This is a genomic window from Polynucleobacter sp. MWH-Jannik1A5 (assembly GCF_018881795.1).
GTDB lineage: Bacteria > Pseudomonadota > Gammaproteobacteria > Burkholderiales > Burkholderiaceae > Polynucleobacter.
Genome location: NZ_JACVPQ010000001.1, coordinates 1 through 57,671 on the forward strand (window position 1 = coordinate 1; position 57,671 = coordinate 57,671).

A 57,671-nucleotide genomic window follows, 5' to 3' on the forward strand; every position below is an offset into this window, starting at 1 on the left:
TCTAAAGTACCGTCAATCACCAAGGCAGAACTATTGGAAATCGATGTTGCTGAACCTAGCTTGAGGGTGGCGCCATTATTAATGGTGGTGGTACCGGTGTAGGTGTTGGTTGCAGTAAATGTCACTGCAGCCGATCCCGCCATCGTGACTGTACCGCCACCGCTAATCGTCGCAGGCATTGTCAAAGCACTGGTATTGGCAAAGCTAATGCCGCCGTTATTGGTTATTCCAACTGCGCCAGTTGGTGCAAGGCCTGCCATGGAATCACCATAAGATACTGATGCGCTTACCGGGATCACTACGGTAGCTACGTTAGCTAGTGTTGGTGTTGCTCCGGTTGCTCCTGTTCCAGCAGCAGTCCAGTTGGTGCCATCAGACCATGATCCACCAGCGCTACCGGTATAGGTTACCGATGACAATTGTGAGATTGAGGCACTGACAGTGCCGCCGGTTAAGGTGTAGTTACCACTGCTGAGTGCAAAGCTATTGCTTGCAAATGAAGTGGCTGCACTTGAAGTGACATTCGCGCTTGAAAGTGTTGCTGATCCAGAGCTGATGGTTGGCGCGCTCTCGCTGTTGGCCATACCGGTTAAGGCATAGGTATTAGTATTTGTAAATGTAGCATTGCCATCATAGGTTTTGGAGATGGCAATATTTAATGATTTTGGATTGAGTACAAAGTTCTTGGCAGCACCTGCAACAAAGACCACACTAGATCCTGAGAGAGCCAGGGTTGGTGATAAGGTCATGCTATAGGTATTGGCGTTAGTTGTAGTTGTTAACGCGGTGCTGATATCGATTGTTCCAGTTAAGCCACCAGAATTAATCGTGATAGTGCTCTGCCCAGCTGTAAAGGTCTGAGCAGAGTTAAATGAAGAAAGTGATGACGGTAAATAGGCGGAGCCATAGAGTGTTGGGCTGGTGGAATACCAATAGCTCAAACCAGAAGCTGTGCCATAAGTCCCCGTTTGTGAGTCCACAATCGTTAAGTAAATGTATGGTGGCGCGCCACGATAAATCACGTTATAGCCAGCAGCAGTTGGCTGAGTGCTTAAAGTAGCGCTATAGGTATATGACTTAGGTGATTGAGCATCTACATAGGCAGTTAAACCAGTGCTTCCTGAACTATCGCCTGAGTAGAAATCAACGATTCCGCCGGAGCCGACGGTAAATGTTGGAGAGCCACTGAGTTTGATATTTTTAGTGACAGTTCCTGCAGCCTGATCGTATCCAGCAGCCAATAGCAATGCTGGTGCAGAGGCAACTGCTGAGGTGCTTGTTGTAGAGACGTTTTGAGAAATTGTCAAATCGCCGGTAGTCTTCACTGAAATAGTGCCAGTGGAGTTCAGTCCGGTATAAGTGGTACCCCCTACAGTTACTGAGCTGATTGCTAAATCACCTGTATTGACAATGGTGAGCGCACCAACCGCTGAACCAGTAGCAATAGTCTTTAATGTGTTGCTTGTGCTACTCAATGTCACTGCTTTGTTGCCAATGATTGCCAATCCATAATCACTGGCATCTGAGATCACACCTGAAACAGTGATTGCTTCACTTGTACTGCCAAAAGCTGCAGCGCTACCTAAAGTGATTGCGCCAGCATAAGTCCCCGCAGTTCCACTCGAATTAGTTAATGAGCCAGCAGAACTAACACCTGCACCATTTAAAGTGAGTGCATTGGTATTGGCTAATGTCTTACCGTTGAGATCAAGGGTAGCGCCGTCTGCAACAGTAATTGCTCCAGCAGAGCCTCCAAATGCTGTGGCGCTGCCAGCTTTGAGCGTACCAGCACTAACAGTCGTGCCACCGGCATAGGTATTGGTACCACCGAGTGTTAATGCGCCAGAACCTAATTTTGTTAGGGTGCCTGATGAACTTGTTAGATTTGATGTAAAAGTAACGTTCTGTCCATTGGTATCAATTGAAATGGCTTGGCCACTAGTGGTCTTGAAGTTTCCGGAGTAATCAGTTGTATTACTGGATGAGTACTTTAATGTGCCGCCACCAAATCCAATCTTGGCATTGCTATTGGATGTCAAGTTTCCAAAAGCGCCAGAAGATCCTAATAAAACAGCGCCACCATTAATATCGAACGCAACTGAAGAGCCATAGTTAGGGAAAGTGCTTGTTCCATCCAGAGTCAGGGTGCCAGTACCTATCTTCACATATCCCAGTGCTGTTTGACCCATCGACAGATTACCGCTAAATGTTGTTGAGCTGTCATTACCACCCATGGTTAAAACAATATTGCTGCTTGGGCTTTGGGTATAGATTGTTCCAGATCCGCTAATCGAACCTACTGTCTCACTGTAGTAAACATCAAGAGTTCCACTTGCGCCAACCACAACTGCAGAAGCATTTGCTATCACACCTCCAGCCGCACCTATTTTCAATGTGCCTGCATTAATGGTTGTAGCACCTGTATAGGTATTGGAGCCAGTCAGCGTTAACTGGGAGTTACCCAACTTGGTCAACTGGCCATCGGCACCAGAAATAACGCCACCGTAATTTGTGCCCGATGTTTGAGTAATGGTCAATAAGTTCGATCCCAGAATAATGTTTCCACCTGTCGAACCGCCGCCACTAAGGTTTTTGATCCCCTGATCAAATCCACCCAAATTAAAAACAGCTCCCGAAACATCTGACAAAGTTACGCTAGCACTTTGAGCAATAGCATTTGCAATACCAGCAGTTAATGAGCCAGCGCTAATGGTTGTGGCGCCGGTATAAGTATTGGCGTAAGAAAGTGTTAGCGCTCCTGCTCCATTCTTAGTTAAGGCGCCAGTGCCCGAGATTGCATTAGAAATTGTGAAATCATTGCTACGATTAAAGACCAGAGCGGCATTATTGGTCACGCTTCCAGACCCCAGGTTTCCGGAAGTGCCACCATTACCAACCTGCAATGTTCCCGAAGAAATTGTGGTGCCACCACTATAGGTATTTGCGCTAGTAAGACTTAAGGTTCCAGGCGTAGCAGCAACAGTTAAACGATTGGCACCACTAATAACACCTGATAATTTTGCAGAAATTGAATTAAAAGTAAGTGAGCCCGTGCTGGTAAAGGTATGTAAGCTATAACCAGTAGCAGTACCTGTGCCAGAGCTTTCAGTTCCGCCTGAAGCAGCGTCTGGGCCTAAATAACGAACAATGATGACGCCTGAACCACCAGCACCAGATGTTCCAGCATAGCCTTCCACTCCGCCGCCGCCGCCACCAGTATTGGCAGTGCCTGAATTACCAGTAGTAATTTGATTCTTACCATTAGCGCCGCCACCAGTACCGCCCGTACCGGGCGTACCGCCTCCGAGTATTGATCCAGCACCACCGCCACCACCAACCCAAAGCGATGATCCAGTGATGTAAGTTTCGACACCAACACCACCATTTGCGCCAGAAGCAACTGCGCCAGCACCACCACCGCCGCCGCCGTTATTTTGATTGACTCCGGCCACGGTTGCGCCCGCATACCCCTGACCTGCTACTCCAGCACCACCAGATCCACCGCAACCAGATGCACCACCACCAGATCCTCCGCCTAGACCGCCACAAGCAGTCCAGCCACCGCCACCGCCACCGCCTGTAGCAGTAGCGACAGATCCAAGTGATGAATCACCGCCATTTAAACCTCTTTGATCATTCACTACTGCAGCACCGCCTGCACCCACGGTAAGGGCATAAGAAGAGTTAGCAAGACTTGTCGTACCCGTGAGAACACCACCCGCACCACCGCCACCGCCACGACCAACACCACCGCTACCACCACCAGCAACGATCAAATAATCAACATTCGTATCAAATGCTACTGTGGCATTGCCAGTTAAGGAAATATCATTAGTGATATCAGTTACCGCGCGACCCAATAGCAATGTCGTGCTGCCGGCCAATGACAGGGCACCATTACCCAATGAGCCATTGCTATAGACACCTAAAGTTCCAGAAGAAAGTGTTGTGCCGCCCGTGTAGGTATTTGCGCCTACTAAAGAAACTGTTCCAGTCTGACTTGCGCCATTGATGGTTAGGGCATAACCGCCAGTGATAGCACCAGCATAAATCAATGTAGTAGATGATGTAGCCGCCAAACCACTATCAGCAGTTAATGTAATTCCGCGGTAGCTATTTAACGCCACATTGGAAGTAGCTTGTAATGCACCTCCAGCCAAGGCAATCGAATTTGCAGTTACCGATCCTGGAACTGCGCCTAGATTTCCATCTGATCTGATGGACAAAATACCAGCACTGATAGTGGTAGCGCCAGTATAGGTGTTAGCACCCGAGAGCGTCCAAGTACCAGTTCCAGCTTTTACGATACTCAGAATAGTAGGTCCAGCATCAACACCTGAGTTTGAGATAAGACCACTGAAGGATCCAGTTCTATTGTCATTGCCAACGGAAAGGGTGAGCGCTTTCCCTCCTCCACCAGATGAGAAATCAACAGTGCCGTTACCAGTAATCGTACCTGTCTTGATAGTTACGCCGACTCCGCCATATAAACGGAGATAGGTATCAGCGCCATTCAGATATATAGCTGAAGTAATATTAATTGAGGCGCCCTCAAGCCAGAAATTGCCGTAATTAGTTACCGTAATTTGTCCAGATGCAATAGCGCCTGTACCTCGAAAAATCATTCGGTTATTAAATGCTGTATTGCTACTGGCGCTATTAATTGTCCAGGCCCCAGCACCTGATATAGCCCCATCAAAAAATAATGCGGCTGAATTTGCACCTTCGTAAAAGACATCCGCATTATTTGTTATGCCACCGCTCAAGATCATGCTGAAAGTAGATGATGGAGCAAACTTGAGTGTGCCAGCACTGACAGTGGTTAAACCTGTATAAGTACTATTACCAGAGAGTGTGGTTGTTCCGTTGCCTGCTTGAGTTAGGTTTGCAGCGCCACCCAAGACGGCAGAGACAGTTGCACTGCTGGTATTGTTAAAGGTATAACTTGAACCAGTTAGGACGCCAGTAGTACTAGTGATAGAGCCCCCTGCTTCGCCAATAGTGACTGCACCTACGGTGTCAGAGTAACTACCCAAAGCGAAAGTACCGCCATTAATTGTGACAGCGCTAGTATTGGCTAGAACATTAGAAGCACCCAGCGCTAGAGTGCCACCATTAATGGTAGTAACGCCCGTGTATGTATTGTTACCGCCGAACTGAATCGTTCCCTGGTTTGAGGATGTCATAGTTACTGTTGCGGCGGTTGCACCCCCAGCCCCAGCAATAGCCGCATTTAATGCAAAGTAAGAATTTGCTGGCGTGGTTAATTGCAGGCTTCCATTATTATTTAGATTTACAGAGCCGTTGATCAAGTTGGTATTAATACTTGCTAGTGATGTCACACTGGTTTCAGTAATGTTGACGTTGGTAGCTGTAATAGTTGGAGTAGATGTACTAAAGTTCCCAGCACTAATATTCACTGTACCGCCAGTCGCACTTGCAATGAGATTGGCATTGATATTCATTTGACCAATGGTTGTCAATGAAATCGTATTAGCGTACAGGGCTGAGCTAATTGTTACAGTTCCTGGCTGTGTTATCGAGTATGAGCTATACGGAGCACCAGAGGTCATTGATGGCAATGTAAGCTGGCTAAATCCAAAAAGTCCCGAAGTATTGGCACCCGTCGTTGTGGGGGAGTTGTTATAAACCAAGAACTGAGTAGTACCAGTGATAGTGGCAGTTGCCAAAGATAAATTAAATGAACCACATGATGTAATACACGAGATAGAGGTTGCTGTAGTCCCTAAAGTCAACCTATCTGTTGTGAGTAAAAAATTATTAGTAGTAAAGGTATTGGCTGTGCCAGAAACGTTGTACCAACCTAGCGCTACTCCTGCCTGGTACAAATCTCCATTTAAAGCATACCCAGCAATGCTAACTGTCGGCGCACTCCAAGTGGAGCCGTTAGTAAAAACCGCGTTAGAGTAATAACTACCATTAAGAGATGAGCTTGAAGATGAGCCATAGACACTTATTCGCTCAGAAGCGCTGAGTACTGAAGCTGCTGCTCCACCATAGCCAATTTGAGTACCTACAGAACCAGAAGATTGTGCAAATAGGTAGATATTTTTAGCACTAATGACCGAACCAGAGTAAACAATGACCCCAATATTCTGGCTATTAGTTGAGCAAGATGCTGCTGCAAATCCACATGTACCGGTTGCATAGTTTGCCCCTGCTATTACTACATTTCCATTGCCAACACGAAGTTCAGCCGCGCCACCCGCGCCAACATATACTCCCGCTAAATAGTTACTAGGATTTGTGGCAGCACCACCATTCGCATAATATGCAGAATTTGTTTTCCAAGATGAATCGACGGCACCAGTTGAGAGATTCACTAAAGATCTTACAGAGGGTCCGCCAATAATAAGACTGCCCGAATTGTCAGTAGGAGTGTAAGTCCCTGTTACTGTAGAGCTAGTCGAATTTAGCCAGATCTTTACACCGGAGCTAATCCAAATATAGTCCTGAGCAGTAATTGTGAGGTTTGCATTAGAATTTGCGACAATATTTTGAGTTATATCTATATAACCATCAGCTGTCGAAATCGTGACATTGTTACCTGCATTCAATGCATTGGTAATTTCTAAAACATTAACTATTGAACTGCTTGCACCAGCCGTAAAGCTCGGAAGTGATCCTCCTGATGTTGTACCTGAGCCAATAGTAATATTGTTTGGATCAATCAACCACAAGCCCCCTATACCCGCGTTGATGCAGGCAAGAAGACTTACTGCTTGACCAGAAGTTTCAATGAAACCACCGTTATTTGTTTCTAACGAATTCGTTTGATTAGCTCTGATGCTGCTGTTTGCATCAATTTGAGTGAAGATGGAGAACGGTAGTGTGTGGTTCTGCGCATCATTGCCAATGAGGATATGTCCACCTTGGGTAAAACCAGTTGCTTCTACTACTGTATTTGTGAGGGTCGTGTTATTGAATGCTGAAATTCCGATACTTCCGCCGCGACCATTGCCGCCATTTGTCTGAATTAATGAGTCAAAGAGACTTAAATTCCCCGCACGAGAGAGGATTCGGATGCTACCGCCATCCGATGTGCCGTTTACGTATAAACCACTATTGACAATATTAATATCTTGTGAAACATCAATAGATAAGGTGCCTCCAGGGCCGTTCGATCCATTGGTCTGAATAGTCGCAGTGCCGTCAAATTGAGCAGAATTTGCAGAAAGCGCAAAAGAGCCACCCGTTGTGCCATTTGCACTGATCGCTCCTGAAAGGTGTACATCACTAGTTGTTAGGTGGATATCGCCACCGGGGCCATTGTTGCCGTTGGCTTGAATCAATGAGCCACTTTGAGCATTAAAGGCCTGCGCAGTGAGGTTGATGTAACCCCCTGTAGTGCCATTAGCCTTGATTTCTGCTGTGCTGAAGAGGTTGATCTCTCTTACCGCATTCAAATAGATGACATTCGTCTGTGTATTGACGCGATCTGCTACTGAATCGTTCGCTGCAGTCGTTGAATAGACCACATCAAGTGCAGTCGTTGCATTGTTTTGCGCCGTTAAGAATGTAGGAATATCTTCTCTACGAATCACATTGCCGTTATACGTAATAGTGTTGCTATTTGTATTGGTGTTGTTACTTGTGTTTGTATTGCTTGCAACATTCAAGCGACCGGATACATACACTGCTTGCGCAAGCAATTGAATCGCAGCACCAAGCGGTGTTGTTGCATTACTTACACCGTATGCATTGATTGTTCCATTCGCATAAATTGTTTGTGCTTGCACTGTTACTTGTGATGCGTTGATCGCTGTACCAACGTTCAGATATGCAATTGAACTATTGATGATGACGTTCAGATTTGCACCAGAAATGTTGGCATTGAGATTAAAGATTCCAGATGAAATGAATTTCAATGTTGTGAGTGATCCACCCTGCTTCAAGATGTCTGCACCGCTTGCAAGTGTCAAGCTGCCACTACCGTTTTGAGTACAGCTGCCAAGGCTCGGACAGACATTGCCATTCACAGCAATCGTTACGTTGTTATTTGTTAACGCAGATGAAATGACATTCGCTGCGCTCGCATCAATTATCAAATCAATTGGATCTAAGAACCACAAACCTGACTTACCTTTTGCAGCGCTCGTATCAATGACCAGTTGCTTACCAACATTCACAGTTCCTTTTGAACTGGTCTCAACAAATCCACCATTACCACCGAGTGATCCGCCAACTGCTTTCAGAATTCCATTGACAGTGGTTTTGACTTCAGACCAGATCACAATGTTTCCAGCATCACCCTTTTGAGTGGATGAAACATCTACCAGTGCGCTGTCTTGAACTGTGACTGTTTTAGCAATTTGTTTTGTTTGACTTGCTACAGCAGCAACTTGTTGCGCAGCTGCTTGACGAGTATCGATGCTTGCAGTGGTGGTAAGCACGCTAGCTACTTTTGCCACTTCTTGGACAGGCGCTTGGTTTGTATTGGTAGCCTGAGTTCTGCCAAGGCCAACTTCAACGCTACCGCCACCCGCTTTACCAGTAGCTGTAGTTTTGGAGTTTTGGGCCAAGGTGATGTTCTCACCCACGATATTGACCTGACCACCCTTCGAGTTCTCACCTTTGCCATTGGCGGCCACGGTACCGGCCTGGGTCACATTGGCGGCCACCAATTCGATAACGCCACCGTTATTGACCATGGAAGAAGCAGAAATACGCCCTGTGTTCTTAATGACCGATCCCATGAGCTGATTGGCCGATCCTGCGGCAACCACGACTAAGCCACCCTTAACCTCTACAATCCGCTTGTTTTCGATCAAAGCCCCATAGGCTGCCTTGTCGATATTGACTGAAATCAGCTGGTCACCCCTGAAATCCAGGGTAATTTGCTCCCCAGAGGCTAAAGCGACTGCATTATTGGGTCCTTTTCGGGCCAAAAGGTAGCCTTCATTGCGGATTTCTGGGGCCAAAAGCGCGATGTATCCATTGGGGTCATTTACGCTGATTTTTCCCTCATTTACGACGGCCCCTTTTCCGTTGCCTTTATAGGTCGATTTTCCATCCATGAAATCCTTGTTTGCGATGTTCATGGTGGAGGCAACAACAGCCGCTGCATTGATCTCCGCACCCTTACCAAAGGTCACGCCATTTGGATTTACGAGGATCACTTGTCCATTTGCACGGATCGCACCATCAATCATGGATGCAGTCGCACCAGTTACCCGATTAAGAGTCGCAGCTGAAGCATTTGGCTGATTGAAGTTCACCTGGGCATTTTTACCGACGTTAAAACTGTCCCAATTCACAACAGCACGTTGTGAAGTTTGGTTGATATTCATGGTCGCAGAATTAGCGGTTTGCGTCTGCGAAATTGTTGCGTTTCCAGCGACAACTTGGCCCCCTGTTGGGAGTGCATTTGGAGCAGTCTGAGCGATCGCAAAATTACACTGGCTGACAATCAAAAATCCAATCAGTCCACGTGAATTTTTGACGGCAAAATTCCTCTTCACTTTCGCAAAGAAAATTGCTTGCTGATCGAAAATTTTGACTGCTAGTTTTTTCAAAAAAAATTCATTTACTAGAGTGCAATCACTTGCAACTCGTTAACAAAAAATACTTCGCTCATCTACTACTTTTTTCTTACTTTTTATTTACTTCAGAAATCCCTAGAACGCCCTGTTTATATGGCTGAGGGAACAATTAGGATACACAAAAGTTCACCCTAAAGCTAACCTTGATTTCGGTCAATTTTTTACTTAGGGCACGCCCTGTAATTACAAGGGTCAGAGAGGAGCCCATTTTTCATGCTCAAAAATAGTGCAATTCTGATAGGGTCTTTTTAGGCAATTCGGACGATTTTGAGCTTCCAAAAATGAGGATTAAAAAGCGGTCTTTTTACTCAAAAATGGGGTCATTTTTAATAGCTTTTTTAGCTTATTTTTACATCAAAATATCAGTCATTTTGTTTTAGAAAATTCTTTTGTATGTAGAAAAAATGTGTCATTTATTGAAGGATTTTTTACCTACATTTTTGATTGATTTCTTTGCTTCCCTCTCTATCAATTGAATGAACCTTTTTAGGCAAATTCATAGCCTCATACGAATTAAAATTAGACCGAGAAATATTTGTTTTTGGAGTCTATTTTTGGCTTTTTTTGATACCCCGGATAGAGTAAAAATGGTCTGATTTTTCAGCCTCAATGAGGTCAATTTTTAACTGTTTTTTTGCCTTGGGATTTGGTCAAATTTTAAGAAATTTTTTTAGGCTATCTACTGCTGAGAATAGTTGATTTCTGCTATTTTTTTACTTCAAGTAATACCTTAAGTTTTAATGAGCAGATCATTTCTTTGATGATCTTTTACTTTAAGTTTGACTTGCATCACACTCTTCAAATGATGTTTTAGATGTCGCTATGTGAGTTTTAGCGATTTGTATATTGATGAAGAGTTGTCATGTGATGAGGTTGAGTCCAAATATTTTCGACAAATGATTTGGATTTGCTACGGTTTTTTTCGCGCAAATATTACGTTAAAAAAAGTGGGCTTTTTTAGCTTAAATTGCGATGTCTTTTAGGGTCGATTTTGGGGTGTTTTCAGGGGGTGGTTTTTGGTCCCTAAATTTACTTTTTGCAGCCTCCAAAAGCGCCCTTTCGATAGCCGGTTTTGCCCCTGCCAAACTGAACCGAGTTACGGCAAAAGCGCCGGACTGGAGAGCTACAGCAAAACCGATCATTTCCCCTGTCTGGGTGGCCTTTAAAACGGCTTCAAAGGGATCTAGGATCTGGAACAGATTACCCCCAATCTGGGTGCACTCCATGCTTAAAGCGGTAGAAATAACCTGGCTATTCATCAAAACAGAGTATTTAGCTCCTGGATCGCATTTCAGAGCCTGATGGAGATAAAACAGGCACTTTTCGCCCGAACAAAAGACCCCAAAGGAGGATTTGGAGTCATTGGCGGTATAGGCTTCGTTCTTTTGACCATTCAGGTCTACTACCCAATTCTGGGAGGCTAGCTTTTGTGCCTGAGCGCATAAAGGCAGACTTGTTACCAAGGCCATCAGCAAAACTTGGGTGATTTTGTAGAGATTCATTGCGCGATCCTCGCATTTGCCCTCAAGGTCTTTACAGCTTCAGCAATGTACTGCTGAACCAAAGCCTGACGAAGCTGGGGCTTAGCCTCTTCAAAGGTGGGAACCTTAAACGGGCGCTTATCGTCCACCTTAATGATCACCCACCCAACCGGGGTTTGAATTGGGGCAGCAGAAACAGCGCCTTTACCCATGCTGGGAAGGCTATTTGCGACAGCCGGAATAACTTGGCCTGGCAACACCCAGCCCAATGCCCCACCTTGAGCCTTTGAGCCCGTATCAATGGAATACTCTTGAGCCAGCTTGCCAAATAACTCGCCTTTTTGAATGCGACGAATTAAATCAATTGCGTCAGTCTCGGTAGAAACTACGATTTGACTCAGGCGATATTGAGTGGCGTTACTACCCTCGCCCATTAACTTGCGCTGGCGGTCATACTCTTCACGCATTTTGGCATCCGTAATGGGATTCTTCTTGAAGTGCTCTTCTAGGAACGCCTGAAGTAATAAGTTTTGTTTGAGTTGTGTGATCTGATCTGGAAAATCAATTTCTTTGGCAAGGCCCAAGCGAGTTGCTTCTTGCGCAATCAATTCTTTATTGATGAGATCCTCTTTAATCGCCTGACGCAACTCTGGAGTATCTTTTTGCCCCTGACTAGTAAGGGCTCTCACATTTAAGTTGAGGAGGCCCTGCGTAATGGGGGACCCGTTTACTGTAGCTACAAACTCGTAGTCTGATTTAGCCTCAGGTTTTGTCTGCGCAGAAACATTGGCAACAAATACTGTTGCGGCCAAAGCAAATAAGTTGATTAGCAGATTATTTTTCATTGGCCTACAACTCGCTAATAAATGGTTTTTTAGAATTGATAGCTTCCAGTGACCCAACCGAGTGGATTAGTTGTGGTGCCATCGGTATTAACAGGCTGGCCATTGGAATACAGTGGATTTTTGCCAATTTGCCATGCAACCATAGCACCTAGATTCCAACCTTCCCAGTCCCACTTCACACCAAAGCCAGCCCCTTTTAGGGAGTAGGTATTGTTTGCATTGGATGCGCCCTGCCAGCCTTGCCAGGTATTTTTGTATTGCTGAACGAGGCCGATGTCATAAAACACACTGCCAGTTACGCGCTCAGGAAATTGATGACGAAATTCCACTGTGCCAACACCACCTTGTGAGCCGCCACCCTGCGCAACTGGATATGCGCGAACAGCGTAAGGACCACCCATATACACTTGCTCAGCAGAATTCAAATTCACGGATGCGAATTGGCCATTGACAGCAATATAGGCTGTAGTAGCGCCATCCTCTGTTAGCTGTTGTGTACGATTTCCTGAGAATGTGAACTTTGTAAAACTAGCGGGCGTGTATTGCCCATAACCTTGCGCACTAGTTCCCAAAATATCAAGATAACCATGAACTACTGTCACAGATCCAGCACTCACACCGCCGCCACCAAAGGTATCGAAGTGATTGCCGGAAATACCTAAAGAACCATTATTTATGTTGTAGCTGCTAATCGTTGTCATCGTTAGCAAGTTTTTATTCATGTAACTCTTGACGTCGTAATTAGCATTAATGTTGACGTTAGTACCTTGCTGACGAATGAGTGGGTAAGCCAGTGACGCTCCTGTAGTCCATGCATCACCATAGCCTGCGCTTGAGCTCAGGGCGTAGTTACTTACGTTCTTGTAATTCAAATAGGTACCAGATATGCCCATACGCAAACCATCTTTAGATAGAGGCAAAGAATAAGAACCCTGAACGTACTGAGAGCCTTCAGAATAAACACCATTGACAGAGATTTGATCGCCTATGCCCAGCGGATTAATACCATTTAAAGCAATGACACCTTGGTTGGCGCCAGTGGTTCTACTGCCGTAGTTATTGGCTTCTACCTTGCCTTGGTACCACTGCGGCTGGTTAAGCTGTAACCTCACCGCTGTTTCGCCATCTTTAGCGCCAGGCTCAAGCTGACTAGAGACCATGACACCCGGAGTTTCATTCAGAATAATGAGTGCACGCTCAATTGCTCTCATGTTGAGAGGTTCGCCAATAGGGTTGGCATACGTAATGTACTCAGCAGCGGTTTCTTTGCTGAAACGGGTGGGACCATTGGGCGTATCCACAAAGACGCTACTTAACTTTGCTTCGGTCACTAAAATCTTGACAACGCCATTGGCAATTTTCTGTGGCGGCAAGATTGCTTGCACGGTGTAACCAGACTTGCGATAAAAATCCATTACTGCATCACACGCTTTTTGCAAATCATCAAAATTAACTGGGCGATTTACCCAAGGCTTCAAGATTACTTGCACGCTCGCTTCGGGCAGTAAATTGACTCCCTCAAGCACAAAGGACTTGACCTCAAAAGTAACATCTCCTGGCGCGCTTTGCGGGGTGGTGCGCAGAGGGTCCTTAGCAGTCGCATCTGGCAAAGCAAGCGGTGAAGGCATAGGCAACTGCTTTTCCAAGCCCTGCTGCAGTGCGCCAGCATCAATTTGGGCATTGGCAATAGAACAAAATATAGCCAAAAATACTAAGAATAGAAGTCTTGAGGGTTTAAACGAGGTTTGGCTCATGCGTAAAAAAGTATGCGGCATAGATTTATCAATAAATTCAAGTAATTACGTGATTTTATATGGAAAAACCATTTCTATGAATGGTTTCGGATTGTTCCTAGCTATATAGCTAATAGGCCATTACGAACAAAAGCGCGCAACAGGTTAAGATTTCGTATGAATTCAACTGTTAGCACCCCCATTTCCTTCGATTACCCCCAGCAGGATGCTGCTGGCGCCACCTGCACTGCCCAAGCTTGGGCCAAGACACCACCCCAACTTCATGGCGCTGAGAAAGCGGTAGTGATTGACCGCATCAAGCAGCTCCTGATTGAGAAAGACGCCACCTTAGTTGCCCACTACTACGTGGATGGCGATATTCAAGACTTAGCTTTATCTACTGGCGGTTATGTTGCTGACTCATTAGAGATGGCACGCTTTGGCAAAAATCATGCCGCTAAGAAATTAATCGTTGCTGGCGTGCGCTTCATGGGTGAAACAGCAAAAATTCTCAGTCCAGAAAAACGCGTCTTCATGCCAGACTTAGATGCAACCTGCTCTCTTGATTTAGGTTGTGACGCTAGTGACTTTGCCAAATTTCGCGCATTGCATCCTGATCGTGTTGTCGTGGTTTATGCAAATACCTCGGCAGCAGTTAAAGCACAAGCCGATTGGATGGTCACCAGCTCATGTGCTTTAGCCATTGTTCATCAACTCAAAGTTGAAGGTAAAAAAATTCTGTGGGCCCCAGATCGTCACCTCGGTCGCTACATTCAAGATCAAACTGGTGCGGATATGTTGTTATGGAATGGCGCCTGTATTGTTCACGATGAATTTAAAGCGGTTGAATTGGAGATGCTGAAAGCAGCTCACCCGAATGCTATGGTCTTGGTTCACCCTGAATCCCCACAAGCAGTGGTCGACCTTGCTGACGTTGTAGGATCTACCTCTGCCATGATTAAGGCTGTCGTAGAAGGCGCCGCTACTGAGTACATTGTTGCTACTGATAAGGGTATCTTGCATCGCATGCAGCAACTAGCGCCCAATAAGAAATTGATTGAGGCGCCTACCGCTGGCAACAGTGCAACTTGCAAGAGCTGTGCACACTGCCCTTGGATGGCCATGAATGGCTTACAAGGTATTTTGGATTGCTTAGAAAATGCCTCCGGTGAAATCTTTATTGATGAACCCATTCGGATTGAGGCATTGGGCTGCATCGAGCGCATGCTTGATTTTACTAAGAACCACCCAGACCTCTTAGCTAAAGCGCAACATGGTTTTGTAAAAAATATTGGCGCTGCTTAGTTTTTTAATTCTTTCTTTTTTTGATCGATCTTCATGTTTGAATACAACGAAACCTTAGAGCAAGCTCGCCAACGCAATATTGCAGATGCTTTGATGGAAGATATTGGTACAGGTGATTGGACTGCAAAGCTTGTTCCTAGCAAGCTAGTAAAGGCTCAGCTCATTGTTCGTCAGGAGGCTGTGCTTTGCGGCTTAGATTGGTTTGAAGGCACGCTCAAGAAGCTTGACCCTAATGCCAAAGTTACTTGGTGTTACCTTGAGGGCGATTTAATGAAGCCCGATTCCAAGGTTTGCGATATTGAAGCTGATTCTCAAGCTCTACTTTCTGCTGAGCGGACCTGCATTAACTTCTTACAAACGCTTTCTTGGACAGCAAGCATTACTCGCCAGCACGTTGATGCCATCGCAGGCGCAAGCCCGAATCCTAAAGGTTGCGCTGTTTTAGATACCCGCAAGACCATTCCAGGATTACGCCAAGCTCAAAAATATGCCGTACTCGTTGGCGGTGGCAAGAATCAACGCCTAGCACTCTGGCATGGCATCCTCATTAAAGAGAATCATATTGCCGCTGCTGGTAGCGTGACTGCAGCCCTTAAGAATGCTCAAGCCTTAAATGCGGGTGTGGATATTCAGATCGAAGTAGAAAACTTTGCTGAACTCGAAGAGGCTTTGGCTGCTGGCGCGAAGAGCATCTTGATCGATAACTTCAACACTGATCAAATGAAGCAAGCGGTTGCAATCACTGCTGGACGCGCTTTATTAGAAGCCTCTGGTGGCATTAACTTAGATCAAATGCGCGCTATCGCCAGCACTGGCGTTGATCGCATCTCTCTTGGTAAGCTGACCAAAGATGTGAACGCAGTTGATTTCTCGATGCGTATTTTGCAGTAATTGGCTACACTAATAGCACTTGAATACCCTTGGTTTCAATTAGCTGAAGTAGCTTGGCAGCAGCACCGCTAGGGTGTTTGCCAGAGCCTGTCGACTCCCACTTTTGAACTGTAGAGACGCTCACATTTAGTAGCGAGGCAAAAATGGATTGACTCATTCTTGCTTGATGAATACGTATGTCCGTCACCTTTTTAGGTGTAAATAAAGGTGGCTTTTCTAAGCAAAGAGTCTTCATTTTTGCATAATCATGCTTAGTCAAAAGACCGTGCTCGTCCAAAGCCTGAGCCATTTCCAATAGCTCGTCAAATACCCTTCTGTCTTCAGATTTTAATCTTTTACTCATTGCAAATTAGCTCCTTCAATATTCCAACCCTAACCAGCTCCCGCAATCTATTTCTATCCGCCCTCTCGAATGACTTAGCAATAATCATTGCTGCCTCTTGCTCGACATCACTAAAGTCAGAGCCAGGGGAACTCTTTTCCCTGCCAACGACAAAAATAATTGCCTCCTTGTTTTTCTTGGCAACAATAGTACGAATACCCCCGCTTTTGCCCTGACCCCGAAGTGGGATTCTCTTTTTACATACCCCGCCACCTAAGTCAACCTCATAAACTCCTCGCTCAATCTCTCTAGCAGCATTACAAAGCTCTATAGCCCCAATAATTTTTCTTGCCCAACGATCGAATGTTTTTGTTTTCAAGACTATTTTCATAGTCGAGATTTTAATATATAGCACTGAGTGCTATAACATTGTATCCGACAATGGATTAGGGTTGCAAGCAAACGGCTTTTATAGAAGAATTCTGGGCAAATCTCTAGACTAAATCACACAAACTATGCGCATCACGTGAGAAGCCTGATTTCTATACCAAGAAAAGGGGAAATGAAAAACAAAATAACTAGCCCCTATGATGTGGCAGAGCATTTGCGCACACCCCAGGAGATGGTTCTCTACCTTCAAGCATGCATTGAGGAATCAAATGGAAGTGTTAAATTTATAGCAAGTGCCGTGAGCGATATAGCCAAAGCCCAAGACATAAACCTGAAAACCAATGGGCCACGGTGCACTGGGATTTAATAGATTAATAAGTGTGCTTGCGACCTAGCGCACTAAATTACTCTCACCTACCCTTATAAATTACCTGCTTCTCTAAGGCATTACGAATAAATTCAATATTGTTTCTTAGGCTATAGCAGTCGGCGGTTGCTAGCTTAGCAGCTTTAGAGCTAAGCACTCTGCGCTCCATCTCGTTGAGTATCTCAATATATTCGCCACGACGGTTAGGATCGAATGTCTGAATTGTATTTTGCTCAAATTTATCCAACTCTTTATAGATTGAATTAATTTGCTTCTTAGCCAAGTTCGTTCTGTAGCTTGGAATCGACTTAATAATCGGATAAGCAAAAGCAGCAAAAGGAAGTAAGAGGAAAAACATACGCTCGATAAACTCAGCCATCCAAAATGGCAAATACTTCATCAAGGTAGGCGTGCCTTTTTCATAATAAAACTTGGCCTCATCACTCAGCGGCGCCTCTGTATTCATATAAACCGGGAACTCTCCTGCCTTTGAAAAATAGGACTTCACCCCATTAACCTCTTTAGCAGCCTCTAAGAAGAGCACCTGTATCGCTGGATGCAGACGATCATCAATTAAGAGATTGGTTGTAGTGGAAATGAGCTGAATAGGATGATCTGGACTATTTTTCCCCAGATCAAAGCCACCCATAGGCACAAGCAACTCCTCGAAATACGGCAATAAACGGGTATAGGCATCTGCCCGGCTAAATGTCACTAAACTGATATCAGGATTTTTGATGAGATTTTGAACATTGGGAGAATCATAGCCATCTACTAAAAATACGGCATCGATCGTTCCTTTGGCTATTGCATTAACCGCATCTGCATTATTCATGCTTAACAAATTTGGAGCATCGGGATTGAGATGATTTAACTTGAAGAGGTTGACTGCCTGAGTGTGAGTACCACTACCAACTTGTCCAATATTGATTTTGAGCTTGGCAATATCTCGATCAGAAATATGCTTATTCTCATTAAAGACATTCTTACGATAAAAAATCCATACTGGCTCGTAATCCACACTGCCTAGCGACTGAACGCCAGATAGATTGTCGGTCGCGATCATGCCACCCTGCACAAATGCTGCTTGAATGGGGTCTTTGCGATCAATTAAATGTTGTAGGTTTTCTTTGGATCCATGGGTCTCTACTAATTCGAGATGAATTCCTTTTTTCTCGAAATAGGCTTTGTATTTTTCGCCCAAGACCTTGTAGGAGCCACCCTTACCGGTAGCCATTAAAACTTTATCAGGGGGTGCGGGCTTGGCAACCCAAATCAGAATACCTAGTGCAAGAATTAACAAAAAGATGAGGGGCCATACCTCTCTTAATAAGTTCAGGCCATTCTTAATTTCATCTGCAATAGTTTGATAAACCGCAGATATATGTTCGTAGACTTCCTCTTTAAAGCTGGCCATGAAATTCCTCTTCAGATATGACTAGCTTATCACCAAAAAACGCTGTTTTATAGCGTTTTGCGTGTACTTTTATGAGGGCGATTCACTTTCAGCACCCTCTGCTTGAGGCGTCAGAATAGTTGGATAAGAAACCGCCCAAGTACCTGGATAGTCGCGACTGTAATGCAAGCCACGGCTTTCTCTGCGCATTAGTGCTGAACGTACGATGAGTTCTGCACACTCTAGAAGATTACGCAGTTCAATTAAGTCACGCGTAACCTTAAAGTTCGCGTAATACTCTTGCACTTCATATCTCAGTAACTTGATACGATGAAGGGCTCTCTCTAAGCGTCGATTGGTTCTCACAATGCCAACATAGTTCCACATCAGTGAACGTAACTCGTCCCAGTTATGGGCAATGACCACTTGCTCATCAGCATCCTCAACTTGACTCTCATCCCACAAAGGCAAGTGCGGCATTACTGGAGTCTTTAGACTGGAGATGTCTTCTGCAGCGGCTTTACCGATAACAACACACTCCAATAAGGAGTTGCTGGCCAAACGATTAGCGCCGTGTAAGCCGGTATAGGTCGCCTCACCTACTGCATAAAGGCCCGGTAAATCCGTGCGACCTTTGAGATCGGTGACTACGCCACCGCAGGTGTAATGCGCAGCAGGTACTACCGGAATTGGCTCTTTGGTGATGTCTAAACCCAGAGTTAAGCAACGGGCATAGATCATTGGGAAATGCTCTTTAATAAAAGCCTCACCTAAATGAGTTGCATCTAGATGAACGTAATCTAGACCGTGCTTCTTCATCTCAAAGTCGATAGCTCTAGCAACAATGTCACGCGGTGCTAATTCGTTGCGGTCATCATGTTCAGACATGAAACGAGTGCCATCAGGTAATTTCAATAAACCACCCTCACCCCGCATCGCCTCTGTAATCAAGAAAGTACGATCGCTTGGGTGATAAAGGCAAGTTGGGTGAAATTGGATAAATTCCATATTACCTACACGGCAACCTGCACGCCAGGCCATGGCAATGCCGTCGCCAGTAGCGGTATCAGGATTGCTGGTATAGCGGTAGACCTTACCTACACCGCCCGTAGCGAGTACAACTGACTTTGCTTCAATCGTTTCTACACGATTGTTTTTAATATCGAGTGCATATACGCCATAACAACGATTCGGCTTAGTGCGCTGTGTTTTGGCATCTAACTGACGATTGGTAATGAGATCGAGTGCAATCCAATGTTCCAAGATCTGAATATTTTTGTGCGCTCTGGCTTTATCCAAAAGCACTTCATGAATGGCTTTACCAGTGGCATCAGCAGCATGCGCAATGCGACGGTGACTATGGCCGCCTTCGCGAGTTAAATGTAAACCCATTGGGCCAGATTCATCGGTTGTGAATGGAACGCCCTGCTCTACCAACCAACGAATGGCTTCAGCACTTTCCTCTGCGATATAACGTGCAGTCGACTCAACAACAAGACCCGCGCCAGCATCTAAGGTATCAGCTACGTGCGAATCAATACTGTCGTGTTCTTTATCAACCACCCCAACAATGCCGCCTTGCGCCCAAGCGGTTGCTGCTTCGCCCAAGCCGCGCTTTGCCATCAGAATCACCGGCTGGGATTCAGCCATATGCAATGCAACGGTTAGGCCTGCTAACCCAGCCCCAATAATGAGGACAGGTAGTTCTGCTTTATCGCTGGTGTTTGAGGAGGGTTTTGAACTGGCCATGAAGGTCTTATTCTAAAGGGCAATTAGACAAAAAAGATAATTAGCCACTTTTATTAGATCGGGGCACGAATTTTGACAAATTTCTCTTGGAATCACTCAAAGAGATGATTGATGCCCTTACGAATGATCTAGGAAGCTCAGGATTTTCATTGCAAGCGCTATTAATTTTTTCTTTGAGCTTTCTCAGGTCTACATCAAGATCATCTTGTGGCGCCAATTGTTGCACTTTATTCATCGCAACATTATGAGGTACAAACCAATGAATCTCTAATCATGAAATAAGTAGCAATGAAGAATGTGGGGTTTGAATACAAAAAGGCTCCTTATGGGAGCCCTTTTGTGGTTTGCAAGAACGGTAATTAGACGTTAGACATGACCTTAGATCCGCCTGGGGCATTTGTTCCATATCCCATGATCCCGGCTGCTTCACCGCCTTTGGCCAGTTTGACAGCGCAATACTTAAACTCTGGAATCTTGCCAAATGGATCTAAGGCAGGATTGGTGATTAAGTTTGCAGCAGCTTCGTAGTAAGCAAACGGAATGAAAATCACGCCTCTTGGTGTGCCGTCATCTCTTCGAACGTGAATTCCTACTTCACCACGACGAGACTGAACAGTAATCACATCACCAGCGGATACGCCCAACTGAGTCATGTCTTCACCATTCATAGATACGGTAGCCATAGGCTCAATCGCATCGAGCACGGTAGCGCGACGAGTCATACTGCCGGTATGCCAATGCTCTAACTGACGGCCTGTAATCAATACGAATGGGTACTCAGCATCAGGACGCTCATTTGCAGGAATGATGTCTGCTGGAACCAACTTCACCTTGCCATCCGCTGTAGCGAACTCATCATCAAACACAATGGGTCGACCTGGATCTTCAGCTGATAAGCATGGATAAGTCACGCTAGACTCTTTCTCCAGACGCTCCCAAGTAATGCCTTTAATAGCGCCATGCATGGCTTGACGCATTTCGTCATAGACCGCAGCAACACCGGCGTCAGGACCTTGATAGTTCCAATTGAGACCCATACGCTTAGCAATCTCTTGAATGATCCACAAGTCTGGCTTTGCATCGCCCGGAGGATTGATGGCTTTCTTGCCCATTTGCACCATACGGTCAGTATTGCTTGCTGTGCCTACCTTCTCAGGCCAAGCACTTGCTGGCAATACTACGTCGGCCAATAGCGCTGTTTCTGTCATGAAGATGTCTTGTACAACCAAATGCTCTAAAGATGCCAATGCATGACGTGCATGATTTAAGTCTGGATCACTCATCGCCGGGTTTTCACCTTCGACATACATGCCACGAATCTTGTCTGGATCAGAATCGGGCGCAGTGATCTTATGCATGATCTCGACTACGGTGTATCCAGGCTTTTTATCTAAAGGCGTGTCCCAGAACTTCTCAAACCAAGCATGCGCTTCAGGATTATCAACACGTTGATAGTTCGGGAACATCATCGGAATCAAACCGGCATCGCTGGCGCCTTGCACGTTATTCTGACCACGCAACGGATGCAAGCCTGAACCTGGCTTACCAATTTGGCCAGTGATACTCACTAACGCAATTAAGCAGCGTGCATTATCAGTACCGTGTACGTGTTGGCTGACACCCATGCCCCACAAAATCATTGCTGATTTAGTAGTTGCAAACTCTCTAGCCACTTCACGTAGTGTTTCTGCTGGAATGCCACAGATTGGCGCCATGGCTTCAGGGCTGTAGCCCTTGATATTCTCTTTTAAAGCTGCAAAGTTATTAGCACGATTTTCTACGAAGTCTTTATCAACTAAGCCCTCTTCAATAATCGTGTAGATCATCGCATTCAGCATCGCCACATCAGTGTCTGGCTTAAATTGCATCGTACGCCATGCATGCTTGCTGATATCGGTTGCACGAGGATCGCACAATACAATTTTGGCACCGCGTTTAGCAGCATTCTTAAACCAGGTAGCAGCTACTGGATGGTTTGCAGTTGGATTCGAGCCAATCAAGAAAATCAAACTGGAATGTTCAACGTCATTTACCTGATTACTGACCGCGCCTGAGCCTACGCCCTCTAGAAGCGCAGCAACTGATGATGCGTGACATAGACGTGTGCAATGGTCTACGTTATTGCTACCGAAACCGGTACGCACCAACTTCTGAAATAAGTAGGCCTCTTCATTACTCCCCTTTGCAGAACCAAAACCTGCTAATACTTTATTGCCGTATTGATCTTTCAGTTTCTTGAGGCCGCCGCCAGCCAATTCCAAGGCCTCTTCCCAAGTTGCTTCGCGGAAGATGTCTGACCAATCTTGCTTGCCTTCCAGGATAGATTCATCCTTAGGAACACCTGCTTTACGAATGAGTGGCTTAGTCAGGCGTTGTGGGTTATGGATGTAGTCCATACCAAAGCGACCCTTAACGCAAAGTCGATTGTGGTTGGCTGGGCCATCACGACCTTCAACGCTGACAATTTTTTCATCTTTGACGTTGTAAGTAATTTGGCAACCTACGCCGCAGAATGGGCAAACAGAATCTACCTTACGATCGACGGTTTGCGAACCAATCAAACCTTTTGGCATGAGCGCACCAGTTGGGCAAGCTTGGACACACTCGCCACAAGCTACGCAAGTGCTATCGCCCATCGGATCATTTAAGTCAAAAACGATTTCGCTATGAGCGCCACGCATCGCGTAGCCGATCACATCATTGACCTGCTCTTCGCGGCACGCACGTACGCAGCGATTGCATTGAATACAGGCATCTAGATTGACCGCCATCGCTGGGTGAGAAACATCGCTGCTGACTTTTTCACGACGAATTGCTCTAAGTTCTGGGCGAACGGTAACATCCATGCGTGCGGCCCAAGTGCTGAGCTCGCCATGCTGGTTCTTTTGCTCTTCTTCCTTGGTATCGCCTACCCACTTAAAACCTTCATCAGGCATATCAGAGAGCAACATCTCCAAAACCAATTTTTGACTCTTGATTGCACGTTCGCTATTCGCCTTTACTTCCATGCCAGGTGTCGCGCTTCTGCAGCAGCTTGGTGCTAGGGTGCGCTCACCATTAATCTCCACTACGCAAGCACGGCAGTTGCCATCTGGGCGATAGCCATCTTTAAAACACAGATGCGGAATATCAATGCCGTGTCGTTTGGCGGCCTTGAGAATTGTTTCACCTTCGTAGGAAACGATCGTTTTGCCGTCTAGCTTGAACTCAACGGTTTGCAATTCAAGTTCTTTAGGATTTGTGGGTGCGTTCATGATTGTCTCGTTATTCCCTATTTTTTATAAGTAGCTTATTTCACTTCTTCTGGGAAATATTTATGAATACAACGAATGGGGTTTGGTGCTGCTTGGCCAAGACCACAAATAGAAGCATCCACCATCACTGTGGCTAAGTCTTCTAAAGTTTCTTGATCCCAAGACTTGGCTTGCATCAATTGCGCTGCTTTGCCCGTACCTACGCGGCAAGGAGTACATTGACCGCAACTTTCATGCTCAAAGAAGTGCATGACATTCAGCGCCATATCGCGCGCTTTGTCTTTATCGCTAAACACCATGACTGCAGCAGATCCAATAAAGCATCCGTATGGTTGCAAGGTATCAAAGTCAAGCGGGATGTCATTCATGATCGCTGGCAAGATACCGCCTGATGCACCACCAGGTAAATAGCCGTAGAACTGATGACCATCTTGCATACCACCGCAGTACTCATCAATCAACTCTTGAATGGTGATACCGGCAGGAGCCAACTTCACGCCCGGCTTCTTCACGCGACCACTCACGCTAAAGCTACGAAGGCCCTTGCGATCATGACGACCAAATGAACTAAACCACTCAGGGCCACGCTGAACAATATCGCGCACCCAGTACAAAGTTTCAAAGTTGTGCTCGAGCGTTGGCCTGCCAAACAGACCTACTTGTGCAATATATGGAGGACGCATACGTGGCTCACCACGTTTACCTTCGATACTTTCGATCATCGCGGACTCTTCACCGCAGATGTAGGCACCGGCACCACGACGCAATTCAATCGTAGGTAATTTGAATGGCGGATTAGCTTTGAGTTTTGCCAACTCAGCCTCTAGCAACTCTCTACAGCCATGATATTCATCGCGCAAGTAGATATAGCAAGCATCGATACCGACTACGTTGGCGGCAATTAATAAGCCTTCCAAGAAGCGATGTGGGTCGCGCTCTAAGTAAGTACGGTCTTTAAATGTTCCCGGCTCACCTTCGTCGATGTTCACAGCCATCAATTTAGGAGCGACTTGATCCTTCACAATGCGCCATTTACGACCCGCCGGAAATCCTGCGCCACCCAATCCGCGTAGACCAGAGCTTTCCATCGCCTTGATGATGCTCTCGGCATCTTTCTTACCTTCATGGATCTCTTTAGCAAGCGCATAACCACCTTGCGCACGATATGACTCGTAACCAACATAGTCAGGAGAAACGGCTTGCATCTCACCTTGGGGTGAAACGCCCTGTTCTGCTAAAGCTGCAGGCTCAAACACAGCATCATCTTTAGCCATTGGCTGTGTGGTCAACTTATTTTTTACAGCAGCAGAAACTTTATCGGTTGTAGCAAACAGCACTGGGTATTGATGAACCACCGCTACAGGCGCCTGCTCGCAACGACCTACGCATGGGGCTGCAATGACTTTGATATTCGGATTACCTAAAATACCTGGCAATTTAGCCAATAGATTTTGCGCACCAGCTAGTTCGCAAGCGATGCCATCACAAACACGAATGGTGATGTCTGCAACTGGATCATTGCCGCGTACTACTTCAAAGTGGTGATAGAAAGTGGCAACCTCATATACCTCTGCCATTGGCAGATTCATTTCTTTAGCTAAGGCTACTAAATGACGATCATGCAAAGCGCGATATTCATCATTGAGCTTGTGTAGATTTTCAATGAGTAAGTCTCTGCGATGTGGCGCATCTCCAATGAGTTTGCGCACTTCCGCTATCGAAGCATCATCAGCTTGACGACCCTTCAACTTACTCTTACGACGAATGGTTTCCCTCAAATCATCTGCAGTTGCAACAGCAATCGCTTTGACTTCTCCAGAAGGCTTTGGATGATTCATATTTTGTAGTCTCTAATTTTTATATTTATTGCTTTGCATTGATGCAGCATTTTTAACACCTTGCCCACCAAAAGTCCTGCTAAGCCAAATACTTAGACGACTTGAGATGCGCAAAATAACGCTTTATTTTGGGTTAATTAATACCCCAAGTCCTTGACGGCGCTCAAGGACTTGAATCAAGGGTTTACCCTAATTAAATGAAGGATGGGGAGGGCTTGTCGCCTGGCGGAAGAGAGTAATCCAACTTGCGCTCGTACAGTCTTGCTTTGTAGCAGTCCTGATAGCCCTTACTACCAATCTGCCATCCAATCGAGGTGCAGTCGTCTTGGGCGGCTGATTCAATGGAACCGCAGCCAGTGAGGCCCAAAACAGTAAGTAGCGTGAAGATGGAGAAAATGCGCATTTTTGTTGAATTCATGACCTCAAGTCTACTTGATTCTGACCTCAACATCGAGTGGAATACCCTCTTTTCCCGCCTCTACCGTTTTGACCTCGCCCAACTGAATCCTGTCTTTGAGACTGGAATCGGATTTAATCATCAATTCGTAAGCAGCTTTCGCCCTGCTTTGGGCTAATTCCTTCAATTCGGCGTCGGTAATTTCCATTCCGGCCATGAGCTCGGCATGCAATTGCTCATTACGCTGCTCACCATCAGGCAACATTAATAGGCGCTGCCCTAACTTGATACGTCCAATATATTGCGCATACGCTGACTTCAAGCCTGACTGCACTCTAGGGTCCGATAAGCTTGGAATAGGTATCGGCTCTCCTGGTATTAATTTAAATCCAGCATCTTTCAAAATAGTGGAGTCTGCTTTTGCCCTAGCAAGTTCCTTGCGGTCTTGCACAGGATCATAGGTACCGATAATTTCTAAACTGGAATTGGGTCTCTTGATGAGATACTCGCCAAACTTCTCTAAGCGATCTTGATCAACTGCTAGAAACACAGCCTCGCCTGGGACGGCATTTACACCCTCCTCACCGCCAATACCAATCAATGCCGCCAAGGCCCTGAATGGTGCAGTAGCAATATTACTTAGAACATTACTGATGGCCTGCCAAACCAAGCCGCTAGCACTGAATTCTGGCGAATCCACATTACCTGCAATTTTAATAGTGACATCGATGGTGTCATCAGAGTCTTCCAATAAAGCAATCGCTAAACCTAAAGGCAATTTTTTGCCAGTAAAGTCTGGTGCCTCATCGCCTAAAACAATCTTCTTAATAACAATCTGATTACTACCATTTAATTCACCATCCTTTGCGCGGTAATTTAAATTGAGATTCAGACGACCGCTTGCAATTTGATATCCAGCAAATGTCATGACTGCAGGATTGAATGCGGTAAGCGGTAAATTGCGGAAAGTCATCAAGATGTCGTGATTACGGCGTGGATCATCAAAAGATGTCTGCCCTTTAGCTCGCATACTTCCGGAGCCTGCGACTACGCCATCCATTGCAACCGTGGCAAAACGCCCAGGTGTATTGCTAATACCCAAGAGCGTAGCATTAAATTTCTTAACGTCTACTTTGAAATGGGGGCGCATTGCCAAGTCTGCGAAGAATACTTCGCCGTTCTTGAGATTGGTGGAGCGAATATCAAGATTGAAGGTGGAGGCAGCGTTTGATTTAGCGGCGTCAGCAAGCTCAGCCCTCTGCTCGCTTGCAGGCTTGGAAAATAATCTTCTGAAATTTGAAAATCCCTCTTCATTGATTTCAAATTGAAGCGTCGGTGAATTTACGATCAATTCATCAATTGAAAGATTATGACTGGGTACTTGTTTCGATTTAAGGCTCTTATATTCAAACTGACGGATATCTGCCATCTTCCACATCATGAGAGGATATTTTTGATCTTTTTCCAGAATCGTCAAATCTGAAATATGAATATCGCCTGCAACGATATCGGCATCAGGCCCAAATTTCATAATGAGCGCCGAGTTGATGGCGCCGCTTTTACCGATTAACTCTTTATTGGCCGGCAAAAACGCAATGAGTGGAGCGATTGCTAGATTCTCAAGCTCCAACTGAGCATCTACGGATTTGGATTCCGTATTGAAGTCCCAGTGAGAGCGAACAGCACCATCATCTAACTTCACATTGAGTTGGACCCCCAAATTGCCGGGCTGAGGATTATCCAAGCCACCAGTAATAGCCACTTGCTGGTAAGTGATGGTTTTATTGACACCCGGAATGAGTACTTGGAGCGCGCCAAGATTAAAGTCGTATTGCCCACGCACACCTGTTACTACGCCTTGCTTATCGTAGTTAGCCACATCCAGCAACTTCATCGTAAATGGCTTGAGCTCTTGCTTCAATTTAGTGGAGTCATCTAATAGACTCACTGAAGCAGCGTTAACCAATAGATGCTTGATCGATATCTTGAGAGGATTTTTGGGCTCGCCAGGATCTGTAGGCGGCATAGACTTCTCAATAGCGGCAATCAACTCCTGCCAGTTCCAAGAGCCGGGGTTCGCCCCCTTGGATGCACTCTTCTCTACCAGTATCTTGGGTCCTTCTAGCAAAACCTCATCAAAACCCAGCTCACCTAATGCAAGCTTTGTCCATTGAAGGGAAACTGACAGCTTTTTAAATTGCAGCAGTTTAGATGCACCCTCTTTTGCCAAATGCAGGCCATCGATCTCCACTTGAAGTCTGAGCGGAGAGATGCTCAGGTCTTGATAAGCAATCTCATACCCAATCTTGGCAGCAAATTCTGAAGCGGACTTTTTGATTAAGCCAGGCACCAAGAGATGAGCGCCTGCCCAGAAGATGATGATGCAGGAGAGCATCAAGATGCTAAGCCTGATCAACCAAATCCTGAGACGAGGTAATAGAGTAAAAACCATTTAATGCGCTGCTAGATTTTTAAAAAATTGACTGCTAGTTATGGTGCTGGTGGAAAGCCGACCTTTTGAGTCCACATATTGTTAAAGACATTGATGATCGGCTTCTCATAGACGCCTGCTTTTGTATAAGGCTCATCCTTTAACCATGCATCTACATCCGCCCTACTTGGAAAATCAATTGCAATCAAACTACCGATCGTTGTTTTGCCATCTTCTGATGTGAGGGGTCCAGCAAAAGCCATGCGGTCAGCCATTTTTGCTAAATAGGCACGGTGCTCTGGTCGAACTTGAACGCGTAAGTCTGCGGTACCAGGGCGATCCATTAATAACATTGCATAAATCATATTTTCTCCATTATCTGCTTCTATGTTTAATACCTAAGTAACTAGATACTACGGGAAGTTACAAAAGAAAAAACCACCCGAAGGTGGTTTCTTGACTACTTGGCGGAAGGGGCGGGATTCGAACCCGCGGTAGGCTATTAACCTACGCACGCTTTCCAGGCGTGTGACTTAAACCGCTCATCCACCCTTCCGGAACCGATGATTATACGATTGCCGAAAGGGTTTCCTCTAAAAGCGTATTTACGCGCTTACAGAGACTCTTTGAGCTGGTCCAAGATGTGCGGATTTTCAAGGGTTGAGGTGTCTTGAGTAACCTCTTCACCTTTAGCAATCACACGCAAGAGACGGCGCATGATCTTGCCAGAACGGGTCTTAGGCAAGTTATCGCCAAAACGGACGTCCTTAGGTTTAGCAATTGGACCGATTTCTTTACCAACCCAGTTACGCAATTCAGTAGCCAGCTTCTTGGCATCTTCGCCTGTTGGGCGACCGCCTTTAAGCACTACGAATACGCAAATTGCTTCGCCAGTCAACTCATCTGGACGACCTACTACGGCAGCTTCAGCAACCAATGGATTTGCAACCAAGCAAGATTCAATTTCCATTGTTCCCATACGGTGACCGGAAACGTTCAAGACGTCATCGATACGACCAGTAATAGTGAAGTAGCCGGTATCTTTGTTACGAATTGCGCCGTCACCAGCCAGATACAAAGTACCACCCAACTCTTCTGGGAAATAAGACTTCACAAAACGATCAGGATCATTCCAAATCGTACGAATCATAGAAGGCCATGGACGCTTCACAACCAAAATGCCGCCTTGACCGTTTGGAACATCAACACCAGCTTCGTCAACGATTGCTGCCTGAATACCTGGCAATGGCAATGTGCATGAACCTGGAATCATTGGTGTTGCGCCTGGCAAAGGAGAAATCATGTGACCGCCAGTTTCTGTTTGCCAGAAAGTATCGGCGATTGGGCATTTGGAGTTACCAACATTCTCGTAGTACCACATCCAAGCTTCTGGATTAATTGGTTCACCCACAGAACCCAAGAGACGCAGTGATGACAAATCGTAGCTCTTTGGATGTACGGCTTGATCGTTACTAGATGCCTTGATCAATGAACGAATTGCAGTTGGTGCTGTGTAGAAAATAGATGCTTTGTGTTTTTGGATCATGTCCCAGAAACGGCCAGCATTTGGATATGTAGGAACGCCTTCAAACACAATCTCAGTAGCGCCTACTGCGAGTGGGCCATAAGTAATGTAAGAGTGGCCTGTTACCCAACCAATGTCGGCAGTACACCAGAACACATCGTTTGGCTTGATATCAAATGTCCACTTCATTGTGAGAATTGCCCACAAGAGGTAACCACCAGTGGAGTGTTGCACACCCTTTGGTTTACCAGTTGAGCCTGATGTGTACAGAATAAATAATGGGTGCTCAGCACTTACCCACTCTGGCTCGCAAGTAGTTGCTTCATTAGCAACGATTTCTTGCATCCATACATCGCGACCTGCTTGCATAGCAACATCTGTACCAGTGCGCTTGCTCACGATGACATGCTTAACCTTCGGGCACTCGCCTGTTGACAGGGCTTCGTCGCAAATGGCTTTGAGTGGCAATGCTTTGCCGCCACGGAACTGGCCATCAGCAGTAATCACTGCAACTGCACCAACGTCCATAATGCGATCGCGCAACGCTTGGGCAGAGAAGCCGCCAAACACAACAGAGTGAATTGCACCAATACGAGCACATGCTTGCATTGCCACAATACCTTCGATGGTCATCGCCATGTAAATAATGACGCTATCGCCAGACTTGACACCCATCTTGCGTAGTGCATTTGCCATTTTGCAAACGCGCTCGAGCATTTCTTTGTAAGTTACTTTAGTAACTGTGCCGTCATCTGCTTCAAAAATGATGGCAGTCTTATCACCTAAGCCAGCTTCAACTTGACGATCTAAACAGTTATAAGAAGCGTTGGTTGTGCCATCTTCAAACCATTTGTAAAAAGGTGCTTTGGATTCGTCCAAAACTTTCGTAAATGGTTTTTTCCAATAAAGGTTCTCTTTAGCAAGACGACCCCAAAAACCGTTGTAATCTGTATTTGCTTCATCACAAAGCTTCTTGTAGGCTTCCATGCCTGGAATAGCCGCACCCTTTACAAAGTCTGCAGGTGGGTTAAATACGCGGTTTTCTTGTTTTAATGGTTCCATGCTTCACAGCCCTCTATCAAATAATCAATAAACTAAAATCAACTACAAATGCGAAAAAATGTCGCAAAATGACAGGTTTACACCCTCAAGACCTTAGAAGATAAGTGAAAACACTGGGGATTTGCTCTATGGCAAACCCTTAAAATAGGGCAAACCTTACTAATAATGTGGAAATAAGCCTAAAACCATGACAAATATCAAACAAAACGACCTCATTCAAAGCGTTGCCGACGCATTTCAGTTCATCTCCTACTACCACCCCAAGGACTTTATTACTGCAATGGGCAAGGCTTATGAGCTTGAAAAAGGCGAGGCAGCAAAGGATGCGATCGCTCAAATCCTGACGAATAGCCGGATGTGCGCCGAAGGTCACCGTCCGATGTGCCAGGACACCGGTATTGCGGTGGTTTTTCTCAAAATTGGCATGAACGTCCAGTGGCCCGATGCCACTATGAGCGTGACTGAAATGGTCAATGAAGGGGTTCGTCGTGCTTACTTGAACCCAGACAATACGCTACGCGCTTCGGTGTTAACCGACCCAGCAGGCAAACGCAAAAATACCGGCGACAACACTCCCGCTGTTGTTCATTACGAGATCGTCCCTGGTGATGATGTTGAAGTCATTTGCGCCGCCAAAGGTGGTGGCTCTGAAAACAAAGCGAAGATGGTGATGCTCAACCCTTCTGACTCGATCGTGGACTGGGTTCTGAAAACCGTTCCAACCATGGGTGCAGGCTGGTGTCCTCCTGGCATCCTCGGCATTGGTATTGGTGGCACACCAGAAAAAGCGATGCTCATGGCAAAAGAATCACTGATGGGTCCAGTAGATATTCAGGAACTCATTGCCCGTGGAGCTAAAACTCGCGCTGAAGAATTGCGCTTAGAAATCTACGACAAAGTAAACAAGCTAGGTATTGGTGCACAAGGCCTTGGTGGCCTGGCAACCGTGCTCGATATCAAGATTATGGAATATCCAACGCATGCTGCTTCATTGCCAGTGGCCATGATTCCAAACTGTGCGGCTACTCGCCACGTGCACTTCCATTTACATGGTGATGGTCCAGCTAAATTGGAAAAACCTTCTCTTTCAGATTGGCCAGATGTTACTTGGACACCAGATGTTCAAAAATCCAAGCGTGTGAATTTAGATACGTTGACGGCTGCAGAAGTTGCCAGCTGGAAACCAGGCGAAACACTATTACTCAACGGCAAAATTTTGACTGGCCGTGATGCAGCACATAAACGCATTCAAGATATGCTGGCTAAAGGTGAAGAACTTCCAGTCAGCTTTAAGAATCGCGTTATTTATTACGTTGGCCCAGTAGATCCAGTACGCGATGAAGCAGTGGGCCCTGCTGGACCTACAACAGCAACACGCATGGATAAGTTCACCGAGATGATGCTATCGAAAACTGGCTTGATTTCGATGATTGGTAAAGCTGAACGCGGTCCTGTAGCAATTGAAGCAATCAAGAATCATAAGTCTGCATACCTCATGGCTGTTGGTGGTGCTGCTTACTTGGTATCCAAAGCAATTCAAACATCCAAAGTCGTTGGCTTTACTGACTTAGGCATGGAAGCGATCTATGAGTTTGATGTTAAGGATATGCCTGTGACAGTTGCCGTGAATTCTGAAGGTATTTCTATGCATGAAACAGGTCCTAAAGAGTGGCAAGCCAAAATTGCTGGTATTCCCGTTAAGGTTGCTTAATTACTAAGTTAGTAATTAAAGAGCACGGTAAATCATTGGCACTCATCGGGGTATTTGATTCTGGCGTTGGAGGCTTATCCATTTTGGATGAGGCTCTGCGTCAGCTTCCAGAGCACGATTACATTTATCTAGCCGACTCTGAAAATGCACCCTATGGTGAAAAATCAAGTGACTGGATTGCGCAACGTAGCTTAGTGTTATGCCGCCATTTAGCAGACAAAGGCTGCGACGCTATTGTGATTGCTTGCAATACCGCAACTGCAGAAGCTATCAAACAAATCCGCGAACAACTGTCTATTCCCATTATTGGTGTTGAGCCAGGTATTAAGCCAGCGGCAATGCAGTCCCAAAATCATATCGTGGGCGTCTTAGCAACCGAAGCTACTCTGAAGAGCGATAAATTCAATGCGCTGTTGGCAACCCTGCCGAGTGATTGTCAGTTCATCAAACAGGCGGGTGCTGGGCTGGTACCACTCATAGAGTCTGGCAAGGCCGATGGCCAAGAAACCCTAGAGTTATTAGCCAAACATCTTGAACCTATTCAGGATGCTGGTGCCGATACCATAGTGCTTGGTTGCACACACTACCCTTTCCTCAGAAAAGCAATTCGTAAGTTACTGGGTGAGTCCATCACATTAATTGACACCAGCGATGCCGTTGTGAGGCAATTAAAAAGGCAATTAGATGCCCTTAAGCAAAGTGGCACGAGTGCTGAGTTTGGTTCAGTATTGTTACTAAGTAGTAAGAATGAAAAATCCTTGCTATCAATGGCGCAAGATTTAATGTCAGCTGATTTAATGTCACATTCAGTGCAAGCGCAGAGCTTAGGTGAAGTCAGATGAGTAATTGGCTTCAAAAATTAGATGCTCGCCTACCGTTCAATAAAAGTGAACGCATCATCATCGGCATCGTATTACTCTTGCATGCCCTTCCTGCCCTGGAGTTCATTCACCTTAGTAAACGCCCTCCACAAATGGATGATGCACGTGTGATGGCGAACTTGGTTAGCCCAGAAGCAGCTAATAAGAGCCAGCAAGCACCAGCTGCCCCCGCACCGAAGCCTAAAGCAGAAAAAAAGGTAGCAAAAGAAAAACCTCCAGAAAAACCAACCGAGAAGCCTAGCCCCACCCAGGCACAGCAAACGCCACCACAACAGCAGCAACAACAACAAAACCAGTCTCAAAGTAAATCTGAAGCGCAAACACAAAATGCTGCTGTAGCCTCCGCCACTAGCGGAGGCGCTAGCGGGACCCCGATCCAAACCGACATTGGTAAACTGGTTGTGGTTTACCAGCCAGATGCCGATGAGTACTACCCATCCTTTTCGAAACGCTCTGGCGAGCAAGGCCCTGTTGTAGTCCGATTAATTATTGATGAAACGGGTAGCGTAGAAGATGTGGCATTGTTGCAGTCCAGCACCTTTCCAAGACTGGATCGTGCCGCCACTGAAATTGGCAAACGCTATCGCTTTAAACCTTTTATAGTAAATGGCACACCCCAAAGAATTTCTACCAATCTTTTAATTAAATTTAACCTCAAGAATTAATCAATATGAATACACCATTTGGCATAGCAAATCTCTGGCTTGAAGGTGATGTGATTACCCGTTTTGTAGCCATCATCCTTCTCACCTGCTCTATTGTGACTTGGGTTATTTTGCTAACCCGTCTTTGGGACTTACGTAATCTACGTAAACTCAAACCTGAGCTCGAGCAATTCTGGCGCGCCACTTCATTTGATCAAGGTTTACAGGCTTTCAGCAACCATGCATCTAACCCGTATTATCAAATTGCTAAATCCGCAATTAAGGCGTCAGCGCATCATCAAAATCAATCCACCAATCATCGTGAATTACTGCAAACATTGAACTATTCAGAGTGGATGTCGCGAAGCGTAAAAAATAGCATTGATAGCATTGCTGCTGGACTACAAAAAGGACTTACCTTTCTGGGCTCTACAGGCGCGATCTCCCCATTCGTCGGTCTCTTTGGAACAGTGTGGGGTATTTACCATGCCCTCATCTCCATCAGCAGCTCTGGCAGCGCGCAGATTGACCAAGTCGCCGGCCCCATTGGTGAAGCACTCATCATGACCGCCCTCGGACTTGCCGTGGCAATTCCGGCTGTTTTAGGTTTTAACGTACTCAACCGCGCAAATAAATTATTTATTGCAGACCTCAATCGCTTTGGCAATGATCTATTAGCCTACTTTGTAACCGGTGCTCGCGTTAACTCCGGAGAATAGTGATGTCTTTTCATATTCAAGACGACCAAAACAACGACAGCATCATGTCAGAAATCAACATGACGCCGATGGTGGACGTCATGTTGGTACTGTTAATCATTTTCATCATCACGCTGCCTGTGATTCAGCAGGCGGTAAAAGTCGAGTTACCAAAAGCCAATAGCGTTCGCAATGAAGTGAAGCCCGAGTCAGTTCAGCTTTCGATTGATGCGAATGGCCAAATCTTCTGGAATAGCACAGCGATTGATCTCAAAACATTTGATGGCTATGCAGAGAAAGCCGCTCAGAAGGAGCCGCAGCCAGAAATTAACCTACGCGCTGATAAGTCAGTGAAGTATGAGTATGTAGCGCAAGTATTGGCTGCTTCTCGCCGTGCTGGCCTAACTAAATTGGGGTTTGTGACTGAGCCAAACTAAGTGCTGATTGCTGCAGATTAGCTCTATTTGGCCTTATTTAATCTTGTAAGGCAGTTTAGATACCTGGCAAGTCTCATCGCTGATGTGGGTGCCGTTGCCGATTGTTGCGCCCAAAATACCGCCCTGTATTTTTTCTACTTTCCTGAACTTGCCTGTGATGGGATCAAGAGTAATGTTGGTCACAACACTACCAGCAGGATAAGAAACCCCCATCAGCTCTTCAGGTTGAAACTTTGCCTCTATCAATATCAGAATATTAGGTCGCGCAAGAGTCACGCTCTTGACGACTTGAGATCCAAGATTATCGGACTGATCTAAGTCACGACCATCTAAAAATACCTTGGCTTTTTGAGTGCCTGACGCAAGCATGATTTTCATCTCATACTCTTCGGTATAACCCTTTTCCGAGCGCTTGCAATTAAATTCCATCACATCAACAGCCCATGCGAGTGCAGATGACAAGATCAAGCAAGAACAAAGTAAGAGTTTTGGTAAGTTCATAAGTGAGGTATGAGTGTCTTTGGTGCCCGAGGCCGGAATCGAACCGGCACGACTTTTTTGAGTCGGCAGATTTTAAATCTGCTGTGTCTACCGATTTCACCACTCGGGCTCGCACTAACAATATAGCCGTGCTAAATAAATCAAGACAGACCAAATTTTAGCATGCAAGCTCCTGGAGCTTCGATTGGCCGGCTAATCAAGGCTAGACCTAGCAAAACCACTAAACTATCCAGATGAAATTACCGGGCAAATCTACTGGATTAAGCAAGCTTTTGCGAGTCGCCCTATGGGTGACTGGACTGTGCCTGATAGTGCTTATAGCGGCAGCTATTGCCTATTTATATTCTGCGCAATCTAACATCTCCGGTAAGCGCACCATTAAAAGCTTGGGCGATTCCATTGTCATCACATTTGATGATGTTGAGATTCCGCACATCAAAGCCAAAAGTCAGGCGGATGCCTACTTTGCATTAGGTTACCTTCATGCCAACCAGCGCTCTTGGCAGATGGAAATGAATCGGCGCATTGCAAGCGGTCGCCTCTCAGAAATACTTGGCAACGACACTGTCAAGATTGATCGCTTTGTGCGCACTCTCGGAATCAAGCGTGCAGCTGAACGTCAATTTGATCGCTACCCCGTTTCTGCCAAGCGACTCTTGCAAGCATATGCAGATGGCGTCAATGCCGGCAATGCGCAGTTAGGATGGGCGCTTCCAATAGAGTATTTCTTGACAGGCTCTAAGCCAGGTCATTGGTCTCCTACCGATAGCGTTGCCTGGATGCTGATGATGGCGTATGACCTTGGCGGTAACTGGCATAGAGAATTACAAAGACTGGAGCTGTCTCAATACCTCAGCACCAAACAAGTATGGGATGTAACTCCACCAAATGAACCCGGTGAACCCGTCAGCAACATGGATTTTGCCAAGCTCTATAAAGAGCTCAAGGTGTTTCATCCCACGCCGGGCCCAGGGGAAAGTAAACCTCAAAACTTACCCGCTACTGAATTGAGCCAATGGGATTACCTTGGCGGCAAAGATGGCATTGGCTCGAATAACTGGGCCCTAAGTGGAAAGCTGAGCAGTACTGGCAAACCATTATTGGCGAATGACCCTCATCTAGGACTATCTGCCCCAGCTATTTGGTACTTCGCTCATCTGGAAGCGCCGGGATTAAACGTGATTGGCGGAACGCTCCCAGGAATTCCGGCTGTAGTTTTAGGAAGAACGGATAAGTTTGCTTGGAGCTTCACCAATACCGGGCCCGATGTACAAGATTTGTATATTGAACAAATTGATTCCAAGAATCCGGGAATGTATCGTGGTCCGGACGGACCACTTCCCTTCAAAGTGCATCAAGAGATCATCGACATCAAGGGCGCACCCTCTCTCACCTTCTTAGTCAAAGAAACTCGACATGGGCCTGTGATCTCAGACTCTTATGCACGAGCGAAACGTGCAATTGACGTCAATCGTTATGCGCTGGCACTGCGCTGGACAGCGCTTGATGTAGAAAATCAATCTGTTGCAGGGCTGTTAGAAATCAATCGCGCTGCCGATCTCGATCAATTTAAGCAGGCACTACGAAAAAATTACGCTCCCATGCAAAATGTGGTGATGGCAGATACTGAAGGCAATATTGCCTACCAAGCAGCTGGTATTGCCCCCAAAAGACAGTTGCATCACGGCTTATATGGAGTAGCGCCTGCACTCGGTTGGGAGAAGCAATATGACTGGAATGGCTATGTTCCTTTTGAGCAATTGCCTGCTAGCAATAATCCTGAGCAAGGCTGGATTGCTACAGCCAATCAAAAAATAGTGGCGACCAATGATCCCAATCCTTTAACGGGTGATTGGGAATTACCAACGCGCTATCACCGTATTGTCGATCTCATTAAGTCTAAAAATATTCATTCATTTGATGATATGAAAACAATGCAAGGCGATACGCTCTCGCTAGGCGCAGCACCTCTACTCGAACTCTTCAAGTCTAGTCAATCGTCTCATCCGCTAAGCACTCAAGCGATGGAGATCGCTAGGAACTTTAATGGTGATATGAGGGTTGATAGCGCAGGCGCGCTGATCTTTAATGCATGGGCTGATCAACTGACCCGCAATCTTTTTTCACGCTTAGGTTATTTATTTACCGATAACTATGGTGCGCGCAACTATCGTGCGCCTCTGCTCAATCAAGTTCAAAACCCAAATAGCCCTTGGTGCGATGATCCAAAAACTGAATCCGTTGAATCCTGTTTAGAGTCATCCAATCTTGCCTTGGACAAAGCCCTCGACTACCTCAGCAAAGAGTATGGCAACGATCCTAAATCATGGGCCTGGGGAAAAGCACATATCGCCATCTCTGAGCATCGCCCATTTAGCAAAGTCCCAGTTTTAGGAAGCTTATTTAATATTAAAACGCCCTTTCCAGGAGATAGCTTTTCAGTCAATGTGGGCCGATTGGAGCTTTTACGGTCTAAAAATCCTTACGAGACTCTGCAAGCGCCAAGCTTACGAACAGTCTACGATTTATCAGACCTAGAAAAATCTGTCTTCATATATCAAACTGGTCAGTCTGGATGGGTGCAAAGCAAGCTATATCGCAATATGAACTCATTATGGGCAAATACTGAATATCTCCCATTGCAAATGAAGTCTGAAAAGATCAGTCGCCAGCTAGAATTGAGTAATAAGTAAGCTTTTAAGCTGCTATTGGCACATCAACTAGAGCTAGTTAAAATGCTACATAAATGTCAACAGCCATTACTAAGGACTTAATACCCATGAAATCGATTATCACCCTGCTCACTATGTCTGCCGCATTACTCGTTAGCGCAAATGCTTCGGCTGCCTGGCAAGAGATTGGTAGCAATGATCAATCCGTCGTATTTGTGGATACCGCCACCCTTCAAACCCAAGGTAATTTAGCGCAGATTATGTCTATGCTGGATTTCAAAAAACCAGGTCAAGATCCGCAAACTAAAGAGAATGTGAACTCCATCATTGGTTTAAATGAATACGATTGCAGCACCGGTAAATATCGTCCGATTGAATTCAAGGTCTTTACTGGAAACCGCGGTAAAGGCAAAGTGATCGTAGATCAAAAAACTCCTGACAGCGTATTTGAAGCCATCCCCAATGGCCATTGGGCTGCCGGAGTATTTAATGTTGCTTGTCAGAGCAAATAAATTTCCTAGCCGGCAATTGAATGTCGGCCTCTGGTTTAGCTTAATTTGTGCGTTTGGTTTATTGACTGCTTGTGCTGCACCACTAGCGTTTTTAAGTAGTAGTGGTTCAGCCGCAGCCAGCACCGTTGGTACTGCTGCTGTTGCTAATCCTGGCACAGCAGCAAGTCTTGCCTCAACTGCAACCACCGGAAAATCCCCGCTGGAACATGCTGCTTCTGCAGTCACTAAGAAGGAATGTAGCTTCTTTAATGTCATAGACTCTAAGCCCATCTGCATCGAAGTGGTCCTACCGACAGTGACAGATAAGAGTGAGCCTCTAATGGGCCCCGCAGATGTCATTATTGAATTGCCCAAGCAGCAAGCAACTGGCTTAGCGCCAACCAAGGGAATTACAGACTAAAATTGAGGCATTAAAGCTTCTCTCCAACTGCATTTGACGGATATCTAATAATTAAAATGGCTACAGAAAACTACTACCTGACGCTTACCTGCCCTAATAAACCAGGCATTGTTGCCGCAGTATCTACCTATATTTTTGAATTAGGCGGTGATATTGAAGAAGCCCAACAGTTTGATGACAAGGCTTCTAAACGTTTTTTTATGAGGGTTAGCTTCAGCTGCCCTGCAAATGCAGAGTCACTCAGAGCAGGCTTTCAAGATATTGCCAAACGCTTTGAACTCACTTGGGAATTGCGTGCCGTCAAAGATCTCAAGCGTGTCTTGATCATGGCCTCTAAGCTTGATCATTGCTTGGTTGACTTACTCTACCGCTGGCGCATTGGTGAATTGCCGATGATTATTTGCGGCATTGTTTCTAATCATCCTCGTGACGTGTATGCCAGCATCGATTTTGCGGACATTCCCTTTTACCACCTGCCTGTTACTGCAGAAACTAAGCCAGCGCAAGAAGCAAGACTCTTAGAAATCATTGCAGAGTCTAAAGTGGATATGGTGATCTTGGCTCGCTACATGCAAATCTTGTCTGATGATTTATCTACCAAGCTTTCTGGCCGTTGCATTAACGTACACCACTCATTCTTGCCAAGCTTTAAAGGTGCTAAACCCTACCATCAGGCTCATGCACGCGGTATCAAGTTGATTGGCGCAACCGCCCATTTCGTGACTAGCGATTTGGATGAGGGACCGATTATTGAGCAAGACGTTACTCGCGTTACCCATGGTGATACGCCGGATGACTTAGTACGCAAGGGGCGTGATTTAGAGCGTACCGTACTTTCTAGAGCATTGCGCTACTACCTGCATGATCGCGTTCTGATTAATGGAGCGACTTCCGTAGTCTTCTCTGATTAATTAGTAGCGGCTATTTTTAGGGTCTAACCCCTGGAGATTCTAGGGGGAGACCTCTAGCACGCCACATGAGAAATAACTCTAGCTGAGCCATCTCAGGCGAACCATATTCAAACTGCTGGGCCCTGACACCACTCATACAGTTACGAAGGCGTCTCTGCACTGAACCCAAGGTTTGCCATTCCAAGCGATAGATAGGATAAGCATTCGGATGCCCTTGCGGAATAAGACTTCCACCCAACTTCAAGCCTGCTCTATCTTCATGGCATTGCGCACAAGATAAATTGAGTTGCCCCATGCGCTCATTAAATATCTGACGCCCCTTCTTCATAAAAACTGCATTGGCTGGGCTTTCTTGAATGGCAATCGGCATCCCTTTAGATTGAAATGCAATCAAGGCTGTTAATGCCAAAAGATCCTTACTCTCATATGCCAGTGCAGGCATAGATTGGGTACCCACACGACACTGATTGATTTGCCCCTCAAGGGTCTGCAATTTACCCTTAATCACTTTGGGAAACCGCGTAGCAACACCACGCATAGATTTTTTGACATCACCATGGCATGAACCACATGATTTATTCTTTGGGCCCAATGGCTGTTGCCACAAAGTTTCACCATCCCCCACCCAAAACATCGCAGGATTTAACAAAGGGTCATCCTGCATTGCTTTGTTTTCAGCAGACATGAGTTCATAGCTAGACTGCTGAATAGGTGACGCCCCCACCCCTACGGATGGGCTAAGAGAAAAATAAATGCTGCCGAGAAAAAGTAAGGTCAGCTTATTCACGAAACAGTAATGCGCGCCTGATTGACTGCCTCATATCCATCATCCCCCACCCACTTAAACTCAAGCATGCCAGACTCAACTGCCACCGTGGTGAAGATGATTAATGGATTCGCGCCAATACCAGAGAAAAAATCTGCCTTGAAGACTTCAACATTGTTATAAGTACAGGTAAAGGTGCGAATAATATCGCGAGGAATGCGCTTGCCACCCTCGGTATAACGAAAACCCGATTCCATATCGTGTTGTGCGATGGCACGAATCTCAATAATGGAATCTTTTTTTGCCGCTGTCGGCATGGTGATGGATGTGCGGGAAGTTTTACTCATACCATCTCCGTACAAGCAGAAAGTGTTACTAATGTTTCAGCAGAGCCCTGCCAAAAGCTACCATTACTCATCTGTGCAATAGCCCAGACCTTCTGACTATCAGCCAGACGCACGCGAGTGGTAACGTTTGCAGTCCCCGAACGTGGTGTTAAGAAAACAGTAAAGATATTCGGAGATGGATTGGCCTCTGCAATAACATGAATAGTCTTCACGTAATCGCTGGCAGTCATTGGACTATCGACACTTACTTTCAGAACAACTAGATTGCCATTTTCTACCAGGGGTGGAATGGTGAGCTTAACCTTACCTTCCCGAATAGCGGCGCCACCTGTAATTTTTTTGATCGCCTCATCGGCATCTTCTTTTTTCGCAAAGGCTGCGGATGGATTAAGGCAAATACCAAGGGCGAGTAGTCCGAGTCCCTTAACTTGCTTTAGCCAGTTTCGACGATGCTGTTGAATGGTTTTATTCATCTGGGTTTGATAGGATTCATTCATTATTTAATGTCACTAAAAACGCAATCACATCCTCAATTTCCTGACCACTCAAGATAGTCTGCCTGGCAAATTTAGGGGCTACACGATTAAGATTATTTATTTGGAAGTAAGACGGCATGATGGTTTGTGGGTTGAAGTGTGATGCATTCACAATACGCGCCCTCAGTTGTGGTGCATTCAAGCGGGCAACGCTTGCCTTGAGTTCGGGTGCCAAGTTGCCTTGAAAGCGTTCTTCTGGAAAAGGGCCGCTATGGCATAACAAACACAATCCAGTTTGACGACTTGCCACAATGGCTCTACCACGCACCGGGTCGCCGGGCTCAACAGAAAGGGATTCGACAAACGAATCCCCCTTAATAATTTGAGCTTGCGCAACCTGGAGATTGAGGATGACTAGCAAAGATACTGCTAGTGCAATCCTCTTTCTCATGGACACAATTTCACTTTGAACTAACTATTAAACCAACTTGATACCGCTGTTTTTCAAAGGAACTGTGCGCAAACGCTTACCAGTTGCACGATAAATTGCATTCAGTACCGCTGGTGCAGCTACCGCAATCGTTGGCTCACCTACTCCACCCCAGTCCTTGCCACCACCTTGAATGATGATAGTTTCTACTTTAGGCATTTGAGAGAGGCGAATCGATCCGAAGGTATCGAAGTTCTTTTGTACAACAGCCCCTTTTTCGATCGTGATCTCTTCTTCGAATAAGGCGGATAAGCCATATACAAAAGAGCCTGATACTTGACGAGCTACTTGCGCAGGATTAACGACATAACCAGGGTCCGTTGCCGCAACAATGCGATGAATCTTCACTTCATTACCGTTGGTCACTGACAATTCGCAGGCTGCAGCCACATAGCTTCCGAAGGAACGCATTTGAGCCACACCACGGAATACGCCTGGTTTAGCCGGTGTATTCCAACCAATACCATCAGCTACAGCATTGAGCACCGCTACCGCACGTGGAAACTTTTCCATATGCTTGCGACGGAACTCCACTGCATCAACACCAGTGGCTTCAGCCATTTCATCCATAAAGGTTTCAATAAAGATCGCATTCTGGTTTACGTTCACACCGCGCCAAAATCCTGGTGGCACGGTTGTGTTGCGCATCGCATAATCAATATTGAGATTGGGGAAGCTGTAGGTAATACCATGCTCACCCGTCGGATCAACGCCTTGGAATGCCAAAGGATCTTTACCTTTATTGGCCGCCACAACAGCTGGACGTACAGCAGCCAAAATAGACTGGCCTGATAAACGCATATTGACTGCAGTCACGTTCTTCTTGTCATCGATCGCAGCAGACATCTTGCACATCATTACTGGGTGGTAACGACCTTGCGTCATATCTTCTTCACGAGTCCAGATCAACTTAATAGGCGTACCTGGCATTTGCTTTGCAATATTCACTGCTTGCGTTGTGTAATCCTGGAAGGCACCACGGCGACCAAAGCCACCACCCAAGTTCACTTTGTAAACATTACATTTGTCAGCAGGCAATCCTGATGCAGCTATAACTGCAGCTAACGAGGCCTCACCGTCCTGAGTAGGCACCCAAGCCTCACAGGAATCTGCCGTCCATTTGGCAGTAGCTGTCTGTGGCTCTAGGGTTGCATGATTCAAAAATGGGTAGAAGTAAGTGGCTTCCAATGTTTTGGATGCGCTAGACATAGCCGTTTTCACATCACCATTTGTATTGTGAGCAAATGCATCATTTGCGCTAAGCCCCTCTTCCAACATCTTCTTGATACCAGCGCTAGAAAGATCACCGTTTGAACCGTTATCCCAAACAATATTGACTTGGTCTAAAGCGGTTTTAGCTTGCCAAAAAGTTTCCGCAACAACCGCTACTGCGGAGTCACCAACCTGAACGATCTTCTTAACGCCCTTCATGCTTTGAGCCTTGGTTGCATCGTAGCTCTTCACTTTGCCACCAAATACCGGAGATTCCTTGATGTTGGCCACCAACATGCCTGGCATCTTCAAATCGATTGCATAGACTTGCTTTCCGGTAACCTTATCAGCAACGCCGTCAATTCGGTTTACAGACTTGCCGATGAGCTTCCACTCTTTTGGATCCTTGAGTGGAACTTCCTTAGGCACCTCTAATTGAGATGCAGCAACAGATACTTTGCCGAAAGTGGTTTTCTTGCCAGATGGTGTGTGTGTAATCACACTGTCTTTAGCGACACACTCTGATGCGGGTACGTTCCATTGGTTGGCAGCAGCCTGAACCAACATCATGCGTGCTGCAGCACCACCCTTACGAACATATTGCTCGGATGTACGAATACCGCGGCTACCACCCGTTGAATAACTTCCCCAAACTTTATTGCGTTTTAAATTCTCACCAGGAGATGGGTAGTCATAAGAAACTTTTTTCCAATCGCATTGCAATTCTTCTGCAACCATCTGCGCCAAACCAGTGATCGTGCCTTGGCCCATTTCAGAGCGAACAATGCGCACGACAACATCATCATTTGGCTTCACCACAACCCACACACCAATTTCTGGGGTTGCTAATGGAGTCATTGCAGTAGTGCCTGTGCCCATAGCAGCATGAGCACTAGACATAAAGGAAAGATCAAAACCAATTGCTAGTCCTGTGGCAATAGCACTAGAACCGATAACAAAGTGGCGACGGGAAGTATTTGTATTTGTAGTCATGTGTTTCCCCTTAAGCCTTGCTTACAGCATGAATCGCTGCACGCACTTCTTGGAAGGTGCCGCAACGGCAGATATTAGTAATGGCCGCATCGATTTGTGCATCTGTAGGCTTTGGCGTGTTACGTAACAAAGCTGTAGTTGCCATCACCATGCCAGATTGACAGTAACCGCACTGAGGAACTTGGTTATCAACCCAAGCTTTTTGTACTTTAGACAACTGGCCATTCTTTTCTAAACTTTCAATGGTCTCAATTTTTTTACCCTCTACAGCTGAGACGGGTATTGCGCAACTGCGAACAGCCTGACCATCGAAGAGAACTGTACAAGCACCACACGCACCAATACCGCAACCATACTTAGTGCCGGTTAATCCAACTTGTTCGCGGATTACCCAAAGTAAAGGGGTGTCTGGATCTACATCCAGCTTGTACTTTTTGCCATTCACATTTAGTTCGGCCATGCGTGCTCTCCTGTTAAGTCTTTTATCGTTCTTAGGGCATTAAAAATACCCCTGTTTTTAGTACGTTCATCTTAACCAAGAATTGATTTATTGCTTTGCAACATAAATTATTGAGCAGTAAGATCAAGGCATGATCTCTGGCCTCGTACAAATTCTTCTCTTTCAAAGCCTTGGTGAGCTTGTCTCTAAGTTTCTACTACCCACACTACCTGGACCAGTCATCGGTTTAGTTCTTCTGGTTCTATGGCTTGTTTTACGCAAGGGAATCAATTCTGATCTGGCAATGGTTGCCGACGGCTTCAGTCAATACCTTGGCCTGCTCTTTGTCCCAGCAGCTGTTGGCGTTGTGCTATTTCTGCCCCAATTGCAAGCCAATGCATTGGCCATTATTAGCGCCCTGGTTGGTAGCGTCATACTTACCATTGCCTCTAGCGCTTTCATCGCACGCCTACTGAGCAAGAAAGAAACTCATGAGTGAGAAGCACTCCATAGTCGAGATATGGGTCTACCTCTCAGGTAGCCCTCTGTTTGCCCTATTTATTACCTTGGCCGCCTACCAAATTGGACTAACTATTTATAAGGCAACCCATCAGAACCCTCTAGCCAATCCAGTGGCTATTGCCATTCTGATTGTGGCGAGCATGATTCAATTTATTGAAATGCCCTACTCAACCTATTTTGAGGGCGCGCAGTTTATTCACTTCTTGCTGGGTTCGGCGACCGTCTCTTTGGCGATACCAATTTATCGAGGGCTCAGCAGCCTTAAAGGAAGATCCGCTCCTCTGATTGCATCGCTGTGTACTGGCGGCCTAGTGTCGATCGTTAGCGCAGTGGGCATTGCTACTTTGCTTGGGGCAGACTCCAGCATCACCGGAGCTATGTATCCCAAATCAGTCACTGCACCAATTGCGATGGGTATAGCCGAGCGCATTGGCGTCTCGCCCACTCTTACTGCAATTTTTGCCGTCAGCACCGGAATCCTAGGTGCAATCTTGGCACCTTTTGTTCTCAATGCATTGGGCATGAAGGCCTGGTGGCAAAGAGGCTTCGCTATTGGCATTGGCGCACACGGCATTGGAACCTCGCGCGCGTTTAGCATTCATCCTGAAGCAGGAACCTATGCCAGCCTTGCCATGGGAATGAACGGCGTAGTGAGCGCCGTTGCTATCCCTGTGATTTATCACTTATTTAATAAGTGATAGCTTGCTTGATTTCTTTGCTGTATTTCTTTGTTGATCTGATTATTTAATCTGCATAGCAACATCAATCGCTTCGCCCAGAACGCTGCAGAGAAATTGCACCTCTTCTGGCGTGGAGATGAATGGAGGGCCTACAGCAATCGCATCACCCGCTACACGCACCAACGCACCCTTCTCGATACAAGCCTCCAGGACTTTCATGGAGCGCAGACCTGGTTTACCTGGTACAGGATCCAACTCGACAGCACCTGACAAACCAAAATTACGAATATCCAAAATTCCGGACTTACCTTTTAGTGCATGCAACCCATCTTCTAAAACAGGCTCCAGCGAACGCGCACGATTAACCAAATCATCGGATTCAAAAATATCTAGCACTGCATGACCAGCGGCTGCAGGTATCGGATGACCTGAGTAGGTATAGCCGTGGAAGAATTCAATGGACTGCTCTTGGCCACCATTAGTGATGATGCTTTCGTAAATATCACCACGGACAATGACGCCACCCATTGGAATGACGCCGTTTGTAATTCCCTTAGCAAAGGTAATCATGTCAGGCGTTACTCCAAAACGATCGGCTCCAAAGTTGGCGCCTAAGCGACCAAAACCAGTAATCACCTCATCAAAGATCAATAGGATGCCGTGCTTTGTACAGATTTCACGAATTTTTTGCAGGTAACCATCTGGCGGAACGATGACGCCTGTAGAGCCTTGCACGGGCTCCATAATCACTGCGGCAATCGTATTGGCATCATGCAATGTGACAATTTTTTCAAGCTCTTCAGCCAAATGTGCGCCCCACTTTGGCTGCCCTTTTGAAAAAGCCATTTGCGAGAGATTGAGCGTATGTGGCAAGTGATCTACACCTGGCATCATCATGCTGGCAAACATTTTGCGATTGGCAACCATGCCACCGACTGATATGCCTGCAATGCCAACACCGTGATAAGCGCGATCTCTGCCAATTAAACGTGTACGAGATGCATTACCCATGACGCGGTGATAACCAATGGCAATTTTTAATGCGGTATCGACAGCCTCTGAACCAGAGTTGGTGAAAAAGACTTTATCTAATCCCGCTGGCGCCATTTTGGCAATTCGGGCTGCTAAGCTAAATGCCGTTTCACTCGCCATCTGAAACGCCGGGCAATAGTCCATGGTTTCAAATTGTTTTTGGATGGCTGCACCAATACGCGGATCAGCATGCCCTAATGGGGAGCACCAGAGCCCTGAAAGACCATCAAACAGCTTACGTCCATGATCGTCGTAGTAGTAAGCTCCTTTGGCAGACTGCATGATCTTCGGATGATGCTGAAAATAGCGGTTTGGTGTGAACGGCAGCCAATAGGCTGACATATCAACTGGCTTTACAGAAGTGTCCATGCTTGTCTCATATGTGTTTATTAGATTTATTCGATACTATAGCAATCAAACCGAATTTCATTGATCACCCTCATGAATTAAGCAATAAGCCCTATGTCAAACACTAAAGACCCAGTTACCGTTGCCACCTTAGCCGCCTTCAGCGCCGCCTGGAATCGTCACGATATCGATTCTCTGATGAGCTTTATGAGTGATGACTGCGTTTTTCAAACCGCTGCTGGCCCTGAATCCTACGGTGCACGCCATGAAGGCCCTTCAGCAGTCAAAGCAGCATTTGAGAGCGCTTGGATCAACTTCCCGGATGCTCAGTGGATTCATGATCGACATTTTGTGCATGAGAACTTTGGGGTCTCTGGGTGGACGTTTACCGGCACAGCAGCCGACGGATCACGAGTGGAAGCTGATGGAGTAGATGTTTTTACTTTCAAAGATGGCAAGATTCAATTAAAGAATGTCTTTCGCAAGAATCGCCCGAATTTACCGGCAGCAAAATAATTGGGAATGCCCTAGACTAATTCCCAATGAAATACGACCCGCTTTATGATCCCCTCACCTCCCAAAACCCAGGGACAGGTCGAGACTATGCGCCAAGTTACTGGGTAGCAAGCGCCGGCACACCTCCGCCTAATGATGGGCCCGTCACTCAAGACTTTGATACCGACGTTGTCGTAATTGGCTCAGGATCAACCGGGGTTTCAACTGCACTGTACTTAGCACAAGAGCATGGCATCAAGGCAGTCATTCTGGAAGCTAACCAAACTGCTTGGGGTTGCTCTAGCAGAAGCGGTGGTCAAGGACAAAATGCCAGCGGTCGTTTATCTCGCTCTCAATGGATAGAGCGCTGGGGTTTAGATACCGCTAAAAAACTTGATCGAGAGATTTACACCGGCTTTGAAAACTTCAAAGAGTTAGTGAGTCAAATTGATTGTGATGCCACTGATGGCGGTCACTTATACGTTGCCCATCGCCCAGAGAAAATGACTTACCTTCAGAATGAAGCGAAAGTTAGAAAAGAAGTGTTTGGCTACGATCCACTCCTCATGAGTGCGCAAGAGCTCAGAGAACAATACTGCGACGATCGTGATGCTGCTGGAGCACTTCTAGAGCGTGAAGGCGTTGGCATTCATCCACTGAAATTTACCTATGGATTGCTTCGGAAAGCGCAAAGCTTAGGGGTCAAGATCTACACCAGCAGCCCGGTTGAGTCTTGGGAAACAATCAATGGCGTTCATCACATCCGAACTCCAGGCGGCATTGTTCGCGCCAAGCGGATTGCCATCTGCACTGGCGGCTATGGCATGCAGGGCTTAAAGCCCATCAAAAATCGCATCCTTCCTATTCTGTCAAATTCAGTAGTGACCAGACCGCTGACTGATGCAGAGATAGCAGCATGTAATTTTCGTTCGCACACTTTCTTAACGGATACACGCACACTGCGTTTTTATTACCGCTTACTGAAAGACAATCGTTTGCAGTTAGGTAGTCGTAGCTCCATTAGTGGTGCCGATGCAAATGCCCCAGAACATCTCAAACTATTAACAGATGCTATCGCCAGAAAGTTTCCACCACTTGCAGGTATTCAGATTGATTACTCCTGGTGGGGATGGGTTGATGTCAGCCATGACATGATGCCTCGTATCACTCAACCTGATCCCAAGCAAATGGTATGGCACGCTTTAGGCTATGGTGGTAATGGCGTCTCCTTCTCTACCTGGGCTGGCAAACGTTTGGCCGAACTAGTTGCTGGAAGCAAAGTTAATTCTGAAGTGTTTAAGTTACCGATTTATAACTCCCCTCTCGAATTTCCTAATCTCTTTGGACAAGTACGCTCAGAGGCGCTGGCTCCATTTAGAAGATTGGGGCAAAGTTTTCTCTATAAGTGGTATTGGCTCAAAGATGAAAAATAATCCTCTCACTCAAAAATTCAACTCACACTCTACAAAGGCACCCATGAATCTCATTCATCGCATCGTCTTCGGCATCACTGCTGCTCTTGGCTTAGTCAATGTCGGCATTGCAGCACCCGATACTGATTGGCCTAAAAAACCGATTCAAATGATTCTCTCTTTCCCTGCAGGAGGCTCAACCGATGTCTTTGCACGTAGTATTGCTGCACCATTGGGAGATGCCTTAGGTCAGGCAGTAGTTATTGAAAATAAACCCGGCGGTGGCGGAATGATTGGTATGACTGCCGCAGCCAAAGCAAACCCGGATGGCTATACCGTTCACTTCAGCGCCTTAACAAATCAGGCAATTGCCCAAGCGCTTTTTGCTAACCCACCCTTTTCCTTGCAAAAAGACTTTGTTTCCGTTGCTTTAGTGGGTTCAGTACCTCACGTCTTAGAAGTAAACCCCAGTGTTCCTGCCAAAAATATGACCGAACTGATTGCATTCATTAAATCCAAGAATGGCAACTTTAATTACGCCTCACAAGGCAATGGCACGCTATCCCATCTAGAGTCTCAATTATTTATGCAGCGTATCGGCGCCACTGGAGTGCATATTCCCTATAAAGGCAGCAGCTTTGCATTGCCCGATTTAATCGCTGGTAACACCTTGATGATGTTTGATAGCATCACCGCATCCTTGCCGCATATTCAAAGTGGCAAGCTAAGACCGATTGCAATTGCCTCTTCAGAGCGCTCACCTTTGATGCCAAACGTTCCTACGTTTGAGCAAGATGGTATGAAAAAATTTGATGTAGAGAATTTATTTGCTATCTACGCACCTAAGGGAACTTCACCTGCAATAGTTGCACGCCTAGAAAGAGAAATTCGCAAGATTCTGACAAACCCAGACTTTAAAACGAAGTTAGCCAATCAAGGTATCCACCCTCAGTTTGCGAATTCAGAAAAATTAGCTGAGATCACCATTGCTGAACATGAAAAATGGGCCAAGATTGTGAAGGCCTCTAATATTAAGATTGATTGATTAATTCATTCATTCGTAACCGCATTTCATAACTAGAAGACTCGCTATGTTGATTTCCCCTCCCTTTGGTGGTGGCCGCGCTCCGGTACTAGCCAGAAATACCGTTGCTAGCTCTCAACCGCTAGCAACTCAAGCTGGTATCGAAGCTTTGCAAAATGGTGGCAATGCAGTGGATGCTGCGTTGGCAACTGCCATCACCCTTACCGTTGTCGAACCCACGATGAATGGCTTAGGCGGTGATGGTTTTGCCATTCTGTGGGATGGAAAGAAGCTGCATGGCTTAAATGCTTCTGGTCGTGCTCCTGCCGCATGGAAGCCGGAGTATTTTGCTGGTAAATCGGCGATGGATTTAATCGGCTGGAATACGGTCACAGTTCCAGGTATGGTTGCAGGATGGATTGATCTCTCCAGAAAATTTGGCAAGCTACCATTTGCCCAATTATTCAAACGCGCAATTGATTACGCTGAAAATGGTTTTCCAGTATCTCCGGTAATTGCACGTCAATGGCGCGAAGCAATTCCGATCCTGAAGAATCAGCCTGGCTTTTCTGAGTCATTCTTAATTGATGGCAAATCACCACAGGCAGGTCAAATCTGGAAATACCCCGCACAAGCCAAAACCCTAAAAGAAATTGCGGCGACAGAAGGCGAATCCTTCTATAAAGGTCCACTCGCTCAGAGCATGGTCGACTTTGCTCAAGCTACTGGTGGCTGCTTCACTATGCAAGACTTTGCCAACAATCAATCAGAATGGGTTGAGCCCCTTGCCTTTGACTACGGCGACTACACCCTCCATGAAATCCCCCCGAATGGCTCTGGAATAGCAGCGCAAATCGCTTTAGGTATTTTGCAAGCAGCGAATGTAAAGCAATACCCTGCCAACTCTGCGCAGCGTATCCATTTGCAAATTGAAGCGATGCGCATGGCCTTTGCCGATGTGTATGCCTATGTTTCTGATGCGCGCTCAATGGAAATGCCTGTTACTAGCTTGTTAGATAGAGATTACCTGGCAAATCGCGCCTCAATGATTAATCATAATCAAGCAGGAAGCTATGGTGCTGGCGACCCTCACTCTGGTGGCACTGTGTATTTATGCGCTGCCGATGAATCCGGCATGATGATTTCTTATATTCAATCGAATTTCAAAGGCTTTGGCTCTGGCGTAGTCGCACCGGGTGGTATTGCTTTTCATAATCGCGGCATGAGCTTCAGATTAGAAGATGGGCACCCCAATCAAGTGGCGCCAGGTAAGCGTCCATTCCATACAATTCTTCCAGCATTCCTGACCAAAGACGGCAAGCCCACGATGGCATTTGGCGTGATGGGTGGCAATATGCAACCTCAGGGTCATATCCAGTTTGTGATGCGCTTTGTTGATGAATATCTCAACCCTCAAGCTTGTTCAGATGCGCCCCGCTGGCGGATTGATGATTTAGGTAAGCTGACAGTTGAAGCCTCAATGCCAGCAAGTGTTGTTGAGGGCTTAAAAGCCCTAGGCCATGAAGTGGCTGTGCAGCCTGCTAACAGCTTAGATTTTGGTAGCGCACAAGCGATTGCCAAGTTAAGCGAAGATGTAGATTCAGCCTATATTGCTGGTAGCGATCATCGCCGAGACGGATTGGCTGCTGGTTTTTAATTTACTAAAGAGCGAAAGCTTCCTGTAAAACGCTAAGACTTGCAGATAAAGTCTTGGGATTGCTCTTCCCAATTTTCTTAACGAGGCGCAATTTATCTATGGATCTAATTTGATCTAAAAGAATCAGTCCTTTTTTACCGTCATGTGTAATGGGAACTCGAAACCCTGCGGGCCTACCCTTGGTGGTCATTGGCGCTACGATAACTGTTCGTAAATGGTCGTTTAACTCTTGCGGTGAAACCACAATACAGGGTCTTGTTTTTTTAATTTCACTGCCAATCGTTGGATCCAAGTTGATAAGCCATATCTCGCCGCGGGACACCATGCTTTTTACCAAACCCAATCTCCATCTTCCTCGTTTGCAAAGTCACCGAGAACCAATTCATCCTCTCCTGCCCTGACAAGGTTTTGTGCATCCCGAGCCCAATGTTCACGCAATATATTTTTTGGCTTGCTGAGGATAATTTTTTCGCCGTCAACTGCCATCTCAACAACCCCCTCAATCCCAGATTGCTCAAGAATAATCTTTGGAATAACCACACCCTTAGAGTTACCAACAGGTCGTATAGCTATTTGCAAAGGCGCGTTTGCTTGTTGAGGAGATTTATGACTTTTATTCATAGTAATAACAATGTTATTACATTAAAAACGGCAAGTCAAATAGACTCAAATACCCCTATTTAGCGGTAGGAAGACAGTTCATATAGAAGCGCTTGATCTCTTGATCACAACTCACATCTCTTGGCTCAATGGGTCTTTGTAGGGAAATACCTTCGATCGTTTTACAACGACTGAGGGCTACATATACCTGCCCTGAGGCAAAGGCTCCCGATGAGAGATCAACCTTTACTTTATCGAGAGTCTTGCCCTGACTCTTGTGAATAGTCACAGCCCAAGCAAGCATTAGCGGAATCTGCACGTAAGTGCCGATGATGCTCGGAGAGATCTTCCCCGACATCATGTCGTGATCATAGCGATAGGATTCCCACTGATGACCAGTCACTTCAACGGTATTAGAGTAAGGGCCGTTTTGCACCATGACCTTTACCTTGTCTGGCAGCATCTCACGCACGACTCCGATCGTGCCGTTGACCCAACGCTTTGGGAAACCCGGATCAGTTGCTGTAAACATCACCTTAGCGCCGACCTTGAGTACTAAACTATTTGGTGACGGTAGATTGCGCTCATCGACATTGAATTTTCCAGTCGATTTACCGGCATACACCTTACCCTCGGTGGTAATGGCTCGCAGCCCTGCTCCATTGATTTGATCAGCGCGGGCATTTGTCGTGGTGAGAGTAATAGTCTGCTCATCAACTTGTTCATCTTTGCGATAGCACTGCGCATTGAGGATATCAATGGCCTCATCAACATCTTGATTAATCCGAATGCGGTTGAGTAGACCGGCAAAGTGCTCATCTTTTTGTCGAAATATCTTAGAGAGCTCAACCATCGTGACATCTTTGCGATGCAATGCCATAGCGCAGAAGAAATAAGGTCCCTCATATCCACGATCAGCCAGCACTTGCATATCGCTACTCGAGACCACCGGGGGTAGCTGAAATAAATCCCCAACAAACATCACTTGAATGCCGCCAAAGGGCTTGCCTTTTTGCGGACCGTTCTCGCGCAGAAATAAATCCATCGCATCGACCATGTCAGCACGCACCATGGAGATCTCATCAATGATGAGTAAACGAATCTCTTTATATAGACGCTTATCACGAAGTGGCTTGATGTCTTCCTCAGGGAAGATGAGTCGCGGTGGCAATCTAAAGAAGGAGTGAATTGTTACCCCTTTGACTTGCAATGCAGCAACCCCTGTAGGAGCAACCACCACCACATTACCCGGAATAGCCTCACGCAGATAACCAATTAAAGTGGTTTTGCCAGTACCCGCTTTACCACTAACAAAGATATAAGGATCGTGCCGCTCTATAGCCTCAATCACCGCCTCGTAATCAGGTGTGATTTCTATATCGGAGAATTGCGGGATTGGGGTAGACATCCCCTATTGTTTCACGGCATCAGCTACACACCGAAATCCAATGTAAACCACAGCGATATCACCTGGTTTTGATTCCACATCAGACTCCTGTTGTCTTTCGGGGCCATACCACCATGAAGCGCCACGAGTAATGTAGCCACCATTGCGCTCTGTTGCAGTCCATTCCCAGACATTACCGCCCATGTCATACATACCATTGACGCCAGGCTTAGTAGTGTTGGTCGTCACGTGCCCAGCGCCGCGATTCAATGCCCCTGCAGGCGCTAAGCCCTTGTAGTCACCGCAGCCGCTTAAGCAATGCGATGGAGAAGGATTGCTGCCACCTGGAAATGGGTAGCGCTGGCCTTTGGTGTAGCCTGCTGGAGGGTTGGCTCTTTGCTCCAGAAAAGCAGCGCCAGTCCATTCCGCATCCGCAGGCAAACGTTTGCCGTAGTAACGACAAATCGCTTCTGCCTCTTTTTGATTTAGATGAACTGCTGGCTCAGCATCTTTTGCTGGAACGCCATAAGGCGTTTTCCATGTCCATCCTGGTTTTTGTACAAAACCGCCTTCATACGATAGACCGCCACCCTTCTTCTCTGCGGCACTAACAAAGCCAGTCGATGCGGCATATGTTTTGACATCGGCAATAGTCATCTCGGTTTGATCCCAAACGAGATTACCAACCTGGGCCGTGGGAATAGATGATTTTGGAGCGCTCTGACTTGGAGATGACCTCAGCATGAAGTACGCAGCAATGGCTGTGAGCAGCAGTCCAAATAGGACGGTAGAGAAATCAAATTTTTTCATATCAGAGACTGTAATAGAAAAAGCTCCACTAGGGAGCTCTCGAGATATTTAGTGGGGCGAACGACGGGGCTCGAACCCGCGACAACCAGAATCACAATCTGGGACTCTACCAACTGAGCTACGTCCGCCACTGAAGACATAGATTATAGCTTTTTGCTCAAAAACCTGTCAAAAATACCCCTTTGCAGCCCGTATTTAGGGGCTTTCGAACTCAAAAGCAGCCCAATCTCCAAGGCACAAGCTTGCATCGATAAAGAAGTCTGTGATTGCCGCCTTACTCTGAACTTTAGCTAAGGCATGGTGATCTGAGAGTCGTTGACGCCAGTAGCGAGAACCCGCCCTGCCATGAGCAAGGCCCAAAATATGTCTAGTGAAAGCGCCTATATAGAAAGGCTTACCTTTAGCCTGGCATTCATCAAACCAGGCATGGACTTGCTTCACCAATGCAATTTGGATGCGGTGCCATTCGGTTTCACTAAAGAGGTATCCGGCAGCATCTCCATTGGTATTAATCATGTCGTCCCAACCCAAGAGCAATGCCGGGAAATGATAGGCTGCCCTACCAACCATGAAGCCATCAAAGCTGTCCCAATGACCGGCAATTTGTTCGTTAGTTTCTAGACCGCCATTGAGCAACACTTTTAAATTCGGAAACTGCTTCTGTGCATCGAGCCTGAGTTTGGCAGCCACTTCATAGCGCAGCGGTGGTTTACTCCGATTCTCTTTGGGAGATAAACCTTTAAGCACTGCATTGCGCGCATGAATGGTGACTTGGCTTGCGCCAGCATCGGCTACAGCCAAGATAAAGTTCAGGGCAAATTGATAATCAGCTTCTGAGTTTGCAGCATCCATGGAATCTAAGCCTAGGCGATGCTTTACAGAAATCGGAATATCCACCACACCCTTCATTGCCTTGACGCACTCCGCCACCAGATTAGGCTCTGCCATTAAGCATGCACCAAAGGCACCGCGCTGAACGCGCTCAGAAGGACAGCCGCAATTCAAATCGATTTCATCGTAGCCCCACTGTTGAGCAAGTGCGGCTGACTTTGCTAGATCGGAGGGCTCTGCGCCGCCTAATTGCAAAACTACGGGGTGTTGATCGTGCGAGAAATCTAAATGACGTGGCACATCGCCATGTATGAGTGCACCCGTGGTGACCATCTCGGTATAGAGAACAGCCTCTTTAGTAAGCGTGCGATGAAAAGAGCGGCAATGGCGATCAGTCCATTCCATCATGGGGGCGACAGCAAAGCGTTTCTTTTGGGGTTGAGTCATAAACATCAATAAAAGTGCAATATAGGCGCCATTTTAAATGGATAAGGACAACCGAAGTTGCCCTTATCCATTCTGAGTACAGAGACTCTTTTTTACTTACTTGAGCTTGGCTAACTTTGCCTCAAGCTCCACTGCGAGATCTAAAGCGCCCATATATCCAGACTTGAGATGGTTTGGCAGATCAGGATCGCCAACCATAGCCCCCAAAGTCTCTACCAAACTAAACACGATACCTTTGGCCGCACCAGCCGCAATCGAATTGCTGGCCACAGCTTCATCAATATGATTTACAGCATCCAGAAAATAATCATGTCCCGGTAGGCCGTCTGGCCCCAAAGCTTCTTTAGTCATTTGCGTTTTCCTATATATCTAGATTTACAGCATTTGATCCGCTTTATAGAAAAACTTGCGCGCATAAGCAAGAATCTCTTTATCGGTAGGATGATCAACCGTTTCTACGCCAACAATGTTTTCAGCAATCTTAGCGTCATGTTTATGTGCATGCTTAATTAATTCTAATTTTGCAGAACCTGGTCCCAGAATCAAAATTTCCTTGGATTCATTTACGGCATTAATGACTGAATGCAAATACTTGGAGTCTAGAGCAAGTTTGCCGCTACCCACTTCACCGCCCTTGTGATGCAAATGAGCATGAGTGGTTTTGCTGCGAATCACTTCAGCTTCACTAGCCTGTTCACTTAAAAACATTACATGAGCTTCTTTATGGTCAATCCAAATAACTGCGTGATTTAATGACATATTCTTCCTATTATTAATAATGACTACCCTTTGAGAATACTCCTGCCAGGCCGCATAAATGCCTTATACGCTTGATTTAAGTCAAATGAACAGAATTAGCATTAAATTCGTATACTGAAATTATTCACATTTAGGTTAAATATGGCCATCTCACCCAATAAATACATACCCATTAGATACATTCCATTTGGACTGTGTATTTTGGCGGCCATCGCTAGTTTTGCAGCGCTAGAGCTCCATCGGCAAGCATACCAATTCATGCTGATATTTGGATTCCTAAGTTTGGTTGGCATTTATGATCTCCTGCAAACCAAAGTGGCCATCCTGCGCAACTATCCAGTAATTGGACATCTACGTTTCATGCTCGAGTTTATTCGCCCGGAAATTCGACAGTACTTTATTGAGGGTGACAATGATGAAACCCCCTTCTCTAAAGAGCAACGCACTTTAGTCTATTCACGCGCTAAGGCTGTGCCCGATGAAATTCCATTCGGAACTACTTTAGATGTGATGGCCCCGGGATATCAATGGATTAACCAATCACTAGCCCCTACCCGCTTGCTGAGTCACAACTTTCGAATTGAGATTGGCGGAAAAGACTGCAAACAAAAATATTCGGCCAGTATTTTTAATATCTCAGCAATGAGTTTTGGATCTCTAAGCGCAAATGCCGTCATGGCCTTAAATCTTGGCGCCAAAAAAGGTGGTTTTGCTCACGACACAGGTGAAGGATCCATCTCCAAATACCATCGCATCCATGGTGGCGACCTCATTTGGGAGATTGGCTCCGGCTACTTTGGCTGTCGCAATCCTGATGGTAGATTTAATGCGGAAAAATATACTGAGAATGCCGTTGATCCTCAGGTCAAAATGATTGAGCTAAAGTTAAGTCAAGGTGCTAAACCTGGTCATGGCGGCATTCTGCCAGGCTCAAAGGTAACAGCTGAAATTGCTGCTGCGCGTGGCGTTAAAGAAGGTGAGGCTTGCATCTCCCCTGCTTCGCATAGCGCTTTTTCTACTCCGCTAGA

The 57,671-nt window shown here is 46.1% G+C and carries 47 protein-coding genes and 3 tRNA genes (1 of these 50 running past the window's edge); 18 read left to right on the forward strand and 32 right to left on the reverse strand.

Annotated features, from left to right (window positions below):
- The 4 genes from ICN23_RS00005 to ICN23_RS00020 all read right to left on the reverse strand — a co-directional run.
- Nucleotides 1–9,311, reverse strand: a 9,311-nt coding sequence (locus ICN23_RS00005; RefSeq protein ID WP_216230360.1) for an autotransporter-associated beta strand repeat-containing protein, incomplete at its 3' end; no start/stop codon positions are given.
- A 1,214-nt stretch (nt 9,312–10,525) separates the two neighbouring features.
- Nucleotides 10,526–11,065, reverse strand: a complete 540-nt coding sequence (locus ICN23_RS00010) for a hypothetical protein (protein WP_216230361.1) — start codon at nt 11,063–11,065, stop codon at nt 10,526–10,528.
- The gene (locus ICN23_RS00015; protein ID WP_216230362.1) at nt 11,062–11,889 is read right to left on the reverse strand and encodes a peptidylprolyl isomerase; all 828 of its coding nucleotides are present in this window, start codon (nt 11,887–11,889) and stop codon (nt 11,062–11,064) included. Before ICN23_RS00015 ends, ICN23_RS00010 begins: the two co-directional genes overlap by 4 nt.
- A 29-nt stretch (nt 11,890–11,918) precedes the next feature.
- Nucleotides 11,919–13,643 (reverse strand): ShlB/FhaC/HecB family hemolysin secretion/activation protein, encoded by a 1,725-nt coding sequence (locus tag ICN23_RS00020; RefSeq protein ID WP_216230363.1) that lies wholly within the window; start codon nt 13,641–13,643, stop codon nt 11,919–11,921.
- A gap of 156 nt (nt 13,644–13,799) precedes the next feature.
- Between ICN23_RS00020 and nadA the strand changes: the two genes are divergently transcribed.
- Nucleotides 13,800–14,927 carry a quinolinate synthase NadA gene (gene nadA / locus ICN23_RS00025; RefSeq protein WP_216230364.1) on the forward strand — a complete coding sequence of 376 codons (1,128 nt, stop codon included), beginning with the start codon at nt 13,800–13,802 and terminating at the stop codon, nt 14,925–14,927.
- Between the two features lie 33 nt (nt 14,928–14,960).
- Nucleotides 14,961–15,818, forward strand: coding sequence for a carboxylating nicotinate-nucleotide diphosphorylase (gene nadC, locus ICN23_RS00030; protein WP_216230365.1), 858 nt, complete (start codon nt 14,961–14,963; stop codon nt 15,816–15,818).
- A 4-nt stretch (nt 15,819–15,822) separates the two neighbouring features.
- Here the strand turns inward: nadC and ICN23_RS00035 are convergent, their stop codons facing one another.
- From ICN23_RS00035 to acs, 11 genes are all read right to left on the reverse strand, one after another.
- On the reverse strand, nt 15,823–16,161 hold the full coding sequence (locus ICN23_RS00035) for a DNA-binding transcriptional regulator (protein WP_216230366.1): 339 nt from the start codon (nt 16,159–16,161) through the stop codon (nt 15,823–15,825).
- Nucleotides 16,154–16,531, reverse strand: coding sequence for a type II toxin-antitoxin system RelE/ParE family toxin (locus ICN23_RS00040; RefSeq protein WP_216230367.1), 378 nt, complete (start codon nt 16,529–16,531; stop codon nt 16,154–16,156). The genes ICN23_RS00035 and ICN23_RS00040 overlap by 8 nt, the downstream gene beginning before the upstream one ends.
- Before the next feature lie 409 nt (nt 16,532–16,940).
- The gene (locus ICN23_RS00045) at nt 16,941–18,314 is read right to left on the reverse strand and encodes a TAXI family TRAP transporter solute-binding subunit (RefSeq protein ID WP_216230368.1); all 1,374 of its coding nucleotides are present in this window, start codon (nt 18,312–18,314) and stop codon (nt 16,941–16,943) included.
- Between the two features lie 69 nt (nt 18,315–18,383).
- On the reverse strand, nt 18,384–20,042 hold the full coding sequence (nadB, locus tag ICN23_RS00050; RefSeq protein ID WP_216230369.1) for an L-aspartate oxidase: 1,659 nt from the start codon (nt 20,040–20,042) through the stop codon (nt 18,384–18,386).
- 359 nt (nt 20,043–20,401) lie between these two features.
- Nucleotides 20,402–23,296: a formate dehydrogenase subunit alpha gene (gene fdhF, locus ICN23_RS00055; RefSeq protein ID WP_216230370.1), complete on the reverse strand. Its 2,895-nt coding sequence runs from the start codon at nt 23,294–23,296 to the stop codon at nt 20,402–20,404.
- A gap of 35 nt (nt 23,297–23,331) precedes the next feature.
- Complete coding sequence (locus ICN23_RS00060; RefSeq protein ID WP_216230371.1) at nt 23,332–25,134, reverse strand: NADH-ubiquinone oxidoreductase-F iron-sulfur binding region domain-containing protein; 1,803 nt, start codon at nt 25,132–25,134, stop codon at nt 23,332–23,334.
- A 193-nt stretch (nt 25,135–25,327) separates the two neighbouring features.
- Nucleotides 25,328–25,552 carry a hypothetical protein gene (locus ICN23_RS00065; protein ID WP_216230372.1) on the reverse strand — a complete coding sequence of 75 codons (225 nt, stop codon included), beginning with the start codon at nt 25,550–25,552 and terminating at the stop codon, nt 25,328–25,330.
- A 10-nt stretch (nt 25,553–25,562) separates the two neighbouring features.
- Complete coding sequence (locus ICN23_RS00070) at nt 25,563–27,926, reverse strand: DUF748 domain-containing protein (RefSeq protein WP_255532750.1); 2,364 nt, start codon at nt 27,924–27,926, stop codon at nt 25,563–25,565.
- 95 nt (nt 27,927–28,021) lie between these two features.
- Nucleotides 28,022–28,327, reverse strand: a complete 306-nt coding sequence (locus tag ICN23_RS00075) for a YciI family protein (RefSeq protein WP_216230374.1) — start codon at nt 28,325–28,327, stop codon at nt 28,022–28,024.
- A 100-nt stretch (nt 28,328–28,427) separates the two neighbouring features.
- A tRNA-Ser gene (locus ICN23_RS00080) sits at nt 28,428–28,518 on the reverse strand.
- A gap of 57 nt (nt 28,519–28,575) precedes the next feature.
- Nucleotides 28,576–30,549, reverse strand: a complete 1,974-nt coding sequence (acs, locus tag ICN23_RS00085) for an acetate--CoA ligase (protein WP_216230375.1) — start codon at nt 30,547–30,549, stop codon at nt 28,576–28,578.
- A 187-nt stretch (nt 30,550–30,736) separates the two neighbouring features.
- Between acs and ICN23_RS00090 the strand changes: the two genes are divergently transcribed.
- From ICN23_RS00090 to ICN23_RS00110, 5 genes are read left to right on the forward strand one after another with little or no spacing between them, the layout of a single operon-like run.
- Nucleotides 30,737–32,260, forward strand: coding sequence for a fumarate hydratase (locus ICN23_RS00090; RefSeq protein WP_216230376.1), 1,524 nt, complete (start codon nt 30,737–30,739; stop codon nt 32,258–32,260).
- A gap of 35 nt (nt 32,261–32,295) precedes the next feature.
- A complete protein-coding gene (gene murI / locus ICN23_RS00095; RefSeq protein WP_216230377.1) occupies nt 32,296–33,102 on the forward strand; it encodes a glutamate racemase in 807 nt (268 codons plus the stop codon).
- A complete protein-coding gene (locus ICN23_RS00100) occupies nt 33,099–33,806 on the forward strand; it encodes an energy transducer TonB (protein WP_216230378.1) in 708 nt (235 codons plus the stop codon). Before murI ends, ICN23_RS00100 begins: the two co-directional genes overlap by 4 nt.
- A gap of 5 nt (nt 33,807–33,811) precedes the next feature.
- Nucleotides 33,812–34,504 (forward strand): MotA/TolQ/ExbB proton channel family protein, encoded by a 693-nt coding sequence (locus ICN23_RS00105; RefSeq protein ID WP_216230379.1) that lies wholly within the window; start codon nt 33,812–33,814, stop codon nt 34,502–34,504.
- Nucleotides 34,505–34,506: 2 nt separating this feature from the next.
- Nucleotides 34,507–34,920 carry a biopolymer transporter ExbD gene (locus ICN23_RS00110; RefSeq protein ID WP_216230380.1) on the forward strand — a complete coding sequence of 138 codons (414 nt, stop codon included), beginning with the start codon at nt 34,507–34,509 and terminating at the stop codon, nt 34,918–34,920.
- 33 nt (nt 34,921–34,953) lie between these two features.
- On the opposite strand, the gene ICN23_RS00115 is transcribed toward ICN23_RS00110, so the two are convergent.
- Entirely contained in the window at nt 34,954–35,421 is a 468-nt protein-coding gene (locus tag ICN23_RS00115) for a hypothetical protein (protein ID WP_255532662.1), read from the reverse strand.
- A gap of 20 nt (nt 35,422–35,441) precedes the next feature.
- Nucleotides 35,442–35,530, reverse strand: a tRNA-Leu gene (locus tag ICN23_RS00120).
- 124 nt (nt 35,531–35,654) lie between these two features.
- Here ICN23_RS00120 and ICN23_RS00125 point away from each other — a divergent pair.
- Genes ICN23_RS00125 through purU form a run of 4 tightly spaced genes read left to right on the forward strand, consistent with a single transcriptional unit; the run spans nt 35,655 to nt 39,916 of the window.
- Nucleotides 35,655–38,114: a penicillin acylase family protein gene (locus tag ICN23_RS00125; protein WP_216230381.1), complete on the forward strand. Its 2,460-nt coding sequence runs from the start codon at nt 35,655–35,657 to the stop codon at nt 38,112–38,114.
- Nucleotides 38,115–38,167: 53 nt separating this feature from the next.
- Nucleotides 38,168–38,605, forward strand: a complete 438-nt coding sequence (locus ICN23_RS00130) for a surface-adhesin E family protein (RefSeq protein WP_255532663.1) — start codon at nt 38,168–38,170, stop codon at nt 38,603–38,605.
- 16 nt (nt 38,606–38,621) lie between these two features.
- Nucleotides 38,622–39,005 carry a hypothetical protein gene (locus ICN23_RS00135; protein WP_216230382.1) on the forward strand — a complete coding sequence of 128 codons (384 nt, stop codon included), beginning with the start codon at nt 38,622–38,624 and terminating at the stop codon, nt 39,003–39,005.
- 56 nt (nt 39,006–39,061) lie between these two features.
- Nucleotides 39,062–39,916, forward strand: a complete 855-nt coding sequence (purU, locus tag ICN23_RS00140; protein WP_216230383.1) for a formyltetrahydrofolate deformylase — start codon at nt 39,062–39,064, stop codon at nt 39,914–39,916.
- Between the two features lie 16 nt (nt 39,917–39,932).
- On the opposite strand, the gene soxA is transcribed toward purU, so the two are convergent.
- The 6 genes from soxA to ICN23_RS00170 are packed head-to-tail and all read right to left on the reverse strand — an operon-like array spanning nt 39,933 to nt 44,660.
- Complete coding sequence (gene soxA / locus ICN23_RS00145; RefSeq protein WP_370624737.1) at nt 39,933–40,703, reverse strand: sulfur oxidation c-type cytochrome SoxA; 771 nt, start codon at nt 40,701–40,703, stop codon at nt 39,933–39,935.
- Complete coding sequence (locus ICN23_RS00150; RefSeq protein ID WP_216230384.1) at nt 40,700–41,029, reverse strand: thiosulfate oxidation carrier complex protein SoxZ; 330 nt, start codon at nt 41,027–41,029, stop codon at nt 40,700–40,702. Before ICN23_RS00150 ends, soxA begins: the two co-directional genes overlap by 4 nt.
- Complete coding sequence (locus ICN23_RS00155; RefSeq protein WP_216230385.1) at nt 41,026–41,502, reverse strand: SoxY-related AACIE arm protein; 477 nt, start codon at nt 41,500–41,502, stop codon at nt 41,026–41,028. The genes ICN23_RS00150 and ICN23_RS00155 overlap by 4 nt, the downstream gene beginning before the upstream one ends.
- A 16-nt stretch (nt 41,503–41,518) precedes the next feature.
- Nucleotides 41,519–41,956, reverse strand: a complete 438-nt coding sequence (gene soxX, locus ICN23_RS00160; protein ID WP_216230386.1) for a sulfur oxidation c-type cytochrome SoxX — start codon at nt 41,954–41,956, stop codon at nt 41,519–41,521.
- Between the two features lie 27 nt (nt 41,957–41,983).
- Complete coding sequence (locus tag ICN23_RS00165) at nt 41,984–44,200, reverse strand: molybdopterin cofactor-binding domain-containing protein (RefSeq protein ID WP_216230387.1); 2,217 nt, start codon at nt 44,198–44,200, stop codon at nt 41,984–41,986.
- 10 nt (nt 44,201–44,210) lie between these two features.
- Nucleotides 44,211–44,660, reverse strand: a complete 450-nt coding sequence (locus ICN23_RS00170) for a (2Fe-2S)-binding protein (RefSeq protein ID WP_216230388.1) — start codon at nt 44,658–44,660, stop codon at nt 44,211–44,213.
- 130 nt (nt 44,661–44,790) lie between these two features.
- On the opposite strand from ICN23_RS00170, the gene ICN23_RS00175 reads away from it, so the two are divergent.
- Both ICN23_RS00175 and ICN23_RS00180 read left to right on the forward strand, forming a co-directional pair.
- Nucleotides 44,791–45,138 carry a CidA/LrgA family protein gene (locus ICN23_RS00175; RefSeq protein ID WP_216230389.1) on the forward strand — a complete coding sequence of 116 codons (348 nt, stop codon included), beginning with the start codon at nt 44,791–44,793 and terminating at the stop codon, nt 45,136–45,138.
- Entirely contained in the window at nt 45,131–45,859 is a 729-nt protein-coding gene (locus ICN23_RS00180) for an LrgB family protein (RefSeq protein ID WP_216230390.1), read from the forward strand. Before ICN23_RS00175 ends, ICN23_RS00180 begins: the two co-directional genes overlap by 8 nt.
- 42 nt (nt 45,860–45,901) lie before the next feature.
- Here the strand turns inward: ICN23_RS00180 and ICN23_RS00185 are convergent, their stop codons facing one another.
- On the reverse strand, nt 45,902–47,242 hold the full coding sequence (locus ICN23_RS00185) for an aspartate aminotransferase family protein (protein WP_216230391.1): 1,341 nt from the start codon (nt 47,240–47,242) through the stop codon (nt 45,902–45,904).
- 93 nt (nt 47,243–47,335) lie between these two features.
- On the opposite strand from ICN23_RS00185, the gene ICN23_RS00190 reads away from it, so the two are divergent.
- Genes ICN23_RS00190 through ICN23_RS00205 form a run of 4 tightly spaced genes read left to right on the forward strand, consistent with a single transcriptional unit; the run spans nt 47,336 to nt 51,809 of the window.
- Complete coding sequence (locus ICN23_RS00190) at nt 47,336–47,737, forward strand: nuclear transport factor 2 family protein (protein ID WP_216230392.1); 402 nt, start codon at nt 47,336–47,338, stop codon at nt 47,735–47,737.
- Between the two features lie 26 nt (nt 47,738–47,763).
- On the forward strand, nt 47,764–49,149 hold the full coding sequence (locus ICN23_RS00195) for an FAD-binding oxidoreductase (protein ID WP_216230393.1): 1,386 nt from the start codon (nt 47,764–47,766) through the stop codon (nt 49,147–49,149).
- 43 nt (nt 49,150–49,192) lie between these two features.
- Nucleotides 49,193–50,173, forward strand: a complete 981-nt coding sequence (locus ICN23_RS00200) for a tripartite tricarboxylate transporter substrate binding protein (RefSeq protein WP_216230394.1) — start codon at nt 49,193–49,195, stop codon at nt 50,171–50,173.
- Nucleotides 50,174–50,219: 46 nt separating this feature from the next.
- Nucleotides 50,220–51,809 carry a gamma-glutamyltransferase family protein gene (locus tag ICN23_RS00205; RefSeq protein ID WP_216230395.1) on the forward strand — a complete coding sequence of 530 codons (1,590 nt, stop codon included), beginning with the start codon at nt 50,220–50,222 and terminating at the stop codon, nt 51,807–51,809.
- A 4-nt stretch (nt 51,810–51,813) separates the two neighbouring features.
- Here ICN23_RS00205 and ICN23_RS00210 read toward each other — a convergent pair whose 3' ends face one another.
- From ICN23_RS00210 to ICN23_RS00245, 8 genes are all read right to left on the reverse strand, one after another.
- A complete protein-coding gene (locus ICN23_RS00210) occupies nt 51,814–52,134 on the reverse strand; it encodes a type II toxin-antitoxin system PemK/MazF family toxin (protein WP_216230396.1) in 321 nt (106 codons plus the stop codon).
- Between the two features lie 5 nt (nt 52,135–52,139).
- Entirely contained in the window at nt 52,140–52,430 is a 291-nt protein-coding gene (locus ICN23_RS00215) for an AbrB/MazE/SpoVT family DNA-binding domain-containing protein (RefSeq protein WP_255532664.1), read from the reverse strand.
- A 55-nt stretch (nt 52,431–52,485) separates the two neighbouring features.
- Complete coding sequence (locus ICN23_RS10055; RefSeq protein WP_216230397.1) at nt 52,486–53,817, reverse strand: ATP-dependent RecD-like DNA helicase; 1,332 nt, start codon at nt 53,815–53,817, stop codon at nt 52,486–52,488.
- 3 nt (nt 53,818–53,820) lie between these two features.
- Nucleotides 53,821–54,606, reverse strand: a complete 786-nt coding sequence (locus tag ICN23_RS00225; protein ID WP_216230398.1) for an SUMF1/EgtB/PvdO family nonheme iron enzyme — start codon at nt 54,604–54,606, stop codon at nt 53,821–53,823.
- 52 nt (nt 54,607–54,658) lie between these two features.
- Nucleotides 54,659–54,734, reverse strand: a tRNA-His gene (locus ICN23_RS00230).
- 67 nt (nt 54,735–54,801) lie between these two features.
- The gene (gene dusA, locus ICN23_RS00235) at nt 54,802–55,884 is read right to left on the reverse strand and encodes a tRNA dihydrouridine(20/20a) synthase DusA (protein ID WP_216230399.1); all 1,083 of its coding nucleotides are present in this window, start codon (nt 55,882–55,884) and stop codon (nt 54,802–54,804) included.
- Between the two features lie 96 nt (nt 55,885–55,980).
- Nucleotides 55,981–56,235, reverse strand: a complete 255-nt coding sequence (locus ICN23_RS00240) for a hypothetical protein (RefSeq protein WP_216230400.1) — start codon at nt 56,233–56,235, stop codon at nt 55,981–55,983.
- A 24-nt stretch (nt 56,236–56,259) separates the two neighbouring features.
- Nucleotides 56,260–56,643, reverse strand: a complete 384-nt coding sequence (locus ICN23_RS00245; RefSeq protein WP_216230401.1) for a translational machinery protein — start codon at nt 56,641–56,643, stop codon at nt 56,260–56,262.
- A 141-nt stretch (nt 56,644–56,784) separates the two neighbouring features.
- On the opposite strand from ICN23_RS00245, the gene ICN23_RS00250 reads away from it, so the two are divergent.
- A protein-coding gene (locus tag ICN23_RS00250) for an FMN-binding glutamate synthase family protein (RefSeq protein ID WP_216230402.1) crosses the window boundary here: on the forward strand, nt 56,785–57,671 show its 5' portion. The gene runs 754 nt beyond the window's last position; only the first 887 of its 1,641 coding nucleotides appear in the window; it begins with the start codon at nt 56,785–56,787; its stop codon lies beyond the right edge, outside the window.

Coding starts and splice junctions, on each gene's coding strand:
- ICN23_RS00010 (WP_216230361.1), bottom strand. CDS start 11,065: ATGAATCTCTACAAAATCACCCAAGTTTTGCTGATGGCCTTGGTAACA.
- ICN23_RS00015 (WP_216230362.1), bottom strand. CDS start 11,889: ATGAAAAATAATCTGCTAATCAACTTATTTGCTTTGGCCGCAACAGTA.
- ICN23_RS00020 (WP_216230363.1), bottom strand. CDS start 13,643: ATGAGCCAAACCTCGTTTAAACCCTCAAGACTTCTATTCTTAGTATTT.
- nadA (WP_216230364.1), top strand. CDS start 13,800: ATGAATTCAACTGTTAGCACCCCCATTTCCTTCGATTACCCCCAGCAG.
- nadC (WP_216230365.1), top strand. CDS start 14,961: ATGTTTGAATACAACGAAACCTTAGAGCAAGCTCGCCAACGCAATATT.
- ICN23_RS00035 (WP_216230366.1), bottom strand. CDS start 16,161: ATGAGTAAAAGATTAAAATCTGAAGACAGAAGGGTATTTGACGAGCTA.
- ICN23_RS00040 (WP_216230367.1), bottom strand. CDS start 16,531: ATGAAAATAGTCTTGAAAACAAAAACATTCGATCGTTGGGCAAGAAAA.
- ICN23_RS00045 (WP_216230368.1), bottom strand. CDS start 18,314: ATGGCCAGCTTTAAAGAGGAAGTCTACGAACATATATCTGCGGTTTAT.
- nadB (WP_216230369.1), bottom strand. CDS start 20,042: ATGGCCAGTTCAAAACCCTCCTCAAACACCAGCGATAAAGCAGAACTA.
- fdhF (WP_216230370.1), bottom strand. CDS start 23,296: ATGAACGCACCCACAAATCCTAAAGAACTTGAATTGCAAACCGTTGAG.
- ICN23_RS00060 (WP_216230371.1), bottom strand. CDS start 25,134: ATGAATCATCCAAAGCCTTCTGGAGAAGTCAAAGCGATTGCTGTTGCA.
- ICN23_RS00065 (WP_216230372.1), bottom strand. CDS start 25,552: ATGAATTCAACAAAAATGCGCATTTTCTCCATCTTCACGCTACTTACT.
- ICN23_RS00070 (WP_255532750.1), bottom strand. CDS start 27,926: ATGCTCTCCTGCATCATCATCTTCTGGGCAGGCGCTCATCTCTTGGTG.
- ICN23_RS00075 (WP_216230374.1), bottom strand. CDS start 28,327: ATGATTTATGCAATGTTATTAATGGATCGCCCTGGTACCGCAGACTTA.
- acs (WP_216230375.1), bottom strand. CDS start 30,549: ATGGAACCATTAAAACAAGAAAACCGCGTATTTAACCCACCTGCAGAC.
- ICN23_RS00090 (WP_216230376.1), top strand. CDS start 30,737: ATGACAAATATCAAACAAAACGACCTCATTCAAAGCGTTGCCGACGCA.
- ICN23_RS00100 (WP_216230378.1), top strand. CDS start 33,099: ATGAGTAATTGGCTTCAAAAATTAGATGCTCGCCTACCGTTCAATAAA.
- ICN23_RS00105 (WP_216230379.1), top strand. CDS start 33,812: ATGAATACACCATTTGGCATAGCAAATCTCTGGCTTGAAGGTGATGTG.
- ICN23_RS00110 (WP_216230380.1), top strand. CDS start 34,507: ATGTCTTTTCATATTCAAGACGACCAAAACAACGACAGCATCATGTCA.
- ICN23_RS00115 (WP_255532662.1), bottom strand. CDS start 35,421: ATGAACTTACCAAAACTCTTACTTTGTTCTTGCTTGATCTTGTCATCT.
- ICN23_RS00125 (WP_216230381.1), top strand. CDS start 35,655: ATGAAATTACCGGGCAAATCTACTGGATTAAGCAAGCTTTTGCGAGTC.
- ICN23_RS00130 (WP_255532663.1), top strand. CDS start 38,168: ATGTCAACAGCCATTACTAAGGACTTAATACCCATGAAATCGATTATC.
- purU (WP_216230383.1), top strand. CDS start 39,062: ATGGCTACAGAAAACTACTACCTGACGCTTACCTGCCCTAATAAACCA.
- ICN23_RS00150 (WP_216230384.1), bottom strand. CDS start 41,029: ATGAGTAAAACTTCCCGCACATCCATCACCATGCCGACAGCGGCAAAA.
- ICN23_RS00155 (WP_216230385.1), bottom strand. CDS start 41,502: ATGAATAAAACCATTCAACAGCATCGTCGAAACTGGCTAAAGCAAGTT.
- soxX (WP_216230386.1), bottom strand. CDS start 41,956: ATGAGAAAGAGGATTGCACTAGCAGTATCTTTGCTAGTCATCCTCAAT.
- ICN23_RS00165 (WP_216230387.1), bottom strand. CDS start 44,200: ATGACTACAAATACAAATACTTCCCGTCGCCACTTTGTTATCGGTTCT.
- ICN23_RS00170 (WP_216230388.1), bottom strand. CDS start 44,660: ATGGCCGAACTAAATGTGAATGGCAAAAAGTACAAGCTGGATGTAGAT.
- ICN23_RS00175 (WP_216230389.1), top strand. CDS start 44,791: ATGATCTCTGGCCTCGTACAAATTCTTCTCTTTCAAAGCCTTGGTGAG.
- ICN23_RS00180 (WP_216230390.1), top strand. CDS start 45,131: ATGAGTGAGAAGCACTCCATAGTCGAGATATGGGTCTACCTCTCAGGT.
- ICN23_RS00185 (WP_216230391.1), bottom strand. CDS start 47,242: ATGGACACTTCTGTAAAGCCAGTTGATATGTCAGCCTATTGGCTGCCG.
- ICN23_RS00190 (WP_216230392.1), top strand. CDS start 47,336: ATGTCAAACACTAAAGACCCAGTTACCGTTGCCACCTTAGCCGCCTTC.
- ICN23_RS00195 (WP_216230393.1), top strand. CDS start 47,764: ATGAAATACGACCCGCTTTATGATCCCCTCACCTCCCAAAACCCAGGG.
- ICN23_RS00200 (WP_216230394.1), top strand. CDS start 49,193: ATGAATCTCATTCATCGCATCGTCTTCGGCATCACTGCTGCTCTTGGC.
- ICN23_RS00205 (WP_216230395.1), top strand. CDS start 50,220: ATGTTGATTTCCCCTCCCTTTGGTGGTGGCCGCGCTCCGGTACTAGCC.
- ICN23_RS00210 (WP_216230396.1), bottom strand. CDS start 52,134: ATGGTGTCCCGCGGCGAGATATGGCTTATCAACTTGGATCCAACGATT.
- ICN23_RS00215 (WP_255532664.1), bottom strand. CDS start 52,430: ATGAATAAAAGTCATAAATCTCCTCAACAAGCAAACGCGCCTTTGCAA.
- ICN23_RS10055 (WP_216230397.1), bottom strand. CDS start 53,817: ATGTCTACCCCAATCCCGCAATTCTCCGATATAGAAATCACACCTGAT.
- ICN23_RS00225 (WP_216230398.1), bottom strand. CDS start 54,606: ATGAAAAAATTTGATTTCTCTACCGTCCTATTTGGACTGCTGCTCACA.
- dusA (WP_216230399.1), bottom strand. CDS start 55,884: ATGACTCAACCCCAAAAGAAACGCTTTGCTGTCGCCCCCATGATGGAA.
- ICN23_RS00240 (WP_216230400.1), bottom strand. CDS start 56,235: ATGACTAAAGAAGCTTTGGGGCCAGACGGCCTACCGGGACATGATTAT.
- ICN23_RS00245 (WP_216230401.1), bottom strand. CDS start 56,643: ATGTCATTAAATCACGCAGTTATTTGGATTGACCATAAAGAAGCTCAT.